This window comes from Desulfuromusa kysingii (genome assembly GCF_900107645.1).
GTDB classification, from domain to species: domain Bacteria; phylum Desulfobacterota; class Desulfuromonadia; order Desulfuromonadales; family Geopsychrobacteraceae; genus Desulfuromusa; species Desulfuromusa kysingii.
Map to the genome: position 1 here is coordinate 203,061 of NZ_FNQN01000001.1, position 57,671 is coordinate 260,731.

At 47.1% G+C, this 57,671-nt stretch carries 56 protein-coding genes and 1 pseudogene (2 of these 57 cut by a window edge); 24 read left to right on the top strand and 33 right to left on the bottom strand.

The annotated features are described in order from the left end of the window. The 11 genes from BLU87_RS17565 to BLU87_RS01065 all read left to right on the top strand — a co-directional run. On the top strand, positions 1–1,886 hold the 3' portion of the coding sequence (locus BLU87_RS17565; RefSeq protein ID WP_245706320.1) for an LpxL/LpxP family acyltransferase. It extends 247 nt beyond the left edge of the window; the window shows 1,886 of its 2,133 coding nt (coding positions 248–2,133); its start codon lies off the left edge, out of view; it ends in the stop codon at positions 1,884–1,886. Between the two features lie 20 nt (positions 1,887–1,906). Further along, a complete protein-coding gene (locus BLU87_RS01020; RefSeq protein ID WP_092344072.1) occupies positions 1,907–2,158 on the top strand; it encodes a phosphopantetheine-binding protein in 252 nt (83 codons plus the stop codon). Further along, entirely contained in the window at positions 2,158–3,360 is a 1,203-nt protein-coding gene (locus tag BLU87_RS01025) for a beta-ketoacyl-[acyl-carrier-protein] synthase family protein (RefSeq protein WP_092344073.1), read from the top strand. The genes BLU87_RS01020 and BLU87_RS01025 overlap by 1 nt, the downstream gene beginning before the upstream one ends. 1 nt (position 3,361) lies before the next feature. Then, positions 3,362–4,420: a beta-ketoacyl synthase N-terminal-like domain-containing protein gene (locus BLU87_RS01030; RefSeq protein ID WP_175498225.1), complete on the top strand. Its 1,059-nt coding sequence runs from the start codon at positions 3,362–3,364 to the stop codon at positions 4,418–4,420. A 7-nt stretch (positions 4,421–4,427) separates the two neighbouring features. Continuing rightward, complete coding sequence (locus tag BLU87_RS01035; protein ID WP_092344075.1) at positions 4,428–4,997, top strand: acyloxyacyl hydrolase; 570 nt, start codon at positions 4,428–4,430, stop codon at positions 4,995–4,997. Between the two features lie 125 nt (positions 4,998–5,122). Continuing rightward, a complete protein-coding gene (locus BLU87_RS01040) occupies positions 5,123–5,563 on the top strand; it encodes a DarG family dialkylresorcinol biosynthesis protein (RefSeq protein WP_139167431.1) in 441 nt (146 codons plus the stop codon). A gap of 3 nt (positions 5,564–5,566) precedes the next feature. Further along, entirely contained in the window at positions 5,567–6,571 is a 1,005-nt protein-coding gene (gene darH, locus BLU87_RS01045; RefSeq protein WP_092344077.1) for a BtrH-related acyltransferase DarH, read from the top strand. Then, entirely contained in the window at positions 6,564–7,322 is a 759-nt protein-coding gene (locus BLU87_RS01050; protein WP_217637414.1) for an ABC transporter ATP-binding protein, read from the top strand. The genes darH and BLU87_RS01050 overlap by 8 nt, the downstream gene beginning before the upstream one ends. Continuing rightward, entirely contained in the window at positions 7,319–8,644 is a 1,326-nt protein-coding gene (locus BLU87_RS01055) for an ABC transporter permease (RefSeq protein ID WP_092344078.1), read from the top strand. The genes BLU87_RS01050 and BLU87_RS01055 overlap by 4 nt, the downstream gene beginning before the upstream one ends. A gap of 69 nt (positions 8,645–8,713) precedes the next feature. Next, positions 8,714–8,983 (top strand): phosphopantetheine-binding protein, encoded by a 270-nt coding sequence (locus BLU87_RS01060; protein ID WP_092344079.1) that lies wholly within the window; start codon positions 8,714–8,716, stop codon positions 8,981–8,983. After that, positions 8,973–10,373 (top strand): alpha/beta fold hydrolase, encoded by a 1,401-nt coding sequence (locus tag BLU87_RS01065; protein WP_175498226.1) that lies wholly within the window; start codon positions 8,973–8,975, stop codon positions 10,371–10,373. Before BLU87_RS01060 ends, BLU87_RS01065 begins: the two co-directional genes overlap by 11 nt. Positions 10,374–10,392: 19 nt before the next feature. Here BLU87_RS01065 and BLU87_RS01070 read toward each other — a convergent pair whose 3' ends face one another. From BLU87_RS01070 to ttcA, 5 genes are all read right to left on the bottom strand, one after another. Continuing rightward, positions 10,393–11,541: a beta-ketoacyl-ACP synthase III gene (locus BLU87_RS01070; protein WP_092344081.1), complete on the bottom strand. Its 1,149-nt coding sequence runs from the start codon at positions 11,539–11,541 to the stop codon at positions 10,393–10,395. Between the two features lie 4 nt (positions 11,542–11,545). After that, positions 11,546–12,841, bottom strand: a complete 1,296-nt coding sequence (locus BLU87_RS01075) for a B12-binding domain-containing radical SAM protein (protein WP_092344082.1) — start codon at positions 12,839–12,841, stop codon at positions 11,546–11,548. 101 nt (positions 12,842–12,942) lie between these two features. Next, positions 12,943–13,467 carry a DUF4410 domain-containing protein gene (locus tag BLU87_RS01080; protein WP_092344083.1) on the bottom strand — a complete coding sequence of 175 codons (525 nt, stop codon included), beginning with the start codon at positions 13,465–13,467 and terminating at the stop codon, positions 12,943–12,945. Between the two features lie 82 nt (positions 13,468–13,549). Beyond that, positions 13,550–14,272: a glucosaminidase domain-containing protein gene (locus tag BLU87_RS01085; RefSeq protein WP_139167433.1), complete on the bottom strand. Its 723-nt coding sequence runs from the start codon at positions 14,270–14,272 to the stop codon at positions 13,550–13,552. A 108-nt stretch (positions 14,273–14,380) separates the two neighbouring features. Further along, a complete protein-coding gene (gene ttcA / locus BLU87_RS01090) occupies positions 14,381–15,160 on the bottom strand; it encodes a tRNA 2-thiocytidine(32) synthetase TtcA (RefSeq protein ID WP_092344085.1) in 780 nt (259 codons plus the stop codon). A 148-nt stretch (positions 15,161–15,308) separates the two neighbouring features. Here ttcA and BLU87_RS01095 point away from each other — a divergent pair, with 148 nt between their 5' ends. After that, positions 15,309–16,052, top strand: coding sequence for a lytic transglycosylase domain-containing protein (locus BLU87_RS01095; protein ID WP_092344086.1), 744 nt, complete (start codon positions 15,309–15,311; stop codon positions 16,050–16,052). A gap of 123 nt (positions 16,053–16,175) precedes the next feature. Here the strand turns inward: BLU87_RS01095 and BLU87_RS01100 are convergent, their stop codons facing one another. The 6 genes from BLU87_RS01100 to BLU87_RS01125 form a co-directional block, all read right to left on the bottom strand. Continuing rightward, positions 16,176–17,129 (bottom strand): methylenetetrahydrofolate reductase, encoded by a 954-nt coding sequence (locus tag BLU87_RS01100; protein WP_092344087.1) that lies wholly within the window; start codon positions 17,127–17,129, stop codon positions 16,176–16,178. 123 nt (positions 17,130–17,252) lie between these two features. Next, the gene (locus tag BLU87_RS01105; RefSeq protein ID WP_092344088.1) at positions 17,253–19,322 is read right to left on the bottom strand and encodes a hybrid sensor histidine kinase/response regulator; all 2,070 of its coding nucleotides are present in this window, start codon (positions 19,320–19,322) and stop codon (positions 17,253–17,255) included. 79 nt (positions 19,323–19,401) lie between these two features. After that, complete coding sequence (locus BLU87_RS01110; RefSeq protein ID WP_092344089.1) at positions 19,402–20,586, bottom strand: FIST signal transduction protein; 1,185 nt, start codon at positions 20,584–20,586, stop codon at positions 19,402–19,404. Between the two features lie 465 nt (positions 20,587–21,051). Continuing rightward, positions 21,052–23,238 (bottom strand): hypothetical protein, encoded by a 2,187-nt coding sequence (locus BLU87_RS01115; RefSeq protein ID WP_092344090.1) that lies wholly within the window; start codon positions 23,236–23,238, stop codon positions 21,052–21,054. A 38-nt stretch (positions 23,239–23,276) separates the two neighbouring features. Next, positions 23,277–24,122, bottom strand: a complete 846-nt coding sequence (locus BLU87_RS01120) for a cytochrome c3 family protein (protein WP_092344091.1) — start codon at positions 24,120–24,122, stop codon at positions 23,277–23,279. Positions 24,123–24,136: 14 nt separating this feature from the next. Further along, entirely contained in the window at positions 24,137–25,369 is a 1,233-nt protein-coding gene (locus BLU87_RS01125) for a hypothetical protein (RefSeq protein ID WP_092344092.1), read from the bottom strand. A 527-nt stretch (positions 25,370–25,896) separates the two neighbouring features. On the opposite strand from BLU87_RS01125, the gene BLU87_RS01130 reads away from it, so the two are divergent. From BLU87_RS01130 to BLU87_RS01140, 3 genes are all read left to right on the top strand, one after another. After that, positions 25,897–26,598, top strand: a complete 702-nt coding sequence (locus tag BLU87_RS01130) for a response regulator (protein WP_092344093.1) — start codon at positions 25,897–25,899, stop codon at positions 26,596–26,598. 158 nt (positions 26,599–26,756) lie between these two features. Continuing rightward, on the top strand, positions 26,757–28,577 hold the full coding sequence (locus BLU87_RS01135; RefSeq protein WP_092344094.1) for a sensor histidine kinase: 1,821 nt from the start codon (positions 26,757–26,759) through the stop codon (positions 28,575–28,577). Continuing rightward, positions 28,574–29,971, top strand: coding sequence for a sigma-54-dependent transcriptional regulator (locus tag BLU87_RS01140; protein ID WP_092344095.1), 1,398 nt, complete (start codon positions 28,574–28,576; stop codon positions 29,969–29,971). Before BLU87_RS01135 ends, BLU87_RS01140 begins: the two co-directional genes overlap by 4 nt. Positions 29,972–30,011: 40 nt before the next feature. Here the strand turns inward: BLU87_RS01140 and BLU87_RS01145 are convergent, their stop codons facing one another. From BLU87_RS01145 to BLU87_RS01155, 3 genes are all read right to left on the bottom strand, one after another. After that, complete coding sequence (locus tag BLU87_RS01145; RefSeq protein ID WP_092344096.1) at positions 30,012–31,058, bottom strand: AI-2E family transporter; 1,047 nt, start codon at positions 31,056–31,058, stop codon at positions 30,012–30,014. 91 nt (positions 31,059–31,149) lie between these two features. Then, positions 31,150–31,572 carry a hypothetical protein gene (locus tag BLU87_RS01150; protein WP_092344097.1) on the bottom strand — a complete coding sequence of 141 codons (423 nt, stop codon included), beginning with the start codon at positions 31,570–31,572 and terminating at the stop codon, positions 31,150–31,152. A 157-nt stretch (positions 31,573–31,729) separates the two neighbouring features. Beyond that, on the bottom strand, positions 31,730–32,941 hold the full coding sequence (locus BLU87_RS01155; protein WP_092344098.1) for an EAL and HDOD domain-containing protein: 1,212 nt from the start codon (positions 32,939–32,941) through the stop codon (positions 31,730–31,732). Between the two features lie 221 nt (positions 32,942–33,162). Between BLU87_RS01155 and BLU87_RS01160 the strand changes: the two genes are divergently transcribed. The 5 genes and pseudogenes from BLU87_RS01160 to BLU87_RS01185 all read left to right on the top strand — a co-directional run bounded on the left by BLU87_RS01160 (position 33,163) and on the right by BLU87_RS01185 (position 37,993). Beyond that, positions 33,163–33,477: a c(7)-type cytochrome triheme domain-containing protein gene (locus BLU87_RS01160; RefSeq protein ID WP_092344099.1), complete on the top strand. Its 315-nt coding sequence runs from the start codon at positions 33,163–33,165 to the stop codon at positions 33,475–33,477. A gap of 138 nt (positions 33,478–33,615) precedes the next feature. Then, positions 33,616–33,855: a DUF3820 family protein gene (locus tag BLU87_RS01165; RefSeq protein WP_092344100.1), complete on the top strand. Its 240-nt coding sequence runs from the start codon at positions 33,616–33,618 to the stop codon at positions 33,853–33,855. Then, the gene (locus BLU87_RS01170; protein WP_245706321.1) at positions 33,855–34,814 is read left to right on the top strand and encodes a tRNA dihydrouridine synthase; all 960 of its coding nucleotides are present in this window, start codon (positions 33,855–33,857) and stop codon (positions 34,812–34,814) included. Before BLU87_RS01165 ends, BLU87_RS01170 begins: the two co-directional genes overlap by 1 nt. Positions 34,815–35,117: 303 nt before the next feature. Next, positions 35,118–37,292, top strand: a pseudogene (locus BLU87_RS01180) (ribonucleoside triphosphate reductase). A gap of 11 nt (positions 37,293–37,303) precedes the next feature. Further along, positions 37,304–37,993: an anaerobic ribonucleoside-triphosphate reductase activating protein gene (locus tag BLU87_RS01185; RefSeq protein ID WP_281242488.1), complete on the top strand. Its 690-nt coding sequence runs from the start codon at positions 37,304–37,306 to the stop codon at positions 37,991–37,993. A gap of 74 nt (positions 37,994–38,067) precedes the next feature. Here the strand turns inward: BLU87_RS01185 and BLU87_RS01190 are convergent, their stop codons facing one another. Then, the gene (locus tag BLU87_RS01190) at positions 38,068–38,322 is read right to left on the bottom strand and encodes a cytochrome c (protein WP_092344104.1); all 255 of its coding nucleotides are present in this window, start codon (positions 38,320–38,322) and stop codon (positions 38,068–38,070) included. Positions 38,323–38,383: 61 nt separating this feature from the next. Beyond that, a complete protein-coding gene (locus tag BLU87_RS01195) occupies positions 38,384–38,716 on the bottom strand; it encodes a hypothetical protein (protein WP_092344105.1) in 333 nt (110 codons plus the stop codon). A 203-nt stretch (positions 38,717–38,919) separates the two neighbouring features. Between BLU87_RS01195 and murI the strand changes: the two genes are divergently transcribed. The 3 genes from murI (at position 38,920) to BLU87_RS01210 (ending at position 40,976) form a co-directional block, all read left to right on the top strand. Continuing rightward, positions 38,920–39,714 (top strand): glutamate racemase, encoded by a 795-nt coding sequence (murI, locus tag BLU87_RS01200; protein ID WP_092344106.1) that lies wholly within the window; start codon positions 38,920–38,922, stop codon positions 39,712–39,714. A gap of 16 nt (positions 39,715–39,730) precedes the next feature. Continuing rightward, a complete protein-coding gene (locus tag BLU87_RS01205) occupies positions 39,731–40,390 on the top strand; it encodes a GerMN domain-containing protein (protein WP_092344107.1) in 660 nt (219 codons plus the stop codon). An 88-nt stretch (positions 40,391–40,478) separates the two neighbouring features. After that, positions 40,479–40,976: a RomY N-terminal domain-containing regulatory protein gene (locus BLU87_RS01210; protein ID WP_092344108.1), complete on the top strand. Its 498-nt coding sequence runs from the start codon at positions 40,479–40,481 to the stop codon at positions 40,974–40,976. Between the two features lie 26 nt (positions 40,977–41,002). Here BLU87_RS01210 and BLU87_RS01215 read toward each other — a convergent pair whose 3' ends face one another. The 5 genes from BLU87_RS01215 to BLU87_RS01235 are packed head-to-tail and all read right to left on the bottom strand — an operon-like array spanning position 41,003 to position 44,421. After that, a complete protein-coding gene (locus BLU87_RS01215; protein ID WP_092344109.1) occupies positions 41,003–42,118 on the bottom strand; it encodes a mechanosensitive ion channel family protein in 1,116 nt (371 codons plus the stop codon). Further along, a complete protein-coding gene (locus tag BLU87_RS01220) occupies positions 42,084–42,638 on the bottom strand; it encodes a thermonuclease family protein (protein ID WP_175498227.1) in 555 nt (184 codons plus the stop codon). Before BLU87_RS01220 ends, BLU87_RS01215 begins: the two co-directional genes overlap by 35 nt. Before the next feature lie 21 nt (positions 42,639–42,659). After that, complete coding sequence (locus tag BLU87_RS01225) at positions 42,660–43,082, bottom strand: hypothetical protein (protein ID WP_092344111.1); 423 nt, start codon at positions 43,080–43,082, stop codon at positions 42,660–42,662. A gap of 31 nt (positions 43,083–43,113) precedes the next feature. Beyond that, entirely contained in the window at positions 43,114–43,938 is an 825-nt protein-coding gene (gene larE / locus BLU87_RS01230; protein WP_092344112.1) for an ATP-dependent sacrificial sulfur transferase LarE, read from the bottom strand. A 6-nt stretch (positions 43,939–43,944) separates the two neighbouring features. Beyond that, the gene (locus BLU87_RS01235; protein ID WP_092344113.1) at positions 43,945–44,421 is read right to left on the bottom strand and encodes an RrF2 family transcriptional regulator; all 477 of its coding nucleotides are present in this window, start codon (positions 44,419–44,421) and stop codon (positions 43,945–43,947) included. A gap of 205 nt (positions 44,422–44,626) precedes the next feature. On the opposite strand from BLU87_RS01235, the gene BLU87_RS01240 reads away from it, so the two are divergent. After that, on the top strand, positions 44,627–45,034 hold the full coding sequence (locus BLU87_RS01240) for an acyl-CoA thioesterase (RefSeq protein WP_092344114.1): 408 nt from the start codon (positions 44,627–44,629) through the stop codon (positions 45,032–45,034). A gap of 33 nt (positions 45,035–45,067) precedes the next feature. Here the strand turns inward: BLU87_RS01240 and BLU87_RS01245 are convergent, their stop codons facing one another. From BLU87_RS01245 to BLU87_RS01300, 12 genes are all read right to left on the bottom strand, one after another. Beyond that, on the bottom strand, positions 45,068–45,895 hold the full coding sequence (locus BLU87_RS01245; RefSeq protein ID WP_092344115.1) for a CvfB family protein: 828 nt from the start codon (positions 45,893–45,895) through the stop codon (positions 45,068–45,070). Between the two features lie 26 nt (positions 45,896–45,921). Further along, positions 45,922–47,085 carry an MFS transporter gene (locus tag BLU87_RS01250; protein ID WP_092344116.1) on the bottom strand — a complete coding sequence of 388 codons (1,164 nt, stop codon included), beginning with the start codon at positions 47,083–47,085 and terminating at the stop codon, positions 45,922–45,924. Between the two features lie 350 nt (positions 47,086–47,435). Beyond that, positions 47,436–47,948 (bottom strand): flavodoxin family protein, encoded by a 513-nt coding sequence (locus tag BLU87_RS01255; protein WP_092344117.1) that lies wholly within the window; start codon positions 47,946–47,948, stop codon positions 47,436–47,438. Between the two features lie 31 nt (positions 47,949–47,979). Beyond that, entirely contained in the window at positions 47,980–49,353 is a 1,374-nt protein-coding gene (locus BLU87_RS01260; protein WP_092344118.1) for an ABC transporter ATP-binding protein, read from the bottom strand. Continuing rightward, entirely contained in the window at positions 49,350–50,174 is an 825-nt protein-coding gene (locus tag BLU87_RS01265; protein ID WP_092344119.1) for an energy-coupling factor transporter transmembrane component T family protein, read from the bottom strand. The genes BLU87_RS01260 and BLU87_RS01265 overlap by 4 nt, the downstream gene beginning before the upstream one ends. Next, positions 50,152–50,703 carry an MptD family putative ECF transporter S component gene (locus tag BLU87_RS01270; protein WP_139167438.1) on the bottom strand — a complete coding sequence of 184 codons (552 nt, stop codon included), beginning with the start codon at positions 50,701–50,703 and terminating at the stop codon, positions 50,152–50,154. The genes BLU87_RS01265 and BLU87_RS01270 overlap by 23 nt, the downstream gene beginning before the upstream one ends. A gap of 52 nt (positions 50,704–50,755) precedes the next feature. Beyond that, positions 50,756–52,249: a heme anaerobic degradation radical SAM methyltransferase ChuW/HutW gene (gene hutW / locus BLU87_RS01275; protein WP_092344121.1), complete on the bottom strand. Its 1,494-nt coding sequence runs from the start codon at positions 52,247–52,249 to the stop codon at positions 50,756–50,758. A 177-nt stretch (positions 52,250–52,426) separates the two neighbouring features. After that, a complete protein-coding gene (locus tag BLU87_RS01280) occupies positions 52,427–52,735 on the bottom strand; it encodes a hypothetical protein (protein ID WP_092344122.1) in 309 nt (102 codons plus the stop codon). 24 nt (positions 52,736–52,759) lie between these two features. Next, positions 52,760–54,871: a TonB-dependent receptor plug domain-containing protein gene (locus BLU87_RS01285; protein ID WP_092344123.1), complete on the bottom strand. Its 2,112-nt coding sequence runs from the start codon at positions 54,869–54,871 to the stop codon at positions 52,760–52,762. A 454-nt stretch (positions 54,872–55,325) separates the two neighbouring features. Further along, a complete protein-coding gene (locus BLU87_RS01290) occupies positions 55,326–56,825 on the bottom strand; it encodes a PepSY-associated TM helix domain-containing protein (protein ID WP_175498228.1) in 1,500 nt (499 codons plus the stop codon). 14 nt (positions 56,826–56,839) lie between these two features. Next, positions 56,840–57,154, bottom strand: a complete 315-nt coding sequence (locus tag BLU87_RS01295; RefSeq protein WP_092344125.1) for a hypothetical protein — start codon at positions 57,152–57,154, stop codon at positions 56,840–56,842. Positions 57,155–57,217: 63 nt separating this feature from the next. Next, positions 57,218–57,671 carry the 3' portion of a DUF4198 domain-containing protein gene (locus tag BLU87_RS01300; protein WP_092344126.1) on the bottom strand. 365 nt of this gene lie beyond the right edge of the window, so only the last 454 of its 819 coding nucleotides appear in the window; the start codon falls outside the window, past its right edge; it ends in the stop codon at positions 57,218–57,220.

Genomic DNA, 57,671 nt, shown 5'->3' on the forward strand with positions numbered 1-57,671 from the left:
GGCTGACCCATATGATCAGCATCGATGCGGATGGGCAGCATGACCCCGCCGACCTGCCGCGATTTTTGGCCGCTGTGGAGAAAAATCGACAAGCCTTGATTGTCGGGCATCGTGACTTTGCCCAACAAAGTATTCCAGGTTCATCACGTTTCGGTCGGAAGTTCTCCAACTTTTGGTTACGTTTGCAGACTGGAAGCCAGCTCAAAGATAGCCAGAGTGGTTTTCGCGCTTACCCGCTATTTGTTTTTCAACAGCTGAACTTTTGGACGCGACGCTATAATTTCGAGATTGAGATTCTGGTTCGATCTGCTTGGGCCGGGGTGGAACTGCAGGATGTGGATATCTCGGTTTATTACCCTTGTGGCGATGAACGGATCTCCCATTTTCGCGGTTTTATGGACAACTGGCGCTTGACTTTACTCAACACCCATTTGACCTTGAGGTCGATTGTTCCGTGGCCCCATCGGAAGGTTGTTGAAACCCAGCGGGATGGCAGCGAAGCAATTAAAACCTTATCGGTGATTCACCCGCTGCGTTCGATCCGTAAACTGCTTCAGGAGAACAGTTCGCCAAAACAGCTGGCGCTGGCTGCTGGTGTCGGGGTCTTGCTAGGGACTTTGCCATTATTATTTTGCCACACGATCGCTATTCTATTTGTCTGTGGTTTTTTTCGGCTGAACAAAGTTGCTGCTATCAGCAGCAGTCAGCTGTGCATGCCACCATTCGTTCCGGCGCTCTGTATTGAGGCCGGATATTTTTTCCGTAATGGCAGCTGGTTGACTGAATTTTCCATGCAGACTCTGGGTTACCAGGCGGCGCAAAGGTTGTATGAGTGGTTACTCGGTTCATTACTGCTGGCTCCATTGTTGGCGGTTGCTGTGGCTGGGATCACTTTTTGGCTGGCAACAGCAATCAACCGTAAAGACAATATGCACGCGACAGACAAGGATTCCTCCCGTTCAGAACGTGCTGCTCGACAAGAATGGACCAGCCGCAGTATCGGCTCATCATGGCAACATCAGTTTTTTTATCGGATGATCCGCCTAGGTGGCAGGCGTGCTGCATACATACCACTTTATTTCGTGGTGTTTTATTATGTACTGCTCCTCTCAGTGCGTAAAAAATGTCAGTTTTATCTGGCCCGGCGCTTTCCACAGGCTGGAGCATGGGGGGGCTTCTGGAACAGTTACCGAATGACGCTGGAGTTGGGTAAGGTGCTGGTTGACCGGGCGCTGGTCGGTATTCTAGGGCCAGAGCAAATCCACGTTGAGTTGCTGGGAAAAGCGGAGTTATTACAGGTTCTGGCCGAGAATAAAGGGGTAATTTTAGTGAATGCCCATGTTGGTTGCTGGCAGGTGGCGATGTCTGCTCTCGGGTTTATGAAAACCCCAGTCAACCTGCTGATGCAGCGCGAAGATGGGGATATTGATCGACACTATTTTGAGCATGCCGGGATTGAATGTCCCTATCGGATTATTGATCCACGGGGAGACCTCGGTGGTGTCTTGAAGATGGTGGAAGTCCTCAAGCGTGGCGAAGTGTTGTCGGTGATGGGTGATCGGATGCTTGGTGAAGATCGCAACGGGGTGGATGTCGAATTTATGGGGGGAACGGTGACCGTGCCGTTCAGTGCTTATAAGCTGGCATCGGCAACTGGTGCTCCGATTGTAGTCCTTTTTTCATATAAAACCGCAGCCGCCAGATATGAATTGAAACTGTATAAAACGATCAGAGTGCCCCCCGGCTTGGGGCGTGGTAGCAATGTCTTTCAACCTTATGCCCGCGAATTTGCGGAAACCTTAGAAGTTTTTTGTGCTGAACACCCATTTCAGTTTTTCAATTTTTTCGATATGTGGCAGAATCAGCCACCTGATCAAAACTGCTGAATAATTCAAGGAGTTATACTATGAGCGTGAAAGAAAAGCTCAAAAAGGTCCTTATTGAGGATCTCAATCTGGAAGATGTTGAACCTGAAGAAATCGAAGATGATATGGCCTTATTTGGCGACGGTTTAGGGCTGGATTCCCTGGACGCTGTTGAGCTGGTTGTTATTGTCCAAAAACACTTCGGAGTTGAAATCAAGGATATGGAAGAGGGACGCCCTGCGTTCCAGACTCTCAGTACTCTGGCTCAGTATATTGAGGAACGGATGGCTTGATGGGGACCTCTGCGCCGATTGCAATCACTGGTATGGGCTGTCTTTCAGGGGCTGGGATGAACCTTCCCGAATCTCTGCAAAGCATGTTTCGCAATCAACGCTATCCCCATTCACCGCGACGTTTTTCAACGGACCATCCGGTCAGCTATCCTGTATTGGAGCTGCGTGATGAATTTAAGTTGCCACTTGATAATCAGGAAACGGTCTATGCCCGGACCAGTCAGTTAGCGCTGGCTGCTGCACTGGAAGCCTTGGCTGACGCCGGATGGACAGCCGAGAGTTTACGTGGCAAACGAGTCGGTGTTTGTATTGGTACGACGGTCGGTTGCTCTCTGAATTGTGACGACTTTTATCGTGCTTTTAAGGCTAACGGCGCTGCGGGCAATCCGGATATGGGGATCATCCAGCGGTTTCTGCGTAGCAATCCCTCTGCGGTCATAGCCCGGCAGCTTAAGCTGGATGGTCCGAAGCAGACAGTTGTGAATGCCTGTTCTTCCGGGACTGAAGCGATTGGTATTGGTGCTTCCTGGTTGAAAGCCGGAGCCTGCGATATCGTCATTGCCGGTGGTGCTGACGAGCTGGCACGGGTGACTTATGCTGGATTCAGTTCATTGATGATCAGTGACACTGAACCTTGTAAACCCTTTGATCTCGAACGCAAGGGGTTAAATCTCGGGGAAGGCGCTGGCATATTAATTCTGGAAAGTGCAGCGGTTCGGGAATCCAAAAAAGCCCGTGGTTATCTTCTGGGATATGGTTCCGCATCCGATGCCCATCATCTGACTGCTCCGCACCCAGATGGAACCGGTCTTAAAAGGGCGTTAACGGAAGCGTTTACCAGCGCAGCAGTGACGCCGGAAATGATCTCTTTTATTAACGCACACGGTACTGGCACCCCAGACAATGATCGGGTTGAGTGTCGAGTGATGAATGAAATTTTACCCGGAGTCCCTTTTGTTTCCACTAAAGGTTATACGGGACATACCCTCGGCGCCGCTGGTGGAATTGAAGCCGCCTTTACCGTCGCTTGTCTGCAACGCGGTGAGCTCCCTGCGAGTATTGGTTTTGCTACAGCTGATCCCGAATTGGCGGCGACCCCGGTGACTGAAAATACTCCCGTCAGTGGTGAGATTGCCCTCTCCGAATCACTGGCGTTTGGTGGCAATAATGGCGTGCTGATTTTTTCCAGAGGAGATGCCTGACATGCGTATGGCCATTCAGGGGATTGGGATTACTGGTAGTTTTGGCAGTGGCGTTGCTTCATTCCGTGCCGCTTTGCAGACCGGCAGTGATCGGTCAGCATTGGCGGTTGATGACTCTCCTCGCTATCGTGCCGGGATCGAGGGGTTGGATGAGTTTATTCCGAAACGGGCGCTACGAAGGATTGATCATTTCTCAAGAATGACTCTGCTCGGTGCCTGCCAAGCGCTCAAAGATGCCGATCTTCTTGCCGCTGATCGCTCACGGATCGGGGTCGCTATTGCGTCAGGTTATGGGGCATTGAATACAACCTTTAATTTCCTCGATTCCTATCTCGACTTTGGCTATTCGTGCAGTTCTCCAACCCATTTTTCCAATTCTGTCCATAACGCTGCGGCTGCACATGTCTCCATTCAGTTGAAAACGACGGCACCCAGCTTGACTGTGACGCAATTTGAGATGTCCGTGCCATCAGCGCTGCTGAGTGCGCAACAGTGGTTGGCCGAAGGACGGGTTGATCAGGTTCTGTTTGGTGCTGTGGATGAATCCTGCGAGGTCCTGAACTACTGCCGGGAACAGTTTTTTGGTGCCGGTGAAAAGGGCCCTCTGCGGCCGTTTGCCTTTTCTGAACAGAGTGCTGTTGCTGGTGAGGGGGCGGTATTCTTTGTGCTGACACGAGCAGATCATGGCGCGAACTATGGCTATGTCGATGAGGTCATTCTGGGGAATCATCTGGTTTGTCCGCTCAATTTACCGCAAGACGATTTATTCATTATCGGTGCAGATGGTCACAAGGAGTGTGGCTCCTTCTATGCGGAACTGCTCAATGGCCGTGCAGCGGCAGCCTATGCGCCATTGTATGGCAGCTTTCCAGCGGCGGCAGGGTTTGATCTGGCCGCCGCCGCAGTGTCATTAGGCGATCGAACCCTTTATGCTTCTTCTGATCCGGTCTCTTCCGGAGTAACGTCGGCTATTGCACCACAGAAACTGGATCAGGGACAGCTGGCCTGTTTGAAGTTTGGCTCAGGTGGCGATTACGGTCTGATTCGTTTATCAAACTGAGGGTTCTATGCGGGTTCTGATTCTTGCTCTTGTTCTCAGCGGTTTTATATGCTTTGCGCCTTCAGTTTATGCTCAGGATGATGGCGCTAGTTCCTATGTTCCGAACCGCTATGGAGTCGCGTTGTTAGCGGGGAAGGCATATGACCCAGATGCGATCGGAATGTTGTTATTGCAGGGGCAGGTGCTTCTTGATTATGATCGAATCTTCTGGCACGCTGCACCGGAATCGCTACGGCTTAAACTGGAACTTAACGGTGGACTGACGACCGATGGCCGCTTAAGGACGCTGCTGTCTGTCGATATGCTGGCGCTGAATTACTTCCAGCAATTGCGCTTCGCAAGTTGGATCCCCTATGCTGAGGCCGGAATCGGCCTGATTTATACCGATTTTCAGGTCGAGGATCAGGGTTCAAGGATTAATTTTAATCCTCAGCTCGGAGTTGGGTTGGAATATCCTCTGGAAAACGGGCACGCCTTGACTTTGGGGTTACGCCTGCATCATCTTTCCAACGGCAACCTGTTGAAGGATAACCGTGGAGTGAATTCGGCTTTGCTACAGGTGGGGTATCTGTTCTGATATTGTTTTTGGGACAGGTACGGTGAAAGTTGCAAATTCAAGACGAGCAGATCTTCGCAAGAGTCCTCTGGGATTTTACCTCTGCGTCTCAGAGCAACGGTACGGATAATCAGGTTAAAAATAATATGAAAAAAGAAGATGTCCCCCAAGAGTTCGGTCTCACTGCGGGTTGCCAGGAAGTGAACTACGCTGTTGATGCTGAAGGTCGTTACACCCTTGAACAGAGTTCCGGCTGGGAAGTCAAGACGATCGCACTGCAACAGGCTTGGGATGCGATTGCAGATCAACTCTATCAGGTGCTGGCCGAGATCGAGGCTGGAAAGAAGAGCCCTCTGGCCTACCATATGGTCAAAAATCAGATGGACGCAGCACTGTTATCTCAGTATTCAGGTGTCTCCCGCTGGCGGGTGAAGCGGCATCTGAAGCCGGCCATATTTAATAAGCTGGCTGCCGATAAACTTGCCCCATACGCTGAATTGTTCAGTGTCAACGTTGAGCAACTGCGTATGGTGCCAAAACACCCTGAGCAGATGCTGGAAGAAACTATTCCAAATAGAGATAAGTAACCCGTGAAAATTAATTTTCCTCATCGACAATTTGCCCATTGTGAAAGTGGTGTTACCGCTAACCTTTTAAATTATCATGGGTTTCCCTGTTCTGAAGCGATGGCTTTTGGTATTGGCGGCGGGCTTTTCTTTGCTTATGTCCCCTTTATTAAGCTTAACTTTCTGCCGCTGACAACGTTCCGGACCGGCCCCGGCAGTATCTTTGCGAAGGCCACCAAAAGGCTCGGGATTGAGATCAAAAGAGAAAAGTTCAGTAACCCTGATGTCGCGGAACAAAGACTTGATCGCCTGATTGCAGAGGGACATCCTGTTGGTGCCCAAACCGGAGTGTTCTGGCTGCCGTTCTTTCCCCCCGCCTACAGGTTTCATTTCAATGGCCACAATCTGGTGGTTATCGGTAAAGAAGGTAACGAATATTTAATCAGTGATCCTATTTTTGAGGAGCCAGTCCGTTGCCCTGTGGAAGATTTACGTAAGGCCCGCTTTGCAAAAGGGGCTCTCGCACCGAAGGGAAAACTTTATTATATTGCAAACATGCCGCAACGGTTTGATTTGCCACAGGCGGTTTCAGCTGGAATCAAAGAGGTCTGCCGGGGAATGTTGAAAACTCCGGTGCCGCTGGCTGGGGTTCGCGGTATCCGTTTGCTGGCCCGGCAATTGGTTAAGTGGCCTGGTAAGTTCGATGAGAAGCAGACGTTGCTCTACCTTGGTCATGTTATTCGTATGCAGGAAGAGATCGGCACCGGGGGTGGTGGTTTCCGCTTTATTTATGCCGCCTTTCTTCAGGAAGCCGCTGACGTTTTGGAAAACGACAAGTTGCTAGATTTATCTAAACACTGCACCGAAATTGGTGATCTGTGGCGTGATTTCGCCTTGCTGGCATCACGGGTCTGCAAGGGACGGGCTGAAATTCAGGATTCTTTTCATGATCTGTCACAGTTGCTACTGCAATGTGCCGCCGAGGAAAAAATTCTGTTTGGAGATCTGCAGAGGGTGATCAGTGACTGATATTATCCTTGCCACCGAAAACTTGGTGAAGAGCTACGCCGGGAGTGATCGACCTGCCATTAATGGTCTATCGCTGCAAGTTGATCGGGGGCAGATTTTTGGCCTGCTGGGGCCTAATGGCGCGGGGAAAACGACGACTATTTCGATTCTCTGTACCCTGCTACAACCCTCTTCCGGGAGCGCCACGATCCTTGGCCACGATGTCGTTCGACAGGCTACGGAAGTCCGGCGTAATATTGGTCTGGTGCCACAGGATATCGCCCTGTATGGCAGTTTGACAGCGCGGGAGAATTTACGCTATTTCGCTAGAATTTATAAGATTTCGGCAAAGTTAATCGAGGAGCGGATTAACGAATGTCTGCAGCTCGCGGAGTTGCAGGACTGTGCTGATCGCCGGGTATCTACCTATTCGGGGGGGATGAAGCGCCGCGCTAACCTCGCCGCCGGGATCCTCCATCAACCTGAGATCCTGTTTCTTGATGAGCCAACAGTGGGGATTGATGCGCAATCCCGTAATTTGATTCTCGAGCGTCTGGTGGAGTTGAATCATCAGGGGGTGACCTTGATTTATACCACCCACTACATGGAGGAGGCGCAGCAGATCTGCGATCAAGTAGCGATCGTTGATGGCGGTCAAATGATCGCCTGTGGTCATCCGACCCAGTTGGTTAATGATTCTCCAGGATGTGGCAATCTCGAAGGACTTTTCTTGCAGTTGACGGGAAAACAGCTGCGCGATCGAGTTGAATGACCATGTTGTTGCTGGCAAATATTAAAAAAGAGCTGTTGCTGCTCAGTCGAGATCGACTCAGTCTCCTCGTGCTGTTTGTGATGCCGATGGTGTTGGTGTTGATCCTCTCCTTGATTCAGGATGATCTGTTTCGGGCGACCGGAGGGGCGCCGACAACGGCCCTCTTTGTTAATCTGGATACCGGCGAATCAGGGCTCGAGCTGCGTAACAGCTTGCAAGCCAATGGTGCGCTGCAGTTGGTCGAGGAGCTTGGCGGTGAATTTGCTAATGAGGTCTCTGCGCGGAAGGCGGTGTTTGACGGAGATTATCAGTTTGCGATTATTGTTCCAGCAACATTTACAACTGCAATAACTCAGGCTGCTAAAGCATCGGTTCAGGCCGCACTGCGGCAACAGGAGTCTTCCCCCAGTTCCAGTCAGATCGCTATTGTCTTCGATCCTGCTGTGCGTGGCGTCTACCGCAGCGCTGTTATCAATGCCCTGCGTCTTGGTGTCACCCGATTAGAGCTGGCGCGTAAAAGTGCGGTTTTTGAGCAGTTATTGCCAGAAGAACTACAACGCAGCATGGCCGCACAATTGGGCTCTGTCGTTCCCATGAGCATGTTACCTCAGGTGCCGCAACTTTCTTTTGAGTGGGTTGGGGAGCCGATCATTACTTTGGATGAAGAGCTGGCTGCACCGGAAAAATATGCGACATTGCCAACTTCGGTTCAGCAGAATGTCCCAGCTTGGACCCTTTTCGGGATGTTCTTTATTGTGATCCCATTAGCGGGAACATTGATTCGTGAACGTCAGGAAGGGACTTTGACCCGGTTGATGACAATGCCGGTGTCCAGTAGTAGCTTGTTGCTGGGGAAAATCAGTGCCCATCTGCTGATTTGTATGATTCAATTTGGCTTGATGTTGATGGTTGGCAAATGCATCCTCCCCCTTTTCGGCACCCCCGTGCTAGAGCTTGGCTCTTCTCCTTTGGTGTTGTTATTGGTTGCTTTCAGCGCGGCACTTGCTGCCTGTGGTTATGGTATTCTCATCGGCGTTGTCGCCAGAAGCTATGACCAAGCAGCTATCTTTGGTTCGGTGTCAATTGTTGTTGCTGCCGCCCTGGGTGGGGTGATGGTCCCGATCTATGTAATGCCACGATTTATGCAGAGTTTAAGTATCATTTCCCCTCTCGGTTGGGGCCTCGATGCTTTTTTGGACATCTTCGTGCGTCATGGTAATTTAGTGACCGTCTTCCCTCGAATCGCTGCATTAGTTGGTTTCTTTCTGCTGTGTATGCTTGTCGCCATGGTTATTTTTCAGCGCTGGCGACGGGGGAATTGAACGGCAGCACCGGCGTTTATTGAGTCGGTGTCAATAGATATTTTAAAAGCTGTACAGGAGAAAACAGGTATGAGTAGTGCTTTGGAACATGAACTAGCTGAGCTGATCATCGATTTTTGTAACGTAGAAGATGTTTCAGCAGAAGAGATTTCTCCCGAGACCCCATTGATTGGGCCTGACTCCCCCTTTGGACTTGATTCACTTGATGCCGTTGAGGTTGTCGTCGCGGTACAAAAGACTTATGGCGTACGCATCGGCGGTGAACAGACCAGCCGTGAAGTGTTGCAATCGTTGCGCACGCTGGCTGAATTTATCACTCGGGAGCAGAATGGAGGCTAATTTGCTTGCTCACGACCGGAGAAAAATTCTACGGAAGACTTATGTCTCTCTGGTTGTTTTTTGTCTGCTAATGATACCTGTATCTCGTGTAACGGCCTCAACTTGGCAAGTAGAGAGGATGGTTACCGATCCGGTTTTCGCTGCGCAAGTCTATCTTCGCGAAGCGGGGGTTGGCAACCAGCAGATGCTGTTATTAATTCATGGTGTAGGTCCAGAAGCTGGCAGCATATGGGATGACATCGTTCCTGATCTGGCCCAGAAATACCACGTCATCGCACCGGATCTTCCGGGTTTTGGGCGTTCATCAAAAGGCAACCAACTCTATTCACCAGAGGCTTACGCAGACTTTTTAGCTGGGCTGATACAGGGTTTGCCGACGAAACCAGTCACCCTGGCTGGTCACTCTTTAGGCGGGGCCATTGCTTTGATGTATGCTGCACACCATGGTTCCGAGCTTGATCGCCTGATTTTGATTGATGCTGTCGGGTTGTTGCATCGCTTGGCGGTGAGTCAGAATTTTGCTCGTCAACTGCTTCAATTTGATGTTCCGTTCACCTCTGCTAAAGTTGAAAGTTCACTTGGTTCCATTGCCAGTTTGTTGCTGGAAAAAACCTCACGTATCCCCCTTGATCCAAAGCTCGTCCTGTCGACACCATTGCTGCGGAAGAAATTTCTGGCTGCAGATCCAACCCGGATATCGGCTCTGGCACTGGTCGAAACAGATTATTCCCTGCTGCTTGAAAAAGTTCAGACCCCGACTTGGCTAATATGGGGAACAGAGGATGAAATTGCATCCTTGCGTATCGCAAAGGTTCTGGATTGGAATCTTCCACGGGCAGAATTGATGCTTTTGCCGGAGTTGGGGCATTCACCCATGCTTGAAGATATTGACAGTTTTAAGGTGGCATTATGGCGAGCATTGCAAGAGTCCCCTGAGGGTAAAACTTCACGGCCCACAGCAGCCAAGCAAAAGGTGGGACGTTGTGATCAGGAAGATGGGAAGATCTTTTCAGGATATTATTCTTCGTTGCAGATAAATAACTGCCGTGATGTGCTGCTGAGAAATGCTGTTGTCTCCGATCTGCAGATAGTCGACTCACAGGTAGTCATTGAAGCATCAACCTTGCAGGGATCCGCTCACCATTCTGCCCTGTCTCTGCTGCGTTCCAGTGTCGTTATTTCTGGAGCGGATATCATTGCAGAGACAGGGGTGACCCTTAATCAAAGCCGGATTGATTTAGCGGGGGTTCGCTTTGTCGGTTCAAAGAGCGCCGTTAAGGCGGAAGGAAACCCCTCTTCAATCCTTTGTTCCAGCTCTGTTAAGCACACCGGTGGCGCTGTAGAGACACTCCATTTGAGTCAGTCGATGGTGGCTGGGGAGCATTTGTAATATTTTCCAAGCTGATGAGTTAACAGACCGTTAGCAGCATATAACACATTGAAAATCGACCACTTTCGGGGATAAAGCAGAGGAGTTTTTCTCCCTTTTTCAGTTGTCCCGAGTGAAACAGCTCTTCAAGCATGATGTAGATTGAAGCCGATCCGGTGTTCCCTTTGGTGGCGAGGTTGGTGAACCAGCGCTCCGTTGGGATTGGCAAGCCAATTTTCTCCATTCTGCCGCGCAGGTCATCACGAAAGTAGGCCGATGAGTAATGAGGTATAAACCAGTCAATCTCATCGGCATTTAACTTGTGCTTCACCACGAGCTCTGCCAGAGCTCGCTCAACGGCAAACGTGATGATCTCTTTGTTGAGGAGTTTGACGTCCTGTTTGATCATGAAAGTGTGATTGGCGATTGCATCAGCAAGGTTTGCATTCTCCCGCCAACCCCGAATCGTCCCATCTTCGAGTTTGTCTGCCCCTGCGTACATACAGGTTTCCATCTCATTGGCATAGGAGATGAGGTCAATCCAGTCGATCCGCAATGAAATCCCTTGCGGTGAGGGATCGCTGCTGAGAAAAGCTGCCCCTGCACCATCTGACAGCATCCAGCGCAGAAAGTCGGCTTCAAAGCTGAGCCCTGGTTGAGACTCGAGTTGTGCCGCCTTATCTGCATCGACTTCACCACACAGGCGAGCATGCATGAAGGTAGAGACCAACTCTGATCCTGTTGCCACGGCATTTTTTGACAATCCTAGAGCAACATTCATCCACGCATATTTCAGTGCACTCATCCCCGCTGTACAAACACCAGCAGCACTGAGAACTTCACAGTGACTTCCCCCAAGTTCACCATGAACCATTGGTGCGTGACCGGGGAGAATTTGGTCAGGGGTTGACGTGCCACAACAGAGGCACTCAATATCTTCCAGCTTGAAATGTTCGTAAGGGTGTAAATTCTTGACCGCTTCAGCACTCAACTGGGCATTACTATGGGTAGATTGGCCACTTTCCGGGTCAATCGCGTAGTAACGGGTTTTGATTTTATTATTACGCAAGATGATACGCCGGGTGCGTGATGGCAGTTGATTGACGAGACCCAAGATCCCTTCCATCTGCTCATTGGAGACCGGATTGTTGGGTAAAAAGGAAGCGAGATCGGTAATGTAAACAGACATAGAATTAGACCTTTGCGTTGCTGTGACCTTGATGGAGCAAGCTGGCGTAACGTTGATAAAAGAGCTCTTCGTTGAGCCGGGTTGGTAATACGGCGTTGGTTAATGTGTAATAATCCAGATCATGGATTTTTATTTGATGTTGTAATTGCTGATGCAGTCTGGTCCCTGGCAGTGGGGTCAAGACCGTGTGCATTGGCAGATCAATCGCCTGTGCAGTGACAAAATCATTCAACCGATCAAATTGTTGCTCAGTATAGTCCGGGGAAATAATAAAATCTCCTACGATTGTCAAACCGATTTGATGCAGGATCGCAATCGCTTCGCGATTGGTCGCTGCATTGTTCTCTTTGTTCATCTGACTTAGACTACTATCGTCAATCTCTTCAAAGCCGATAACAACGGCACGCAAGCCGATCTCTTTCCAGCGCTTGAGGAGTTGCGGGTGACGGACAACCATATCGGAACGGACATCAGCTAGATATTGTTTTTCAATCTCCGCTGTTTCAATTGCGTCTGCCAACTTCCAGGCGTGCGCAGGGTTACCAAAGCTGTTAGCATCGACCAGCCGGATCACTGGAGTCTGCTCAAGGGTTTTAATGTCCCTGATCACGGTTTCAATATCGGCTGTGAGGTAACGTCCGCCGGTGAGGGGATAAATACAGCAAAAGTTACAATCGTAAGGACAGCCGAGCGCGCTCGAAACCAGTCCCATTTTTAATCCCAGACTTTCCAGCGTATATTGTGAACGGTAATCTGCAACCAGATCGTATCTGGGGGCGGCACTGTTGACAAGATCGTCATAATTAAATTTTCGCGGCAGCCAGGATAGAGGTTTTTGTCCTTTTGAACTGTGTGCGACCCCTGGAATAGCGATGTCGTCTCCTGCCTCAAGGGCATTAACTAATTCAAGGAGACTTTGTTTTCCCAGACCAATAACGATCCAGTCAATTTCTTCAGTGTTGAAAAATTCAGGATCGGTGGAGGCATGAGTGCCGCCAACGACAATGTGAGCGACACAACTTTGACGCACTTCCCGTGCAAGTTTGATGACTGTATTGGCTTCACAGGTCATGGCGGTAAAGCCGACGAGATCAGGGTTGAATGATGCGAGGTGATGTTGCAATCCTTCGGGGTCCACTTTGAGATCGAGGATCTGCACCACATGTTCAACTAGGTTGCCGGCAAGGGTTTCCAACGCCAGAGGTTCGCCCCGGAAAATCTGCTTGAGGGACGTAATCCCATAACGCTCTTCTGGGATGCTACGGCCACAGTTGGGTGGATTAACAAGGAGAATACGCATCTAAAAACCAATAATTAAAGAACCTGAAAGACAAAATCCCCGAATATAGAAACGGGGATTTTGTAATATCCATTAACAAATACAAGAATTGACCATTTATTTTATAATTGTCCCTTGAGCCGCTTGATGGTATTGCGGTTGAGGGTTTGGGCACAGTAGGTCCCACCTTTGCTTGAACCGACACCATCTTTCCATTGGGTGATCAATTTATTGTGGCTATCCAGCAGTTGATAGTCCAGGTCAAGCGAAGAGGCGCCAGCACCAAAACCGACAAACACTCTAGCAGCACGGTTCCCGGCATTGAACTTGTCGACATCGATAATAAGTAAATAACCGGAGCCATTGAAGTCTTTGCGTGAACTCAAAAGTTTTGGGGTATAACCCGCCCGTTTCAATTGTTTGATGATGTCACGATCCATCCATGTTCCCACCCGGTTGAGCTCAACAATTTGATCCTGAGTCATGTTGCTGGTATCACCACGCAACGACAAAACAGAAATATGCCCTGCTGTAATCGCAGCAGCAGATGATTCATGAGACGCACTTGGAGCTTTTGTGCCACCACAGCCGGCCAGTAAGGCGACAAGTCCAAGCAAAAGACCCATTGCCAATGATTTCTTCAACAAAATTTCCTCCCTCAGTTTAAAGTTAGATTAATGTAATGTTTGCTTAAGGTAGTTGGTTTTTAATCTTTTGTCAAACATCGAATTAAAGCTTGATGTTCTGTTGGTCATATTCCTCAAAATTATTATAGCGGATAATAGCAGAAAGCTCTTTGCCGTATTCTTCTCCCTTTTCGGAATAGCCGTCCAGCTTCTTGACTAACTCATAGGGATCATCTGTTTCCATTTTCAAGGCTCGGAACTCTGCATAGGCTTCACCTCGGGCTAAGGTTCGATAATAGCTACGGATAGAGTCTTTGATCGATCTGTACTTTTTGACCCAGATGGTTTGTTCTCCCCGGGTTTCTGCGGCCGGTATTCGCGGTTCGTTTTTGCTGAAAGACCAGATGCCGAAAACATTGTTGGCCTCTTTAAAAAAACGTGATGTCGCCCAGGAACTTTCAAGGGCTGCCTGCGCTAAAGCGATGCTTGGCGGGTGAGGTTTGAGAGCGGCAAGCAGTTCTTCATTGTTGGCGGCATTATATTGTTCTCGCAGAGCGATTAATTCAGCACTGTCAGCGTCAGTGGCAATCAGTGCCGAAACCCGTTCGTATTGTTGCATCAGTTCGTTGTAAACTTCATTGACTGCCGGGACGATGGTGGCCTTGAATTGTGCCTTCTTCTTTTCAACGCTGATCTCTGGGATAGGTTCTGGTTGTGGTTTTTTCTGTTTTGTCTGCACCACCGGCTCAAACCAGAAGCTCGATGAAATCAGCAAGGCAAAAAAAATCATAATCAAAAATATGGAGATAAGTGGATATCTTTTCAACGTTTATGCCCTTTTTATTGGCCCTTGAACCTGTGAATCATTCGAGCAACTAGCAGGTTGCTGGACCGAAGTGAATTTTCAGATATTCTCCTTTTATCCTTTGTATTGTCAAGTGTGAGGATGGCTTCTGGTGGTGACATAGTTTTTGTCCAGCAGGTGGCGTGGATGAACATTGCTGATGGCGGCAATCATACTGCGGCGTATCTCCGGAATTTCCCTGGCGAGGTCATGAACAAGTTGCTTCATCCGTTGCCGCTTTTGATCTTCTTGGGCGACGACAGGACAGGAGCAATTGACGATTGGGAAATGGAATGCATTGCTAAACCTTTGAATCTCTGTCTCTTCGGTATAGACCAACGGTCTGATGACGGTGTGTTTGCCATTATCAGCCAAAAGTTTGGCAGACATCGCAGAAAGGGTTCCGGCATAAAACTGGTTAAGCAGCAGGGTTTCAATAACATCATCAAGATGGTGCCCCAGAGCGACCTTGTTGCAATGATGTTGCTCTGCCTGAGAGTAAAGAGATCCACGTCGCAATCGGGCACAAAAGGCACAATATGACGTGCCTGGCCGCAATTTTTCTTCAATGATCTGATAGGCGTTTGTTGCTGCCATCTGATAATTGAAACCATGGTGCAGCAGATGTGCTTCAATCTGCTCTTTTTGGTAACCGGGAAAGCCTGAATCGATATTTATGGCGACCAGTTCAAATTTCACCGGCGCTTTTTTCCTGAGCGCTTCCAGCACGTGTAGCAAGGTGTAAGAATCTTTTCCTCCAGAAACACCCACAGCGATTCTGTCTCCTGCCTCAATTAAGTCAAAATCACCGATTGCTTTACCGGTTTTACGTTGAATTTGATGAAATGCCTTTTGCGCTTCGGGGGTCATTGCTATTCCTCCTGAGGATATTTTTGCAGAGAAAAGCAGAAAAACTGTAATTTTTCCATAGAAAAATATGAGTTCGGTGCAAACATTGCTTAAAAGACAGGTGCAGCTCTCTCTGGTGTTTTTTGTGCGCTAAATTTGCGAGGTGATAATGAGTATTGAAGCAACAAAAATGGTTTCCATCCCCAGTCCAGTGACTCCACAAAAAAACATGGGAGGTCCTGTAGACGACAATAAATCCAGCTTCGCCAAGGTTTTTGATGCGGCGGTTAACCCTCCGAACTCTTTAGAAAATTCAAAGTTGCAAGCGGCCAAACTGGCAAAGTTTTCGCAACTCTCTTTGTTGCGGGGGTTGTTTTCTATCACTGAGGAAGGGGAAGATGAAGACCTCTTTTCAGGTCTGCGACAAATTGAATCGCTACAGATGACAGTCGCCCAGAGAAGTCATATTCTTGACAGTCACTATCCAATGGACAAACCATCTCTACTGATATCTGAACAGAATGGTCGCAGTGAAGTGGATCGAATGATCGAGCGAGTCGCAGAAAAAGTCAGTTTGGCGCCGGAGTTAATCCATTCTGTTGTTTCGGTCGAAAGTGCTTATAATCCTGCCGCAGTGTCACCCGTCGGTGCCCAGGGGCTGATGCAGTTGATGCCTGAAACTGCCAAGGAGCTGGGTGTCCAGGATAGTTTGAACCCACAGCAAAATCTCCTTGGGGGGAGTCAATATCTGAAGCAATTGCTGGATAAATATGAAGGCGATCTTGATTCGGCTTTAGCGGCCTACAATTGGGGTCAAGGGAATGTTGATCGACTCGGGTTGGACAAAATGCCTGAGGAGACGCGTAACTACCTGACAAAAGTAAAAAGTCTGCTAAAAAATCCATCATCTTAGGTGGATTATTGATTCAATCTTGCAGGTTTCCTCCAATGAACCCTCTCGCCGTTCGAGGTTTCTTTAATGGGTAAGATTACAAACGACAAAAGGGGCCATTGCAATGATTGTGATGTTCTGGCGCTAAAATACAGCTTCTACGATCTTTCGGGTGTTATCGGAGACACCATAAGTGTAAATGTGCAGACTGGGAACATTATGGGCGACAAGATCTTTTGATTGCTGAATCGCCCACTCGGTTCCGACCTGTTTCGCTGCATCATTGTTTTTGCATTTGCCCAGTTCTGTCGCCAGGTCCTGTGGCAGGTTGATGCTGAAAAGTTTGGGGAGCACTGTGAGTTGATTGGTCAGGTTGATGGGTTTGATACCAGGAATAATTGGCACATTAATGCCGATGGCACGACACTTGGCGACAAAATCATAATAGACCTGATTATCAAAGAACATTTGCGTCACAATATAGTCGGCTCCTGCATCCACTTTTTGTTTCAGATAATTCAGATCAGTGTCAAAGTTGGGAGCTTCAAAATGTTTTTCAGGATATCCTGCTACACCGACGCAGAAGTTTAAAGGAGCGGTATTTTTCAGGTCAGGTTCAAGGTATTTCCCTGAACGTAAGTTGACCACTTGTTCAACCAGTTCGGCGGCGTTCGCATGCCCGTCTGCGTTTGGACGAAAGACATGGTCGGTCTTCAAACCATCACCCCGTAACGCCAATATATTGTGGATATCCATAAAGTTAAGGTCGATCAGGACGTGCTCAGTTTCACTTTTTGAAAAGCCACCACAGAGGATATGGGGTACGACCGGGATGCCGTACTTATGCTGAATGGCTGAGGCGATGGCGACGGTTCCCGGACGCTTACGAACAACTCTTTTTTCGATGCTTCCATTCTCTAGCTCAACAAAGACCATCTCATCCCGGTGGGTGGTAATGTTGATATATTGGGGGGCATAATCGACTAAACTTTCAATGGTCCGACAAATCTTACCTGTGTCGCTCCCTTTCAGAGGGGGGAGCAGTTCAAAAGAAAAAACCGTTTTGTCGCTATTATTAATGATCTCAATCACGTTCATTTTAGATCCTAAGGTGCAATGTTGCCGCTGTAAAAAAACAGATATCTATATTTTACTGCAGGGTTAATGGATAAGGCCGAAAACCATAGCGCCCTTTTTAACGTATTCTTAGCAAATCGACAATCAACTTTTGTTATTTATGACTTTTCTGATGACGTGTGACAAGTCAGATAGTTCGTAGGGCTTTTGCAGGAAAGCGCCAATACCCAGGCTGGCGATTTCTCCTGAGACGGCCTCAGCGTTATGACCGGTGCACAGGATTGCTGGCAAGTCAGGTTTGATTTTCAGCAGCGCAGTGATGAGTTCCAGCCCTGTAAGCTCAGGCATGGTTTGGTCTGAAATAACCAGGTCAAATTGTTCCGGGTCGTGACTGAATAGTTCTAACGCCTCAGTGCTACAGGTCAGAGCGGTCACCTGATAGCCAAGGCTGGTTAGCAGCGAGTCTCCGAGCTGAACCAACATCTCATCGTCATCCACAAACAGGATCCTGCCTGTATCTTGCGTTGTGTAAACTGGAGGCGGCAGAACCATGACTTCTTGCGGTGCCTCTGTCAAAGGGAAATAAAGTTCAAAAGTACTCCCTTTGCCCAGTTCAGTGTGGACCTTAATTATACCGCCATGTTGATCGATGATCCCGAGTACCGTCGCCAGCCCCATCCCTGTCCCCTGGCCAACAGCTTTAGTGGTGAAAAATGGGTCAAATATTTTATCCATGATGTCATCTGCCAACCCGCAACCTGTGTCTTCAACGCTGATGCGACAATATTGTCCCGGTGAGCTTTTATCTTGGGATGGAATGTCCTGCTGCTGCAGGTAGACGGTTTCGACTTTCAGCGACAGGTCGCCAACGCCATCCATGGCTTGGACTGCATTATTGCACAGGTTGAAGAGGGATTCCTGAATCAAGGAGAGGTCGCCGATGATGGCTGCGTCGCTGCATTCAGAACTAACAGACTGGTGCAGATTGATCGAGGTCGGAATCGTCGCACGTAGCAGGTTCAGCGTTTCTTCAGCAATGGTGGCAATACTCAATGGTTTGCGGCTGGGGCTGCTCTGGCGACTGTACGCGAGAATCTGTCGGGTGAGATCGCGGGAGCGTAGAGCCGCAGTCTTGGCATAGTCGAGATAATCATAAACTTCATCGGAGCTGGACATGTTGATTTGCGCCAGTTCCAGATTGCCGAGGATGATCGCCAAGCTATTGTTGAAGTTGTGGGCAATGCCTCCAGCCATGACGCCAATCGCTTCCATCTTGCAATTTTGCCGCAATTGGGCTTCGAGCTGTTTGATCTCTGTGATGTCAGTTGAAATTTGTAGCCGAGCCATGCGACCATGGGTCCATAGGATTGCTTGACTATTATTGAGATAGTCCTGTCCGGTTATGGGGTGTTTTCCCTGCGAGGACTGGATCCCGGTCGGTTGTCCTGCTGCGTCAAGCAGGTAGGGATTGGTACAGTGGTCACAAGGGCCATCCTTGCCCATAAAAACTTTCCAGCAAGTTTCGCCCGTGTAATCTTTACCAAATTCGTCGACCATGTTTTGATTCATGAACAGGACTTCATAGGTTTCCATGTCGACAACACAAATCGAGGCATCAATACTGTGGAGGATTGTTGTTAAACGCTCATGACTTCGATTGAGTCTGGCTTCTGCCTGACGTATTTTCTGCAAGGTGAGGATATGGTTAATCGCATATCCTAATTGCTTCAGCAACTGGGTGAGCATGCGCAATGCTTTTTCCGTAAAGCTGTTTTCATGGGCAGAGAAAAGGCGCAGGACACCGAGGACTTGATCTTCAAAGATAATTGGTAGAAATGAGAAGGACTTGATTTGATTCTCAAGGCTGGGGACTAGCATATAGCCAGAATCTGCTGCTGAAAGGACATTTTTGACCAGCGGGAGTTGTGTGTCTAGCAGTTGTCGCAGACCAAAATGATCAAAGGGGACGATTTCCTCCAGAACGTCTTGAGAGGACTGGAAGCCACTGCTGGCCGCAACAAAAAAGGTTGTATTCTCTTTGCTCTTGATCAGGATTGACCCTGAGGTGTAACCGAAGCGCTTAAGGATTTTTTGCAGGAATTGATTGAGTTCGGTCTTCATGTCGAGGGATGTGCCGATTGATGACACAAGCTCATACATGACGGACAGATCTCTTAACTTATTGTCCAGATCGAAGGTTTCATTGTCAGCCATTGACCCTTGCAAATTACTTCCTGTCTGGAAAACTTTCTTCCTGTAAGCGTTGTCTCTGTTTGCAGTTCATGCTTCGATGCTATCCAGGGAAGACACAGATGACGACAGCCTTATTGTGAAACTCAGGAGGACCGGCACCGATGGCGCCAATCTCACCAAAAGTCATACAACCCCAAATAGGCACTTGATCCCCCATGATTTCGCGAATCGCCCAGACTTCATCAATAAAATGATCTTTCAGCAAAATGCAGCGTGACACGCAGGTGAAAACCAGGACCCCCGCAACCGGATTGGCACCCAGTTGTTTTTTTGCGTCTCGTGCCGCATCTTTGACGGCCTCAAGGAGCGAATCCTTGTCGCCGTGCAGAATTCTTAGAACCGAATTCTCTGGAACTTCGCCGACACAGTGAATGGCCCCGTCAGCGTCTGTGCTGATCGGGTCTCTGACGATGTAACCACCACCTTCTTTGGCTTGTGGAATTCCAAAAGGGTGACTCATGGCGTACTCTGCAAATCCTGTATCATCGATGCTGATATCGCCGTTTTGTTGTGCAAATTGAGAATAGACGTCATAAGCATTTTGCCAGTCTAATTCTTTGATGACGTGGCCTTCAGCGCTGGTGACAATCATTGGCGAACTGATGGGTTTCCAGCCATGGGAGGTGGCGACCCCGATCTTTTTTGCAGAGGTGATGAGTGCTCCAACGAGGGAGTCGGTAAGGACTTTATCGTTTAAGTATTGAGAGGTTTTGAGGAAATGTCGGTTATCACCTGAGCCGCCGCCGGCATACTTTGTTTGTGATCCAAGGGCCTTGAAGAGGGAATCAACGGCGCGTCCTACGGTATTGGAGAGTCCATCAGGAAAAAGTAATTGCAGGGAGTGTTTGTTTTGTTTTCCAAGCACCTGACTAAAGCGTGATCCCAGTTTGGATCCGACTGCGCGCTGGTCGTAACTCAGGTTTTCTTCAGCATCAAGGCAGAAGTCCATCTCGTCACTTTGAATCACCCCGACAATCACCCCTTTGACTTTCATCTCCTGGCTGTTAAAAACACCCGCGACGGTAAAGCCGATAATATGATCAGTGGCTGTGGAACTTTTCACCCCTTTGAGGACTAACTGGTGATCGTAGTTGTCGGTAGCAAAAACAATGATGAGGTAATTGTCTGTTTCTTTAAGGGATTTTATGGCTTCTGTCAGGGCTGTTTTTCCCGCCAGAAAAGAATCACTGAGGTCACTTAATCCTACACCACAAAACGTTGCCACGGATTTTCCCCTTCCGACAAATGTAAACAGGTTGATCTTAGGGTGTGGGCGGCTTCAATTGATAACTTAAGCCGTAATCACGATTCCGGTCGGAATCTGCAGTCCCAGATATAAAAGATAGTGTCTACGAGGATTGTATCAGAAATGGAATAAAATGCATTAAGAAGATTATTAGCGTTGTTATGAGGTCGCGGCTCTCTTTGGTCTGGATTGGAAGGCTGCTTTGTCAGCACCACCTGATATTGTGGTGCGATCGGTTCTCCGGTCCAGTATTGATATCAGGGTTGGTGAAGAAGAAATGATCAAGTCTGATACTTGAGAGATTGACATGTAAGTATATCCATATTTTCAATGGGCCTGGATTAGTGGATCTTCTGGAATTTCCGCGTACAGTTCATTATTGAAATCAAGTTTATGTAAAAAAAGCCCCCGCTTTAGCGGGGGCTTAAGGATAGAGTTATAATTTTAATTTGGACGTGAGGCCCCTAACCAATTAGCAGCTTCAGGATAGTCTGATGAATAATCAGCAATGGTTCCGTCGATCTCACCATCCTCTACCCAGTCAATGGCGTCATAGAGAGCGCGCTTGACATAGTAACGGTTATGAGCATAACCACCGGGTTCATCAGACGGTAGCTTGGCATTCTGGAATGCACCTCGATCACCGTCAGCTGTATTAAATTCATCAATAACAGCTGCAGTATAGTTTGACTGACCATTGGTCAGATTCAACAGATCAGTCAGTAGTACCCCAGCTTCTTGGTACCCAGCTGATTCTTCTTCTAACAATGCCACTGCGTCGGCAACAGTACCAAGCTCACCATCTTCAGATACCAGGGCAGCACCATGAGCACCGGTGTGACACTCGACACAGACTGACGCATTTAAACCAATGATAACACCAGCATCGTCTTTTGCGACGACATCAAAACTATGGTCTGCAGCGTCACCGTTCATGTGACACGCAACGCACGGTCCAGCGCTATCAGCAGCGATACTGTCATGTGCGAAGAAGCTTACATTGGTATAGTCCAGACCGGGATACTCATAAGCTACATGGCTGTATTCACTAAAGAGGTCAGCTGCTGCTGGTGCATGGTGACCAGCGAAGCGGCTGCTTTCAGATGCAACCTCATTGTTTCCACGACCAGAGTGACAGACAACACAGGTATTGGAGCTTCCAACGTCTGGGAAAACGACTGCTGCGTCATTATAAGTGTATGTAGCTGTTACAGCACCAGCGACACGTAAATCACCAGTTTCTGCATTGCTATGGCAACCCCAGCAATAGAGCAGTTCGTTTTGTCCTGAACCGTCTACAGCATTCCAGCCGTCAAGGTGGGAAAAGTCATTGTCGGCAACATCGTAGCCAGCAGGATCGGCGACGTAGTTCATAAAGCCAGTTGATGTATGGCACATCTGACAATCACCGCGAGCATCAGTTGAATCCCAGTTGTAATGGCTCCAACCGATCCCAGTCGCATCTGTGACGCCTGCTGCAAGGGCAGCACTGGCCTGTTCATTACAACGACCATGTGAGATGGATGTAGACGCAGTTCCCATACCATCAAGATCATTGCAATCGACCGCTTCAACTGCAGCAACAACATTTTCTAGAAGTTTTCCAGCATGACCCGATTGTGCCCACTGAGTGTGGATGGTCAATGCTTCGGGGTCATCCAGTTCGCCAGTATTGGTGATTAATTCGTGGCCATGGCAGTCAAAGCAGGGGGTCTCGCCATTTTCACGAATGACATAACCTTCTATGACCCCTTCACTGCTAGGATTATCGAAGTGAGTGCTGGCAATCAGACGATACCAAGCGTTTTCGTGATGGCCGGCCATAGCTGTTGTAATTCCGGCAGATAAAACATCGTCATCAGTAAAATATTCTCCGTCAACACCGGCATCTGTGCTGACGGTATAGTCATCACCGCTCGCCATGATGGTGCCGTCATTCATTTTATAGTTATGGCAGCTGGTACAGAGGGCTAATTGTGCTGAAGCACTGTTGTTTGGAGTCCAGTCTTCAGATGCAGTGTTCATTTCTTTGGTCAACGGGTTGTGGCAGGTTCCGCAGACCATGTTATGAAGGATGATGTTGCCGTCGGCATCAAAACTTTCAGGAACGTTTGTTGCTGCATCAAAAGCAGCCTCTATCGTAGCTTGGTCACCAACGATACCTTTGAGGGCCATAAAACCTTCGGCAGAATGACAGCGAATACAAACGCCTTCAACATAGTGTTCAGTATCAGGGATAATCATGGAAGTGTTTGTCGGGTCCCCGAGGTTATGCTTGGAAGCCATAATCAAAGTCGCCTCGTCATGACAAGCTGCACAACGTGCACCGTCAGGTGAGGGATAGGGAATCGGACCTTCGCCATGATGGAATTGACCGCCACCGTGGCAGTCTTCACAATCATGAGTAATTGCTGATCCCAAGCCATTCATATCGGGATTCACACCTGCGATGCCATTAATCTCAGCATGAACTTCGAGAGTATGGCAGATTGTACAATTGCCGGCATTATCAGCATCGATGACTTCTGCAGGTGCGGTGACTTCACTGCCTCCACTACCGCTACTGCCGCATCCCCAAAGTGATGCACTAGCCACCACTGCCATCAATAAAATTAACCATTGTTTACGCATTGAAAAACCTCCTTTTAGTTGAATGATTGATCCTGTGATCAGTGGCATTTACGGCAGGTTTTGCCGTTGCTAGCATCACTGATATTCCCTTTGATATCGTCCCAGTCTTTGGGGTGTGGATTAAATCCAATAGCTCCACCTCTTGCGCTATGACAACGTAAGCAGGCATCTCCTTCCGGGTGGCAGGCTTGACAGGAGGCCAATGACCTTCTTGCCTCACGAGCATGACCAATTGACCAGGAATGAAAATCCATACTTGCGCTGGAGTGGCAGGTGTCGCAAGAGAGGGAGCTATTGATGCCGGCATGAATCACATCGATATCCGCATCTTCAATACCTAGATCAAATGTGCGGCGATGAGATGGACTGCCAATATCATCTGTTTTAAATTGCCATGCATCATGACAGTCGCTACAGAATCGTGCTTCGTGGCAACTATTACAGCGATTCTGCCCGGATCGCGCTGCAAGGGGATGAGTCACCGAAAAATCGCTACGGTGGACGTTGTTCATGTTGTTACCAAGGTCTCCCATCTCATTGGCAAAGCCAGCCTTGTGACAATCAAGGCAGGAGCTTTGTTCGTGACAGGAAGCGCAGTCGATGGCATTTCCTTTGGCAACAGGACCGTGATTTAACGACCAGATTGGACCGTGGGTCTTGGTCTCTGGAAGCACGATTTCATCAATCAGTTCTGCGTCATGGCATTCAAGGCAGATATCGGTTTTAGGGATAATGGAATCTGCTTCACTGACGTGGCAGGTCGCGCAATCTGCATCAACGACATACTCCTCAACGTGGGCATCGTGATCAAAATCAACTGCCCAGAGTGGAGCAACCGTAGACGCCAAAAACAGAAAAAGTGACATAATTATTTTACGAGTCATAATGGCGCTCCTTGTTAAAATTTAATGTTCAGGCGGAGGATGCCGCGATTGTAGTAATCCCAGAGGTCACTCTCGATGTACTCGTATTTAGCGGTGAGATTCATCGTGGCGCTGAGATCATATTTTCCATCCACCCAAATCCGTGTGCTGGTGGTTTCATTTTGGTCAGAATCATCGGTGTTGAAATAAGCGATATCGCGTTCCAGGACGTCAATATTGGCACCTAATCCACCTCTGAATTTGGTACAGAATTGATAATTTGCATAAGCCTTGAAACCATAGAGGTCCTGGCCATCGTCATCATTGCGGAAGGTTCCGGTCAGGTAGCCGTAGAAGCCGGACGTTCTGAGTTTTTCAACTCCAATCTCAATGACATCGGCATCTGAAAATTCCTCGTACATTTCATGGGTGATACGGCCAAAGAATTGGATGTCACGAGAAAATTTGTAAGTCAGTTCTGCCATTAACTCTTCATATTCTTCGACGGCAAAGACTGAATAGATGGATGTCGTGGAAAAGACAGGGAGTGAGTAGAGATATTCTGTCCGTAGGGTGAATTTATTGAAGCGATATTTACCACCCAGCAATGCATAGCTGAGGCGTTCTGAGATGATGTCAAACTGCAGTTCGTTGTAGAGCCAGAGATTGTCGTTCAAATCATAATCAATATTGAATCCGAGCAATTCTTTAGCGATAAGCCCTTGATCCCACTTTTGTAGGTAGGAGATTCCAAGATCGATGCTGTTATTGGCAAATTTACCGTTAAACTCAATTCCATCAACAACATCCTTGATGTTATAGCCATCGTAATACTTAACGTCTCCACCGGCAAACAAACGGATATTATACGCGTCTGTCAATGAGTATTTGAGAGCCAGACCGTCCATCATTGATGCGCCAGCAGTCGTGGAGATGAATTGTCGCCCTAGACGAAAATCAAGATTGTTGAAAAAATCTTTCTTTTCGAGATAAGCATAATAAAGGCGACTGTCAATATCATCTTCATTACTGAGATCGTCAGCTAACCGACCGTAGAACTTGAAATTGTAACCGGAATCGAGAAGGTCCTTCACATTCAGTTGCAAGTACTGATATGCGGGGGTGGCAGTCTCCTCATTAGCGGTGTCGTACCATTCCAAGGCCGTACTGGATCGTCCTGACAGCGATGCAGCTTCAATAGACGCCACCGGCCATGTGACCAGTAATGCGAATATCAAAACAAAGGTTATTCCCTGCCCAAATTTCATGATGCCTCCTTTAGTTGATGGCTTGATACAGATGGATTTATGTATTGCGAACCGGTTTAGAGTATTCATCTGTATTTGGTCTATCAGCAAGACGTGCGCCAAAATCGAAAACTGTTAAAAAGTACCCAAAAAACAGTTGGTTAGCTTATCGTTGTCGGATGGTTGGTACAATGAGTCAGATCCAATATGGGGAATTCACCAGATTGAACTGGTGGAATCCCCATATTGGATCTGTGGATTTAATCGTAAGACGGGATGTGTAGTGAACAACATTTCTGTCTGAAGATATTTTTGTTAAGTTCTTCAGCGGTCGCTAGATTATTGATAATGACGCCTCCACTTTGTGACCCTTTTCGGTGATTTGCCCAAATTTTATTGGTGAATTTCCTAACTTCATCAATTCTGATTGGATTTATTCCGGTTTAAACTCTGCCATCATGCTGCTTTCATGATCTGGAACGGCTCTTGCTCTGTTACTTTTGGGGTTGATTATATTATCGCTTCAAATTGATTGGACGGGATGTTCAATGGGTGGAGTTGTCAAACACATTCAAATGATTTGCGATGAAATGGTTATGCTATTGGCTGTTTCTAGAGCCTACCGTGATAATACGGTGAATGTCGTTGCGGCTACCAATATTGAAGAGGCTCTAACGCAGACGCAGACCTATGACTTCAGCCTGTTTCTCTTGGATCTTGACATCAAGGATGGTTGTGCATTTCAGGTGCTTGAATGGATGACCCGCCATTTTCCAGATAGACCGGCCCTCCTTATGACAACCGCGGATTCTCAATCTGCACAGTTGGTTGAAAAGATCAATGAGGTGCGACCACAAAGTTGTTGGCATATTTTGGAGAAACCATTTGTTTATAAAAAGCTGGTCGGATTCATCGATAGTGCTTTGCAACTTGCTGAGGAAAGTTTTGATTCAGACTCGCAATATCAATTGTCTGAATGTTTGGAAAGACGTCATTGCCATAGAATTTTACGTTTTGCGCGAGCCAAAATTCCCTGTGTTACAGATACCGGTCTGTCATCTCTTCATCATCCCCTTTTTGCCAATCTGGTTGATATTTCCATCGGTGGAATGAGTGTAACGACCGATGAAGCGTTGGTCCCTGGAGAGACTATTTATTTTGATGAGACGTTTATGCATCAATCAGGTACGGTTGTTTGGTGCCGTTTACAAATAGAGCACCTTTATCATTCCGGGATCAAGTTTTCTTGAACTGACTGGCGGTTGACCTGATCCTGTGAGTAAAACTCACCCCACCTCAAGGCTTTTTATGATATCTTTGGGCGAATAAGTTATAAATACTTCGCCTTGGGGTTTTAATTTAAAACGCGTGCGACTAAGCGTTGCATATATCTAAATGGTGGTGCTTCATGAAGCGTCAAGTTCTTTGGGGACTTCTGATGATGTTGATCTGTTTCCTGATCGGTGGTTCTTATATTATTTACGCCATCGGGGATACGACCAGCCAATTGGAACGTGCAGTGACACTGCACCATGCTCATGATGCGATCAGGGGGCTGCAACTTGGGATAGAGCGGGTCCAGGGTCAATTAAGACTGCAGGCTGATCCTAGGGCGAGGGATCTTGCTTTATTGCAAACGGATGTAGTCGGTATAAAAAATAAGATAATAAGTTGTTTTCATTGTGAATATTCTGTAGAAGCGTTACATCAGCTTGACCATATTATGGTTTTAAAGGATGATTATCTTGGCCTGATTCACCGGTTGCAAGACCTTGCTCCTGGGGACGAATATCAACATTTGGTGGTTGATATTTTAAACAAAGGACCGAGTTTTAGCCTAGCTATCGATTCATTTCTCAAAAGTGCGTCTGAAGAATTTCCCACCCGTTCAAGGACTCTCTATAGAGACATTACCAAAGTTAAGCATCTGATCATTTTTCTGGTGATCGTCGGTCCGATTGCAATCCTCTTGTTGACAGCCTATTTTCTTAAGCGTTTTACCGGTTCTGTTGGTGTGTTGGTGGAGGCGTCCAATATTTTGGAGAAGGGGGATCTTGACTATCGTATCGACCATGATTTGAAGTTTGAGTTCAAGCGTTTAGCCGATTCGTTTAATCGTATGAGTGCCTCTTTGAAGTTGAAACAGGATGAGCTACAGTCTGCCCAGAAACTTTATCAAGCCCTGTTTGAGACGGCCGTAGATGGTATCTTCATCCTCGATCTTGCTGCAGGCCATGAAGGGGTTATTGTTTCCGCCAATCCTGCCGCTGCAGCTATGCATGGTCACCGGGTGGAGGAATTACCCGGGATGAATATTGCCGATTTTTCGTTTGATGATGAATGTGCTGAACGTCTTCAATGCGCGATGGCAGGCCAGTGGTTGGAATATGTTACAAAGCGAAAGAAAAAAGGTGGGGGGCGTTTCCTTGCTGAGGTCCACGTCGGTTTGCTTGATCTGACGGAAGAAAAATATGCTCTGGTTGTCAGTCGGGATATTACACAAAAGAAAAAAGAAGAGGCCGAATTACAACGAGCTAATCAGATGGTCTTGGTCGGTGAAATGGCTGCAGGACTCGCTCATGAAATCAAGAATCCTCTGGCAGGAATCAAAGTGACTTTAGAAGTTCTGGCTGATGAACTGGATCTCAATGAAGAGGATCAGGATTTATTTGTACGGGTGATTAATGAGACCCACCGGGTCGAAAGGTTGTTGAAAGGTTTGTTAAACTATGCACGTCCACCACAACTGCATTATGAATGGTTCGATTTGAATAAGCTCCTCGACGATTCGATTCAAAATATCTCCATTACTGGAAAAACTTCATCTGCGGGTAAGATTGAGTTTGCCAGAGACCTCGCCCCACAACTCCCTTCACTCGAAGCGGATACGGCTCAATTACGACAGGTGATTCTGAATATATTTCTCAATGCCATCGAAGCGATGCCTGAAGGCGGGGAGGTGCAGGTCTCCACCCGCGCAAGAGATGACGAATTTGTTGAAATTATTATAAAAGACAACGGAAAAGGGATTCCTGAAGGGGTGTTAGCAAATATTTTTCAACCTTTTATGACAACAAAATCGAAAGGGAGTGGGTTGGGGCTTGCTATCTGTAAGAGAATTATCGAAGAGCATGGGGGGACGATTACAGCGCATGCTCTCGCAGGTTCAGGCACCCAGTTTACGATTGTTTTACCATGTAAGCGCCAACGCCGGGAGGCTTTGTCATGAGAAAGAAGGGGCGGATTTTACTGCTTGATGATGATGAACTGATCATCTCCATGCTCTCCAGAGCATTACGCAAAGAGGGTTATGAAACCCAACTGTTGCACAGTTCGGAGATGGCGGTTGAGAAGATTATTGCCTGGCAGCCGGACATGATGTTTCTCGATATTGAACTGGGAGAAGAGTTGGATGGTCTTGATATCCTGAGAATGTTACAGGCTGAGCGTATCAACTTTCCGGTGGTGATGTTGACAGGTGATGACTCCAGTGATTCTGCTATCAAGGCGCTTCGTTATGGCGCTTCGGATTATCTGCATAAACCATTCAATGTTGAAGAGGTCAAAATCGTTGTCGATCGAATTCTGAAGAATTCTCGAATGCAGGACGAAATTGATTATCTGAAAAGGGCTCAAGTTGAAAAGAATGGGCAACCATTCATCGGTGAATCTGCCGCTATTATCCAACTGTTAGATGATGCTCGCAAGATTGCGACCGCTGGAGTGAGTTCCATTTTAATCACCGGTAAGTCAGGGACTGGGAAAGAGGTTCTGGCACGTAATCTTCACCATTGGCGGTTTGCAGAACAGCAAGGTTTTGAGACCGTCCCTTTTATTGCGATCAACTGTACTGCGCTGCCTGAAAACTTGATTGAGGGTGAGTTGTTCGGTCATGTTAAAGGGGCCTTCACCGATGCCAAAAGCGATAAAAAAGGGGTCTTTGAGCTTGCTAATGGCGGCACTCTGCTGTTGGATGAGATCGGCGATATGCGGCCTGACTTACAGGGGAAATTGTTGCGGGTTCTGGAAGAGAGGACCGTCCGTCGAGTGGGGGGCAAGGTCGATTTGCCGATTGACGTCACGATTATTGCTTCGACCAACCGTGATCTGAAAAAATTGGTTGCCGAAGGGCTGTTCCGTGAAGATCTTTATTATCGCCTCAGCTCTTTCTTTATTAATATTCCCCCGCTTTGCGAGCGTGAAACGGATGTGATCCGACTGACAGAATATTTTCTGCAGAAATTTGCCCAAAAATACTCGAAGAAGCAGGTCAAAACTCTTGCTAAAGAAGCTGAAGAGCTTATGCTGGAATACCTTTGGCCAGGCAATGTGCGAGAACTGCGCAATGTCATTGAACGCTGTGTCGTTATGGAGAGTGCACCCGTGCTCGGAGTGGAATGTTTGCCGTTGGATATTGGTGGGCGGAAGGCTGACTCGATAGAGCGGCGGAAGAAGTTTCAGATTTTACTGCCAGAAGAGGGTATCTCTCTGGAAGAGGTGGAGAGAGAATATCTGCAGTTAGCGTTGGAGCGAACCAACAACAATATGACTAAGGCGGCAAAGCTGTTGAAAGTCAGTTACGATGTTTTCCGTTATCAGGCAAAAAAGTATAATCTTCTGTAATCGTTCGTCGGGCGGGGCGATGCACCAGATTATGGCTGTGTCAAGGTTTGGATGCATCCTGAATCGGAGCGTCAGAACTGAGCAGGATCGCCATCCAGCGAGTTGAATCATTCACTTCCAGCGCAATTTTGACCACCATCGTCAGCGGCACGGAAAGTAACATCCCAACCGGACCGAGAACCCAACCCCAGAAAACTAAAGAGATAAAGATAACTAAGGCTGAGAGCCCCAGTTTCTGTCCCATCATTCTAGGCTCAACGACATTTCCCATAACCACATTTGTAACCAGATAGAGGGCTGCAACCAGCAAGGAGTGGATTGGCCCTAGCTGAACAACCGCAAGCAGAAGGGCTGGAATTGCCGCAATGATGGAACCGATATTGGGAACGTAATTGAGGAGAAATGCAATCATTCCCCAGAGTGGCGCATAGTCGAGCCCGAGGAACAATAGGCCGATAGTGACGACCAGACCGGTGCCGATACTGACGATGGTTTTAATCACCAGATACTGACGGACACTGGTGGAAAATTTTTCAAAAGAGGCCAGCGAGGAGTCAGCATCAGGGAGCGCTGCGCGGAGTTTATTGGGCATGCCTGCAGCTTCGAAAAGGATGAAAACGACAGTCAGTAGAATCATGAAAGAGTTGGTCAGGACTCCTCCCGCTGTTGCCAGCATACTGGCCGCAGACTGCATGATTGATCCCGGATCAAAGTGTTCGAGTAGGATCTGCTTTGATATTTTAATCCCCAGTTTGTCAAACCAGTCAATCATGATCAGGGTTTGAACCCGGAGTTTTTCTTGATAGACAGGGAGTTCATTGGTGAAGTCGTTGACTGAAGTTCCAATCAGAGTCACTACTACCAAGCCGCCAAGCATGACAACGCTGATGACCAGTAACAGCGCAATCGGAGCCGGAATCTTACGTTGTTGCAACCAGAAAAACGGGCCTGCGCAGATCACCGAAATAAAGAAAGCGAGGAGAAACGGGACCAGAAGTGCCTGGGCTGTTTTAAGTCCAGCAATGATGATGATCAGTGCGGCTAAGGTCAGAACGAATCCGGCACCCTTGTTTTCAGATCTGGTCATTGACGTTTCTACCTGAAAAGTTTTGATGAAAAAGGATACTCATCAATAAACAGCAAGAACAAAAACTTGTCAATTCATTCCAGCAGATAATTTATGCGACTGAGCAACGTAAAAGTTTTATCCCACTGCGGAAGCTGACTTCCATTTTGTTGGGTTTGATGGTGTTGACGACACAGCCAAGACCAAAGGTTGGATGTTGGATGACGTCTCCACAATTGGCCACCATTTTGATGTTGTACGGGGTTGCATTGGCGGCGTCAGCTGAGCTGATCTGGTCTTCCCATGCGGCCTCTATTTTGTTAACTTTTACCGATTTAGACGCGGCTGTTTTGTTTCTGACAGCGGTCTTTTTAGGGCTGGCATTACGGTAATTATGGGTTCCATTGCAGGTATTGCAAACGACTCGCGCAACCGTGTCTCCAACCATGGCGACGATCGTGTGATTGGTGATGTCTTTACATTTTGTGCATTTGGAGGTGATGTGATCACCTGCCGAATATTTCTTGTTTGGCATTTGTTCTCCTCGGGGAAAAGGCGTCAGTTTTACCTTGCCGCAAAGAGCCTGTCAATTCTTCTTTGTGTTTTGCCACAAATCAAATTCAGAATTGCCCTGTTATATAAAAGAGAGACCTGGTTGATGCTGTTTTATCTGGGAGTCTCTCTCCCCAATTTTACATTTTATAGATATCTTGAGCCCACTTAACGGCATCAAGGTAGGCGTTTGAGAGGAAGTCTTCTTGAACGCCGAGCTCCAATGTGAGCCTGGATATCTGCTCCCATTCCCCTTTTTCAGTTGCTATGACCAGCTCCAGAATCGAACCGAGCTTTCCTGGTGCTCCCGCCAAAGCCTCTTGAATATCTTCTTCTACAGTGATCTCGTGAAGGATTTCAGCCATGGGGCGCGACATGATGACATCGAGTAAGGAGAATAATCCCATCAGGAACAAGTCTGATTGCCGATCCCCGATTTTACACGTTTGCGCCAATTGTTCACAGAGTTTTGCCCTGATCAGAGAACTGACAACCAGTTCTGCGGGTTTGTCATCTGCCATGGAGGCGATGGATAATAATGAGACCCAGGAACGGATTTCCCGCAGACCAAGTAACGAGAGGGCTTGCAAGATTGAAGTGACTTTGTGGCGTAAGGCAAAAGCTGCGGAGTTGATCAATTTAAGCAGTTTATACGAGAGAGAGACTTCGCTCTGTATGGTTAGTGCCAGTTTTTTGAAGTCGACGTCCTCTGTATGAATATCTTTAAGGATGCGTAAAAACTGGATTTTATTGGTAGGGATGTCTTTGCGGGAGATGATCATTGGTCGGGCAAAGAAATATCCCTGAAATAATTGGTAACCCATTTCTTTGGCGTGCTCATAGACTTCGTAGGTTTCAACCTTTTCGGCTAGCATCTTAATGCCACGTGGAATCATCACTTTTGCCAGACGTTCCTGTTCAGCGACATCACTTAAGAGGAAGTCAACTTTGATGATATCTGCCAGTTCCAGCAGCGGTTCAAAGTTTTCGTGGTAGACGAAATCATCCAGAGCGAGAATGTATCCTTGTTTTTTTAACCGCTGGCAGGCTTGAATGATGTCGTCATTCGGTTCAACATCTTCGAGGACTTCGACAACGGCTTGATGACGTGGCAGTGTCGTCATCAGGTCATTAACCAGGACGGTGCTGGTGCAGTTGATGAATGCTCGGGTGCCACCCGTCATCTCAGTCAGGTCAAAGAGGAGGTTGCTGTTGGCAATAACGCTGGCAGCCGCAAGATCAGGGTCGTCACAGTCAAAATAATTGTGTAGCCCGGAGCGAAACAGCAGCTCATAGGCATAAACCCGACCTTTGGTGTCGAAAATGGGTTGTCTGGCGATAAAATGTTCCAAAGCAATTTCCTTTGTGTTTAAGCGTGTCTTTTGACCGAGACTGAAGATATGGTCCCTACCGAAAACATCAAGAGAACATGCTAACCTATTTTAATTTATTTTCATAATTTTTCCTGTTTTTTCCATCCTCGTATTGACGCTGAGAGCCGATTCCGATTAACATTCGTCATGTTATGCTAAATGGTACTTTGACGGCCTCTCTCACGAAAAGGATAAGTCCAATGAAAAAAATCACACTTCTACTGTCGGTATTAATTTTATGTGGCGTGACTGCTGCGATCGCTGTCCCCCCAGGTAAGACCCTCACTTTCGATAAATCTTCGCTGGGGCCCGTTACATTCTCTGGTACGGTTCACAAAGATGCTGGTTTTAGCTGTAAGGATTGTCACAACAAGCAGATGTTTCCAAAAATGAAGCAGGGGACTGTTGAGATCACAATGGACAAAATTTATGCGGGCGAACTTTGTGGTCAATGTCATAATGGTACCGTAGCCTTTGAGGCGAAAAAGAGCTGTAGCAGCTGTCACGTCAAGTAGTCGTGGCAAGTCCATTTTTTTAATGTGTTGACATAGACTTTGCTGCTTTAATGTCTCTGTAGCTCTCGGTAGATAGCCCTGTTTTCCGAGGGCTATTTTTTTGTTTTTTTATGACCCGATCAATTTTGGAGAGAAGCAATGCCTGAAGAGGTTTTTCCCGACCCACAACGATTGCGGAGTCTGGTGACAACACGCATGCCTTACGGAAAGCATGCTGGCAGATTGCTACTTGATCTCCCTGAGCCTTATGTCGTTTGGATGGTTACTCACCAGCTGCCGCAGGGTTTGTTGGGGGAGCAATTGCTGGAGATGTATGAAATTAAAGTCAATGGCTTAGAGGGGTTGTTGCGTCCAATGTTAACCCGGGAAAACCTTTGATGTCACTGCCCTGGTCTGCAGGCACCATTCCGCTGATGCTGGCGCCCATGCAAGGTCTCACCAATGATGTCTTGCGTGCCTTCTATATTGAACGTTACCATCCCGATGTTGTTTTTACTGAGTTTATGCGGGTCCACGCACAATCCAAACGGCGCATAGCCCGTGCGGATCTGGCCGAAATTGAAGCACACAACGCAGACATCCCTTTGGTGGTGCAACTCATTGGCAACACCGCTTTGGCTTTGGCTGATGCAGCCAGCCAAGTTCAGGATGCCGGTTGCCATCATTTGAATCTTAATCTCGGTTGTCCTTATGGACGGATGACAACCGGAGCTACCGGTGGTGAGTTGCTAAGAGAACCGACCATTCTGGCCGAATTATTAACCGCCCTGCGGCAGTCAATTCGGGGGAGTTTCTCGGTCAAGTGCCGCGCAGGTTACAGTGATCATCGACAGTTGTTTGATTTATTGTCTGTTTATGAAGATTGCGGTGTCGATTACCTGATCCTCCATCCACGGACGGTCATGCAACGGTATTCCGGTCTGGCTGACCATGATTTGACTGCTGAATTTGCCAGCCGAACAGATCTACCTGTTATTGCCAATGGGGATATTAATAGTGCGGCTATGGGGCAACGATTACTCCAACAGACGAATGTTGCAGGCTTGATGCTGGGGCGGGGAGCTCTAGCAGATCCGTCGCTATTTCAGCGCCTTCGTGGCGATTTGCCGGACCGGGTGAATGAAGCGCAGCGGCGAATAGAACTGGCCGAATTTCTGACCGATTTGCTGCCCCTCTATCTCGTTAAATTCTGCGGTGAACGTCAGGCGTTGATGAAGCTGAAAGATCTTCTCAATTTCATTCCTGATGATTGCTTGCAACGCGATCTGGGTAAGCTGAAACGTGCGATGACGGTTGCCAGATTTCAGTCTCTTCTTCAGCACCGATTTTCCGGATAACGCCCTTTCTGGTTTTTTTGTTCGGCCCTTTTCTCTGTTTGTTTGACCGTTTTTCAACCCAGCGAGGGGTTAAATAACTACTTTAAGGATGGGACAAAAAACCGCCGGAATTGCGCTATCTTCGTATTTTGACAAAGCCAATATTTCTCATCAATTACCCACATGTTGTGTTGTTTTAATGGAAAAGATACTAGATGTTGTTGTTTTAGCTTGGGGACGTTGTTGGACTTATGCTAGTCTCTTTGAGGTTAATCGCATTGATTCAGTGTCCATATTTTTTCCTGCAGTTGGCAGGGGGGTAAAATGATAGAGTTTATTCGTAAGCGTGATGGTCGTCTGGTTCCGTATGAAGAAAAGAAGATTTCACAGGCCATCATCAAAGCAGTACAAGCCGTCGGTGGAAACGATTTTGATAAGGCGACGGATATTACCCATCAAGTTGGTGGCATCCTCACCGTCATTTACAAAGATGGCCGGGTTCCGACGGTAGAAAATGTGCAGGATCTGGTGGAAAAGATTCTGATTGAGAACGGTCACGCGCAAACAGCTAAAACCTATATCCTTTATCGCAAACAACGTGAGAATCTACGGCAAACCCGTGAATTCATGCGCGAATCAATCGAATCTATCGATTCCTATCTCGTGCGTGAAGACTGGCGGGTTAACGAAAATGCCAATATGGGGTACTCGTTGCAGGGGCTTAATAACCATATTGCTGCAAATATAACCAGTAACTACTGGCTGAACAAAATATATCCCGATGATATTGCGAATGCCCACCGCGACGGCGAATACCATATCCACGATTTGGGGATGCTGTCAGTCTATTGTTGTGGTTGGGATTTAAAAGATCTCCTGCTCAAAGGCTTCACTGGAGCTTACGGAAAAGTGCAGAGCGCACCACCAAAACACTTTCGCACCGCTCTGGGACAGGCTGTCAATTTTTTCTATACTCTCCAGGGTGAAGCCGCCGGTGCCCAGGCATTCGCCAGTTTTGACACGCTGTTGGCCCCGTTTATTGCTTATGATCAATTAAGCTATGCCGAAGTTCTGCAATCAATGCAGGAATTTGTCTTCAATATGAACGTTCCGACTCGGGTTGGTTTCCAAACGCCATTCACCAACATCACTATGGATATGATGGTGCCATCTACGATGGCCCAGGAAGCTGTGGTGATCGGTGGAGAATTGCAGGATCGGTGTTACGGTGAGTTTCAGGCTGAGATGGATCTTTTGAATCGCGCTTTCTGCGAAGTGATGATGCAGGGTGATTCCTCCGGGCGGATTTTTTCTTTTCCGATTCCGACCTATAATATCACCAAAAATCTGGACTGGGAGAGCGATCGGTTACGACCAGTTTGGGAGATGACAGCAAAGTATGGCATCCCCTACTTCAGTAATTTTGTCAATTCGGATATGGATCCAGAAGACGCGCGCTCCATGTGTTGCCGTCTGCGCTTGGATAATCGTGAACTGCGGCGTCGTGGGGGTGGTTTGTTTGGTTCCAATCCCATGACCGGGTCAATTGGGGTGGTGACGATAAACTTGCCACGGGCAGCTTATCTTGCCAGTGACCAAGCCGATTTCTTTACTCGGATCAGCAAGTTGATGAAGTTGGCATTTCAATCACTGGAGATCAAGCGTAAGCAGCTGGAGCGTTTTACGGCTGAAGGTCTTTATCCCTACAGTAAATTTTATCTCTCCTCCATCCGTGAACGCAGTGGCAATTATTGGGATAACCATTTTTCAACAATTGGTCTGATTGGGATGCATGAAGCCTGTCTCAACCTCTTTGGGACCGGGATAGAAAGCCCTGAAGGGGAATCTCTATCCAAACAGACGCTTGAGTATATGCGCAAGCAACTTGAAGCGTTTCAGGAAGAAACGGGTCACCTTTACAACCTTGAAGCCACGCCAGCAGAAGGGACCAGTTTCCGTCTTGCCAATCGTGATCGACAGACGTTTCCTGATATTATTTGTGCTGGTGATGACGAACCTTATTATACCAATTCAACGCAATTGCCGGTCGGGATCACCGAAGATATTTATGAGGCTTTAAGCCATCAGGATGAGATGCAGACCCTGTATACCGGGGGGACTGTTTTTCACGGTTTTCTCGGAGAAAAACTGGAAGATTGGCGCAGCGCCAGAATCCTGGTGAAGCGCATTGCAGAAAACTTCCATCTCCCTTACTTCACTCTGAGCCCGACATTCACCATCTGTCCGGTGCATGGTTACATCTCTGGGGAGCATTTTTCCTGCCCTCATCTTCAAGATGAGCAGGCAGCGTAGATCGTTTAACAATAGAACTGAAATTCAGGAGGATTATGAATGGCAACCAAATGTGATGGTAAAACCGAAGTTTATTCACGTGTATGTGGATTTTTTAGACCTGTACAACAGTGGAATCGTGGTAAAAAGGAAGAGTTTAAGGATCGGTCTGAGTATGTTATCGCCACCAAGGAGAAAAAATCCTGAAATCATTTCAAATTAAAGGCTTTCAGGGGACCAGCCTCCTTGATTTTCCCGGTCGCGTTGCTTCCCTGGTTTTCACGGGGCATTGCAACTTGACTTGTCCTTTTTGCCACAATGCCGGTTTGGTCCTGGATCCTGATAGCTACCCGGATTATCCGCTTGATGAGTTGCTGGCAGACCTGCAAAAGCGTGAGGGATTTATCGATGGGGTTGTGATTTCGGGCGGAGAACCCACCATCGATGCTGGTCTGCCAGCATTTGTATCGCTGTTGAAGGAGCGAAACCTACAGGTTAAGCTCGATAGTAACGGCTTGGCTCCGGACGTTATCAGCGCTTTGTTGGAACAGCAACTGGTAGATTATTATGCGATTGACATCAAAACAAGTCTCAGTCGTTATAATGAGCTTCACACTAAGCCAGTGGCGGTTGAGGCGTTGCGTAAAACCGTTTCAATCCTTAAGCAGGCTGCGGCAGAGGTAGAGTTTCGGACCACCTGTATTCCCCATTTGGTCACAGCCTCTGAGATTGCTGCGATGGGAGAATTATTGCAAGGTGCACCACTCTGGGTTTTACAGCAGTATGTGCCGTTACATGCTATGAGTGAAGAGTGGCGAAAGCTGACTAGTTATCACCCCCAGCAGCTTTATGATCTCGCAGAGCAGGCGGGGAAATACGTTGATCAGGTTCAAGTCAGGGGTGTTTGACCGATATCACTGATGGAAATGAAATAAAAACGCCACGCTGCACTAGCGTGGCGTTTTTATTTTAGCCAGAGTCTCTACTGATGAATTTTGTGGCAAAATAAACAGCGGAACTTTGGTGGATGATCTTCTGAGAATGGCATATCGTCATCATTGTGACAATCTTCGCAGAATTTTTCCGCAGCTTTTTTCCCATCGTTTTTGACCATATCGTAAAACTTTAAATGGATGTCATCTTTAGGGACAGGTTGAGTTGTCTCTTCCGGAGCCATCAAGAGAAATATAATCAGAGCCAAGGCTCCCAGCAGCAGGAACATATCGCGTTTTTTCATGAAGATCTCCATTGAACGAGACCCAGCCTGATGGCTGAATAGTCCCAGGGGAAAATAAAGTTTATTCGGATTTTATAAAGACCAGATAGATGAACAAAGACATAGCCGCCGCACCTCCTCCAACAAGGATCCAGAGACCACCTCCGGCAATGCCTTCGACTCCCGTTCCTTTACCGACGGCTAAAGAGAGTACCAGGGCAAAACCGCCAATGCCAACGAGGAAACCCGCGATGGCTTTCCAACCAATCAGATAGGTAATGAGGATAATGGCAGCAAATCCTCCGAGAAACCAAGGGTTCGTGCTTAATTCGCCGACGTTCCAATCTTGCAGGCGCTGCATCACTTGATCCGTCCGGAAGTAGTCAAGATAATGCATGAAGTTGTCCCAGTTCATATTGTCTCCTCGAATGAATTTCAGAATATCTGACTTTAACAGCTTCTGAATGGACAGAATAGTAGCAAATTGCGCCATGTTGTGAAAGTGATAAAAGCCCGTAAATCTTGACTTTAGCAAGGAGCTTAACTAGGATAACTCACTTCCTTTACGGATAAATCCTCATAATTATTTTACGATAAAACAACGTGGGTGGAGTTTCTGTGCAGCATCGTGCAATCGGGGTATTTGATTCTGGAGTCGGCGGACTCACTGTTTTTAAAGAGATTGCCCGCCTGTTGCCAAAAGAAAATTTAATCTATCTTGGCGATACCGCCCGGGTTCCCTACGGGACTAAAAGTGTGGAAACTGTCCAGCGCTATGCGCTAGAGGCGGCTGAATTTTTGATAAATCGGGGTGTAAAGGTATTGGTCGTTGCCTGTAATACCGCTTCAGCCGTTGCCCTTCCTCAGTTGCGGCAACGCTTTCAGTTACCCGTTATTGGTGTTATTGAACCGGGGGCACGGCGAGCTGCAAGCAGTCAGAATCAACGCATCGGAGTGATTGGAACAGAGGGGACGATTAACAGTCGACGTTATCCTGAAGCGATTCATGCTTTGCTTCCTGATGCGCTGATCTCATCCATTGCCTGTCCACTCTTTGTCCCTTTGGCAGAAGAGGGTTGGGCCGAGCACGAAATCGCTCGCCTAACCGCGGTGGAGTATCTGCAGCCATTGATGACTGAAAATATCGACACGCTTGTCCTTGGTTGCACCCATTATCCGCTGCTGCGCAACACTTTACGACGTGTTCTCGGTGATGGTGTCAGTCTGGTTGATTCAGCGACAGAAACGGCAAAGTCAGTGCAGCAACTTATTCAGCAGAATGGCTTGGAGAATCCTGATAGCGGCGGACAGCACACGTTTTTTGTGACCGATGTGCCGACCCGTTTTGAAAAAGTCGGGCAGTCCTTTTTAGGGAAGAGTCTCGGGCGAATTGAGCAGGTCCAAATAGGTTGATGGGATTGGTGGGATTATGATGAAAAAAATGTTGCTTAATCTGCTTGGAATTTTGCTTTTTGGTGTCTTGATTGGCTATGGCGCCAGCTGGTTTTTTCAGCAAGGGCAGATGCAGGAAGAGAGTACTCGGGTGGTCATCACCAGAGATGTTCCTGTGCGTGAAATTCAACTGTATTTTGTTGCACCAACAGGTACTTTTCTCGTCCCTGAGTCTTTTGATATTTTGGCGTGTGACGATGATGTCGATTGTCTGCGGGAGCTTGTGAACGGGCTGATTAGCGGTTCCTCTCAGCAGAATCTGCCAGTGTTGCCGAAAGAAACTAAGGTTTTGGCCGTCGATCTGGAAAATGATCTGGTGCGGATAAACTTTTCTCGCCAACTTGTTGATTTTCATCCTGGTGGAAGTTTGACTGAACTGTTGTCAATTTATAGCCTCGCTAATAGCCTGAATGAAAATTTCCCCTACATTCGTCAGCTGCAAATTCTGGTCGAAGGTGAGGTGCTTCAAACCCTCAAAGGGCACGCTCGTATTGATCAGCCAATCTATGCGGATTACCGTTTCAGCAAGCCGCCCTTGTCGGGTCCACCTCCTGAATCACCGCAGCAACCGGGAGAGAGTCAGGACCTGAGTATAGAACAGTTGATACAAGACAATGAGTCTTCCGCGACTTATTGAGAAGGGTCGATTGTCATTATTCGGTCTCAGGTGTTGCGATGTCCATGTCACACCAAGTTAGGAACAGCCTTTAACGGGAGGAATTATCATGATAGTTGGGTTTAATCATAATATTACTTACCGAGATACCAGCTTCCATGTTCAGACAGAGGACGGCGGGATAAAACGGCCACAGCTAGTGACTTTGCTCTATCATGGTGGGACAATTATTGCCTCACAAAAGACAAGTTACGCAGATATTGTCAAAGTTGATAATCTTGATCATGTGGTTGAAGAGTTAGCAAAAGAGCAGCACAAAGGGATGTTGCGACGAGTCACCAAGGGGGAATTTGATGCACGTATTGTTGAATTTGGAATCCCTTTAGGAACTGCAACCGAGCAACCCCGGCAGACCCCGCCGCCACCAGTTTTGCAGCAGCGGGAAGAGGAAGCGAGAGAGGATTCTCTCCCCTCTGCCCCAGTCGAAGAACCGGTAACAATTGTTGAGGAACCTATTGTTGATAAGTTCAATCAACCTCAAGCTCAACATGAACCGAGTCTGGACGATTTGATCTATGCCTATCTGACGGCAGGACAAAAGCAGTAAGATTTCTCTTTCTTGAATTCAGTCGATTAGCTGTTCTCCGGTTGATTGGTCAGATTCTTGTCATGTAAATATAGGGTCTGACTCGGGAACGCAATTTCCAGTCCCATAGCCGCTAAGGTTTCCATAATTTTCAAACAAACATCCTCTCGTGCGTCAAGGTATTCACCCCAAACAGTGCTTGTTGTAAAGCAGTAAACCATGATGTCGAGGGAGGATGCGCCAAAATCGGTAAAGTTCACCAGGAAGAACTCTTGATGGATCGCCGGATGTTCCCGCAACATCTGTCGAATCGCAGAAACCGCCTGGCGCATTTGTGCGGGGGTCGTGTCATAAGTGACTCCGACCGTTAATTTAATGCGACGTTTGGGCATTTGACTGAAATTGTCAATCGACATATTCATCAGAACGCTATTGGGAATTGTAATCAAGGTTTTGGCGAAGGTTCGGATTCGGGTTGAACGAAAACCGATCTCTTCAACGGTCCCCTCGAGCTCATCTGCTTTAATCCAGTCACCGATGCTAAAAGGACGATCGAGGAGGATCATCAGGGAGCCAAAAATATTTGACAAGCTGTCTTTGGCTGCTAAAGCGACAGCGAGACCACCTAGGCCGAGTGATGCCAGTAGTCCCGAGATGGAGTATCCAAGGTTCTGGACTAAAAATAAAATGGCGAGAAAGACGATAAACACTCGTAACGTTTTGCGAATAAAAGGGACCAGTTGATCATCCAGGGTTGATTCAGTGCGTCCTGCCCAATGACTCAGCCAATGTTCGATTAATGCGACGACGTTGTAGCAGAACCAAGCAAGGTTAAACGTTAACAGGATTTGCAATATATTGCGGGCTATCAAGTCGAGATTAGTTGGTTGTTTTGGCAGTTGAAGGACTTCTATACTGACATAGATGCCAAGGATAATGACCAGAAATTCAATTGGCTTGTTGAGACTTTTAAGAAGGATATCATCAGCCTTGGATGCTGTTTTCTGGGTGAACTTGAAAATTGTTTTTGTGAAGAAGTGGGCAATAACCCGTTTCAGGGTAAAAGCAATAAACAAGACAATAAACACGATAATAAAGTGGACCAAGCTAATGCCCATTATGGTTTCATCAATAAGTTGTTGTAGGTAGGAGAGGGTGTCCATCGCTATTTTGACTCCAGAAGTTGAATAGTGAAAATTTTTGCGGGGAGCTTTTTTTCCAAACGCCGCGTTGTTTGTTCTGTGCTCTTTTTTCTATGGTTAAAAAGTCTTTTTTGTGTTGAAACGGGTCGCGGCGAAAGACGGTTGCTAGCCCTCTTTCCAACAGGATCCGGTTCAACATGCGTCCATCAGGTAGATAGACATAGGCTAAGAAACGGTTGTATTTATCTTTTTGATTGCCGTCAAATACCAGTCGGACTGTTTGACCCTTAACCTTGGCCATTAAATATTTTTTAGCTTGTTGCGCAATCCTGCGAAGTTGATTGGCTTCAATATTGAAATTCTTCTTATAAAAGTGATCACGCGATGATGCTTTGTACTCTGGCGCGTCGATGCCAAGCAGACGCACCTTGCCAATATTCTCAACCTTGAGAGTGTCACCATCATAAACCCATATAACTTTACCCGTTAGTTCTGCGGCTGAAGCTGATGATATTAGCAGAAAAAGCATGATCAGCAGCAAAAAGAAGTTTCGCTGCATGGATTAACGCCCCCAAAGGAGACGGGCAAAGAAACCGGTAAAAACTCCCCAGACCATATTGGCTAAAATAATGAGCAATGGCGTCAATATGCCGAGATTAATTCCGGCCACCCCTTGGTAATAAACATAGGGGTAAAGATAGAAGATCGCCGTCAATGACATAATGGCAGAAAACCAGATCCCTTTACGCACCCAGTAACGGCGATGGCGCGGGATGCCAACGGTAAAGAAATAACCCAGCCCCCATAACCCACCGATGAATATCTGTGGATATAGCTTTTTGATGTCTATGCTCTGAACTAGATTCACCCCGATGAAACGGGTGATTCCTAACTCATTGCAGCCCCAGAGGAAAAGACAGCTGGCGAGGGCTCCCAGCAACCCTGCAACAAAACAGACGGCAAGCAATGCGCTACTTTTGGGCATAGTTCCTCCTGAATCAGTGACACGACCCTCTTCACGATTTTAATGTGTTTGTTGCAGGCAGAACTTCATTCATACTGCCGCTACGATACCCCTGTAAATCAAGAGTGACATAATCAAAGCCATTGTCTTTGAATGTTTTGAGCAGTTTATCGCGAAGGGTGCTATCCAATAATCTGGAAATCTCGTCGGCACCAACTTCAATTCGGGCGAGTTGATCGTGACAGCGTACCCGATAAGCAGAAAATCCTTGTAACCGGAGCCATTCCTCGCATTTATCAACCTGTTGTAGTTGTTTAATGGTGATCGAGGTTCCATAGGGAAAGCGGGTAGCGAGGCAAGCAAAGGGCTGTTTGTTCCACGTTGACAGGTGCAACCTCCGACTTAATACTCTGATCTCGTCTTTGCCCAGTTTGGCCTCAAGCAGAGGGGAGCGAATGCCGAGCGTGGTGACAGCTTTCCGGCCCGGACGGAAATCATTTTGATCGTCAAGGTTTGAACCATCCAGCAATATATCTGTTGAACTGGTTATTTGTAAAAAAAGGTTGAGCATATTTTGTTTACAGTAGTAACAGCGCTGCGGGCTATTCTCGACAAAATCAGGCAGCTGGATTTCACCGCTTTCGATGAAATGTTGCCGGACGCCGAATTCTCTGGCAAGTTGCTCGCTTTGATCGAGCTCATAGCTGGGAAAAATTGGGGACCTTGCGGTCAGGGCAAGGACCTGGTCGACTCCAAGGGTGTCACAGGCAACTTTCAACAGGAGGGTTGAATCAACCCCCCCTGAAAATGCAATCACGACAGATTTAAACTCTGACAGGAGTTTTTGTAACTGAAGGTATTTCTGCTCAAGGCTCATGATGCATCAGATGAAATACATAAAGCGGTGGTCCAATTCTTTTTCAAGTCCCATCTCCTGACCTTGCTCACAGAGATCTTTTAACGTGATAGAGTCAAAATAGTCTCCCAGAATGCGACTTCCTTCAATCCAGATATGCTGGGTGAGGCACTGGTTGTCAAACTCGCAGGTGGGAGGGGCTTCACCCTCTTTGCGACGGCCTTTGATACAGTTGACAAGTAACAATTCACCTTCAGCGGCGAGAACAATCTCTTTGACCGTGATTTCTTCTGCGGGGCGGGTCAAACTGTAGCCCCCTTGGGGACCTCGGCGACTTTTTAATAACCCGGCTTTTTTCAGGTCTTGAAAGATTTGCTCAAGATAGCGGGGAGAGATATTCTGCCGCCGGGAAATATCTTTGATTTGTGCTGGTAAGGTGCCCGCGTGAAAGGCCATGTCAAACATGGCACGAACGCCATAACGACTTTTAGTTGAAAGTTTCATCAGTTCTTCTCCATATCAGGTTGTGTTTATCAATATAAGAATGTCTACTTATACTGTCAAGAATAAAGAACACTTTTTAATGGGAGATTTAATCGTAAAAACTCATGCAGACGTGATTGTTGAAATGTGATTTGATGTTGTGACTGGAGCTCAATCATAGATCTTCTATGACCACTTAAAAATTATTGATATAGCGGAGAGAGTGATGCGGGAATATCCCTTTCAACAGGAATTTCAAGTTCGGGATTATGAGTGTGATATGCAGGGACACGTTAATCATGCGGTGTATCTGAATTACTTGGAGCATTGTCGCCATGAATTTATCAAGAAACTTGGTCTGGATTATTCAGAACTGGTCAGACGGGGTATCTCTCTGGTGATTATCCGGGCAGAAGTGGATTATAAATATTCATTGCGAAGCGGTCAGCATTTTGTTGTTGGTGTCATTCTGGAGAGGGTTTCCCCCCTGCGCTACCGTTTTATTCAGGATGTCTATCTGTTGCCAGAGAAAAAACTGGTTTTGCGAGCCCGAGTCACCGGGACCGGAGTCAGTGCCACCGGTCGGCCGCAGTTGCCGCAGGAGATCAGCGCTGCCTTGGATAAAGTATCCTGACAGCGCAGTCTCGGATGCAGAGTTAGCAGAGGGTTATTTCTCCAGCACTTTTATGCCTCGATCTGTTAGCTCAATTAAACCATCTTTGTAGAGTCCTCCAACCGCCTTTTTAAATACTTTTTTGCTTAAGCCAAGCTGGTTGCGGATCAGTTCTGGCGGGCTCTGGTCATGGAGTGGCAAGAAACCGTCAACGCTAAGGGCCTCCAGAATGACAGTTCTGGCATCTTGAATCCCGGCAAGTCCGGGCCGGCGGAGAGTGACATCAATTCTATTGTCGGCACGGATGCGCAGCACGTACCCTGTGTGTAACTCCCCCCGTTTTAATCCGTTGGGAACTTCATCTTTATAGAGCAACGCCTCATAATCATTGTTGACGATGACTTTAGCTCCCAGATCAGTGAAAGCCCAGACCAGAATTTCGATCTCGTCCCCTTCGCTGAGGTCACGATTTTCTTTAACCAAAAATCGTTCCAATCGGCTTGAGGCGATGGGTCGATTCTCATGATCATGAAATATGTGGACTAGGTAGCGCCTCCCCTCGACCATTTTCTGTGCTTGTTCACTATAAGGGGCGAGCAGGTCTTTTTCGACTCCCCAGTCGAGAAAAGCACCATGCGGACCAGTGCTCTGAACCGTCAGAAGGGCAAAGTCACCAACCTGAGCCAGAGGCATCTGAGTGGTTAATTTTTGTTCGTTGTTACGATCGAGATAGAGAAACACCTCCACCGTCTCTCCCACGTTGATTGCATCTGGACATTCACGGCGGGGGAGAAACAGTTGTTCTTCATGGGATTCGAGCCAAGCCCCTTTAGGGTCCATACTCTTGATCTTTAGTTCATAGCGGTAACCAGGTAATAACATTGTTTATAAACTTTCTTTGCTGGTAATTATTGATGCGTTTTGGCTGGCAGTCGAATTCTGCTGATACAGATATAACCCACACAGCAAGCCAGTGCCAAGGTGATAAGGAAACCATTCCAACCATAATGCCTGTAAATGATCCCCGGGGCAAACGAACCAATACTCCCTCCGGCATAATAAAAGGCGACATACAAGCCGTTAGTCATGCCGCGAAACTGGCTGCCCGCAAGTTGGTTCACCAATCCTGAAGCCGTAGAGTGAACCAGAAACATGGCACCGCAAAAAAGGAACATCATTCCAAACAGAATCCAGACACTGTTGGTCGCCAGTCCAAGCAAGGTTAAGAAGAGGCAGATGAAACCGACCCGTAGCGTCGCTGTCTCACTTTTAATCCAGGCAACAAATTTGGGTGCCCCCAGAGAAGTCACAATACCCATCATGTAGCCGGAATACATCAAGCCAATCTTGAGTTCATTAGCCTGATCACTTAATTCTGTAAGGCGAAAGGGGAGGAAATTCATCACCGCGGCGAAAATCAGAAACAGACAGAAGACACCGAGATAGACTGATAAAAACGCCGGTTTCTTCAGAATTTCCAAAAGTGCCTTTGGCTTCGGACGGGAAGGTCTCAAGCCTGCAATTTCAGGCAATTTGAACAGCGTCAAAAAGCCAAAGCAGAGGGTGATGGCCAACGCCAGGAAGCTGAAGCGCCAGCCAAATAAGTTGGCGATTAAGCCCGAAGTGGCGCGACCAATGAAGCCGCCAAAAATGGTTGCTGCAACATAGAGCGCCATCACACGCTGAATCGTGTCGGCTGAAGAGCGTCCAGAAAGATAGGTCATTAACGAAGTCAAAATGGCTGGAACCAATAACCCTTGAACCACTCGGATAATGATTAGGATAGAAAAACTGGAAGTCCCGGCAAAGAAAAGTTCGGTGATCACGAGGAGAGGGACTGCAATTTTAAGCACCCGGATCGGAGAGACAGTTTCCAGGATGTAGCCATAAACAAGCGGGGCCAGAGCCAGAGGGATAAAAGTTACAGTTGTCAGAGCCGCTGCCGCTTCTCTACTGATTCCGAATTCAAGGCTCAGAACAGGTAATAATGGTTGTGGTGCATAGAGAACTGAAAGAACCAGAATTGTGTTAAAGATAATCGGCAGTATCTCTGAATATTTTCGCAGCGGCATTTTGATTGTCCAAGGTTGGGTAGTGGTGAGAATGCTTTTACTGAAAAAGATGATGATATATCTATACCTAAATAACAGTTGGTTGTGAAGGAATAATACTGTTTTGCCCCCACAGGGGAGGGCAAAATGGGTTAAAGGAAAGAGGGCAAAAGGTCTTGATAAAAAGGGGATATTTTCCGTGCCAGTATTGCTGTTCTGTTGCTTTTGAATAGTGTAAGATATTGAATATATTTGATAAAAGTATATTGATGGTGTTTATGCTTTTCTCTTCACCAAGTATCCCTTGATGTTTAACTGCACATAAAACACCACCATTTTTCTTAACTTTTACGGGAAATAATTTTTTCGTTTTATAGTGTCGAGTTCGCTTTCTCCAATGTGGCAACGGCCCAATTTGAGGCATTGTGACAATCACTCATATCGGGATGGGTCGACGCATCCTGCCAGCGTTTTCTCCGCTCCGCATTGGGGGCGTGTGGATGATTATCGGGCAGTTCACACATCCATTTGATCAAGGCAGGGTCAATTGCTCCCTGACAAAGAAAATGGTCGATAATCTGGCAATCAGGAACCAGCATCGCTGCTTTTTTCAGGCTGTCCTGAGCATGCTGGGAGTCTGGGTCGGCTCCCAAGGTGCCAAACAGGGCAATGTGAGTGGATTTGATTGTTTGCATGTACTCTTTAGCCTTTGCATCTGCTGTCCCTTTGTCGACCCAGAAGCCCATAAAAATCAAGTCATATTCCGTCGGTTCTGGAGCATTCTCAACATTGTATAACTCCGCGTCTGGTAGTTCTTTATAGATAGCTTCGGCAATCTTGCGTGTATTTCCGGTCTTGCTGGAAACGATTATTGATACTTTCATGGGTCGCCTCATTTTGATGGTTGATTAGGTTTTACAGGTTCCAGACGTAGTCGCAGCAATTATTTATAAATTCATGGTCGTGAGTAATTAACGCAATGGCGGCACCTCGTTTGGCTTCAGTTTTGACATGCTGACCAACAATTTCCATGTTGTATCCATCGAGTCCACTCGTTGGCTCATCTAAAATCAAGACATCAGGTCTTTTTTGTAAGGCACAGGCAATCACCAGTCTTTGTCTCTGCCCTCCCGACAGTGATTGTGGGTGTCGTTGCTGGAGACCGGTAAGTTGAAATTGTTCCAGAGTCGTGTCGATGTCTGTAGGGTTTAATCCTTTTCCAACGGTGCTTTGCAACTCTTCAGTAACGCTCCGCATGTAGAGCTGAAGTTCGGTGTTTTGCAGGACCAGGCCACTTTGTTGGAGCCGCTTTTTTGAGGGAAGATCTTTGCCGTGGATGGATATTTTCCCGCGTGACGGTTTTTCAAGTCCCATTGCTATCCGCGCTAATGTGGTTTTGCCACGACCATTTTTTCCGCAAATTGCAACGACTTTTCCTTGAGGAAAACCACCATTGAAATTGTTGAATAATGGCGACTGTCCATTATAAGCAAAAGAGAGGGAATCAAAATAGAGCCCACTGGGGCGCGACATTTGTCCAACAGTTAATGGCGGTACTGACAATGTGGCCTGCTTGGTTGAGCGCAAACCAAAATCTTGGCGCAATCCTTCTAAATCGCTAAATTGACGAGTTTCTGTAATTGTCCCACCTTGCATCAGGTAACATCGATCGATGAGAGCACGTAGCCAGTAAAGGCGGTGGTCAAAGATGACAATGGTCATCCCTTCCTGTTTCAGGGTAGTAAGAATAGAAAGGAGTTCGCCGGTCGAGTGGATATCAAGATTGGCCGTCGGTTCATCGAGCATCAAAATTTGCGGTTTAAGTGCCAGTATAGATGCTAACGCAACCTTTTGTTTTTCCCCTTCAGACAAGGTGAATAACGAACTGTCCAGCTTATGTTCTAACCCCAATTGCGCCACGATGGGATCAAGGACCCTGTCTATTTCTTCAGAAGTGCAACCGCGCCATTCAAGAGCCGTCCGTAACTCATCGGCAACGGTTGTTGATAAGAACTGCTGTTCTGGATCCTGAAACAGGGAACCGACAAGACGGGTCAGATCGTGAAAGCTGTGTTGACTGGATCCGGCGATATGGACTTTCCCGTTTAATGAGCCGCTGAAATAGGTTGGGATCAGTCCGTTTATTAGCCGCCCCAAGGTCGATTTTCCGCAGCCACTTCGTCCGGTAATCAGAATGGCCTCACCTTGTTTTACCTGGAGGTTTACATTTTTTAGTGCCGCGTCGGGTTGAAATGGATAATTATAATTGACATTCTCAAGGCGAATCATTGTTGTCCGCTTTCCATGTGTCCCTGTGTTTGAGGTTTGTTGATGGAACTCATCATCCCAGATTCAACTTCGTAACCGGGAATATTCCAGGCAACAACCAAGGCAAGCATCGCTGCCACAAAGAAGGTTGAATCACACCAGCGTAGTCGCGCTTTTTCGGTCTTTAACCCTTCACCATAGCCCACCCGTTTAAGTTCCGCCGCGATGGCGAGTTCGTCAGCGAGACGCAAGGCACGAATGACCATTGGGACGACTAGTAACCTTAGGGTGCGATTGGGGTGAGAAATGAGAGCCAACAGGTTCAGTGAAATGCCGCGGATTAAGAGGCAGTCACGCAATTGTTTCATATCGTTGATGAATCCGGGGATAAATCGGAGAGCTACCATGACGGGTAAATAGATGAGTCTGGGGAGACGCATTTTTTTTAGCGCGATCAGCGCTCCCCCGATCTCCATCGACAGGGCCACAGTGAGTGCCATATTAATGAGTGGCCACATGCGCAAAAAAGGGATAATTGTCTGCAACACAGTTTGTTCTTTCATCGCGGGCACAAACAGACCGAGCAGCATAGTGAATCCTTGTGACAGCATCCAGGTGATAACAAGAATCAGATAGATGATGCCCATCAAGCGATATTTCCCGAGGCTGAACAGACAAATTGTTGAGAGGACACCCAAAAAAGCGAGTCCAACTGGGTTTTTAAGGAAAATCAATGATAGCGAAAGGACAAACATGGTGAGCACCTTGATGCGAATATCCAGTTTGCCCATCCATTGAGAAAAGGGTTTAGGATTAGATTTAGCGCCGGATAAAGCCAGCATGACGAAACTCCTTAACGAATTTAATTCCTGTTCCCAAACCTATAAGGCAGCCAATGTAGCCAACGCCGACAATCCCTAATGCCACAAAAAATAGAGCCATATTCTCGCGCATAAACAGCCAGCTCATTCCCATTGATATGACTCTGGATGCAAGGTCGTAGAAGGCAACACCAAGGATAATTGCTGCGGTGTTGCGATATCCTCCAACCAGAAAGGCCAGCGTCTCGGCAAAGATTGCTGCCAGTAGATAGCCTGGAAGAATCATGATTCCGCTGCCCATAAGCATCATCATAATAATGGCTTGTTGCAGGACATAGAGGACCAGTACGCCAGCGCGGGGAACCTTGTGGATAAGGACAACGAGCATGGCCGTCGCGACAATGTTTTTGAGTAGCAGTGTCGCTGGGTTCATCCCTCCGCCAACCAAAGAGACGGTCAAGGTTACTATTTTGATGAGCGCAGCAAAGGTGCCGATAAGGACGAGCTCTTCAGTGCTCCAGGTAAATAATGATTTTAGTTTCGTTTTCACCTTCATTGTTACCCCTAGCAGATACCATCGAAGCAGTTATCACATTTGTTGGTTATTTGGCACACAGGATCTCCTTCAAGCTCACATCTATAAGATATTGTAAGTTGACAACCCAAAATTCACCCGCTTCGGTCAGTTCAGCCTTTCCAGATGGTTTGAGGCAGAGTAGTCCTGCTGCTTCCCAGTGCTCTATCATTGGCAGTAGGTCACTACAGAGGGGGTGTTCTGCCGCTTCTTCTAATTTTGTAATGTCAAGATATTGTTGTTCCAGTTGGTCAATTGCGATCAGTGTTATGGGATAATGTGGTGGCATAGTGACACCCATCGCCAATGGTTTTTCCCCGAGTTTGATGGCATCTTGATAGCGGTTAATATCGCTTTGCTGATAAAAGCTGACTGCTCCCCACCGGCCTCCGGCACCACTGCCTAAGGGCAAACAATTGTCCCCCCGTTTATTTCCACTGTTATAGCGATTACGTTCACGCAAGTCGCGACTCCAATGGGCAATTGAGAGGCGCGTAAACCCTGCGTCAAGCATGGTTTGGTTCCCCTTAGAGAAGAGGTTGGCCCGCTGTTGCAGATTTGCCATCGGCGGCAGCTTATCTTTGATTGCCATGAGTGGAGTTGAAGGGATGATATTGATTTGATAGAGATCCAATCCGTGAATCTGGGTGTTGTTAATGGCACTGTTTATATCCTGTAACCATTCCGTTTCAGTTTGTCCGGGCAACCCATAAATTAAATCAATAATGACCGCAGCCTGAAACGGTTCCGCCAGTTCTGCTATCCGGTTTAGGCGCTCAATGACCTCTTCTCGTGGTTGTTTACGACCAACTTGTTGCCGGATTTGAGTATTGAATGATTGCACTCCGAAGGAGAATCGATTCACTCCACCATCGAGGACTGTCTGCACTTTATGGTCGTTAAATCCGTAGAGTCGACCTTCTAGGGTGATCTCGCAATCGGCAGTGAGCGGGACCTCTTTGTGTAGCGTCTCTAAGAGGTGCTTTAAGTTTTCGGCACTAAGATCCGTAGGGGTCCCACCACCAAAATAAACCGCCTGTAACTGCTGCCCAGCACTCTTTAATAATTGTCCTGATCGAGCAATATCCAAAGCCAGTGCATTGACATAGCTGTCCATAACGGCAGGGATGGAAGATTCGGCATAAAACCCACAGAAATGACAACGGCTACAGCAGAAAGGGATGTGAATGTACGCCATTCCCGGTCGGTTTTGAGGCGTTTGCATGATCTCTTGCTGTAGGGTTTCTTGCAGGTTGCCTTCACGTTTTGTCCCACCCATCATAGCAGCGTGAACGGCATACTTGCGTGCAAACGCTTGTGTTAGGGGGGAGTCGGAAACTTTAGGTTGAGGACATTTTGTTGCTGACCCTTGATCGTTATGGGTGTGTTTTTTTACGAAATGACTGTCGATTTGCCCAAGATTTAGTTGTGCGGCTTTAGCTTCCAGTTTGACCCGAAGTTTATCGCCAATAAAAGCCGGTGTCTTATCAAGAAGTTGTTCGGCTTTGCTGGTCCAATTCATTTAAACACCTGTCAACGTTTGTCTGCCACCCTAGGAAATAGTTAGCGGCTACTTCTTCGGGTGGCAGAACGATTCTTGTTCATGGATAAGAATCGTAAGACAGTTTGCTCTTTACGTCTGTGACTGATGTCACAATAATGAAAATCATTTTCTTGGTAATTTGATGATGATCTTCTTTCAGTTGCCAGCTGCCGCCCGTTTAGCTGCTTTAAGTGGATTAACAACGTGTTCTTGCCCTTTGTCGGCTTTTATCCACAAATCATCGACTGATAGTTCACCGGCGACAAAGCGTTCATAGTTTTCTTGTTTAGAGAACGCGATAATTAAATCCCAACTACCGTACTGCATTTTTTCGGAATCAAGTTTGACGTAAGGGATGTTGTTCGCAGTAAAGTCATCAATAATGTTGTTCACAGGGCGAACATTGCGAAAGAGTGAGCGACTTTCATATTTGAATGAAATGCCAAGCGTATTTGGATTTGTCATTTTGGTTTCCTTTTATTTTGGTTATTAGAATGTTGCGCTAAATTTGATCATAGCATGAGTGCTAGATTCAGGTATGTTACTGCTTGCCGTCTGGTATTCACGGTCAAAGATATTGTTAAGATTAACATCAATGCGATATTGGCGCTCTGCCCCAAAATAGGACCCGATGGTCATGTTAGCGGTCTCCCATGACGCATATTTTTCTACCGAGCCGTCGCTGAATTGTTCTTCAGCACTACTGGCGCTGCGACCGTAGAGATCTATGAAGAGTGAAACATCGGCGTTATTGAGATCTTTGTCATAGCGGATACCGTAGCGACCTTTGAATCGAGGAAGTCCGGTTTTTTGGGTTGAAACACCGCCGTTATCAAATTTTCTTTGAATCCAGGTTCCCGATACGTAAGGGGTCAAGGCGGTATTTGCGATGGTGTATCCTGCGGATATCTCCACCCCCGTTGTTTCTGCTTCATCAATGTTCTGGTATTGGCTGGTTGGAGTTGTGGCGCCAACAATCTCTTCGGTCGTAATGTAATCTTTCGCAAAATTTTTGAAGGCCGCGAGATCAAAGTAGAGACCGTAATTTTCGTAACGAGCACCAATTTCAAAGTTATTTGAGGTTTCAGGATCCAGTTCATGGTTGGGGAGTGTCACTGTATAGCCTCCGTGGATCGTGCCAATGTAAAGTTCCTGCAGGTAGGCTGTTCTATAACCCTGTCCGAAGAGGGTCCGCAGAGTCAATCCGTCTATGCCACTCCATGTCAGGCCAGCGCTAAAGACAGGGTGTGAGTCGCTGGAACTCTCTCTGTTTATGTCGGGATCCGTCGTTTCGGACAGTTCTGAGTCAACCCAAGTGTATCTCCCCCCGTAAGTCAGCGTAAAGTCGGCTGGCAGTGTCCATTCGTGTTGCATGTAAATGGCATAAGTGTCCAATTGCGCTTTGTAGTTATACGCATTGATAGTGCTGCCGACCGGGTCAAATCCCATCATTGGCGGAAAAGTGTTTGTGGTGACACTGTTTTCCTTCCAGGAATCGGCATCTAATTGATCCTTACTATAACTGATGCCAGTAATTTGATAGAGACGATCAGCAAACATCCAGTCTAACTGCGCTTCTGCGCCAAGGGTGTCCTGATTGTTTTCGGTGAGCGTGGTGGAGTCGTAGGCATAAACATATGCAGGTGGTGGCCCCATCTGCATCGACATGGACATGGACATCTCTTGGGCAAATTGTTTCACCGTCTCTTGATAGTAGATATTTGCTTTGGCTTTGACCAGGGTGTCGCTGATCTCGTTCAGTTCAATAAAGGCAGAATACTTTTCTCGATCCCAGTTTGGCAGGTCCAGTTGGAACGCTGTAAGTGGATATCCTACAACCCCTTCAGGGGTGTAGAGATTGATGTCGCTGGTGTATTTATCGTAAGCAATACCGACCTTACCGTTCTTCCAGGAATAATCGAGGTAGGCATCGAATTCTTGAGTTTCAAAATCGCTATTATCGAGAGTGCCGGCCGGGGTATCAATGTTTCCTTGGTCAGAGTAGTTTCCGGAAATACGGTAGCCAAACTGTTTATAGTTGCCATAAACGGAAGCAAAGCTATCCCAACCTTCAGTGGCTGAATTGTAGGTTTCGCTTATTGTCCCCTGGATAGGCTTGTCTCCATCTTTTTTTGTGATGATATTGATCACACCGCCGATGGCTTCAGATCCATACAGGACCGAAGCTGGACCTTTGATGACTTCGATACGTTCGATCCTTTCTGGGGCGATAAGCAGCGGTGCCCCGTCCATGGATTTATTTTCAGAAATTTTCTGCCCATCGACTAAAATCAGAGTTCTCTCTGATCCTTCGCCACGGATCATGACCCTTTTACTGGCTGGTGAACTGTTGGACATGACCTCGATCCCTGGGACATCGCGTAACAAATCGGCAACACTCGTCGCCCCTTGGCGTTCAATCTCTTCATTGGTCACCAGCTCAATAGAGCCAAGAGTGTCCCGTAGCGTCTCTGCTGTTTTTGCTGCCGTGACGATGATTTCATCATATTTTGATTGTGTTTCTTGCTCTGTTGCAGTTACGGGGGAACTAACTGTAAGGGCTAGGGCCGTAAGCAGACCAATAAGCCTTAGTGGTTTCATATCGCGCCTCCATTTTGTGCGTTTTTAGTAAGTCGAAAATTAGCGGGAGCAGGAGCGCTTCCATCTTTTCGCTGATGCTGAAAACCTTATTTCCCATCAATTTGAAAGCATGATCCTAGCCGAAGCACTGTCCTCTGTCCGTGACAGAAGTCACGTAAAAGATAATGAATTTCATTATTTTTACGTGGAATATGGAGGAGTGTGACGTGGATCACGGTTTGGTGATGAAGACAATCTCTGTGGCACTTACTGGGTCAAGATGGAATGGATAGAGAAGAGGATTTATCGTTTCTGTTCGGGAACTCCCGACAGGGAGCCTGCAGGTTTCAACCATTTTAGATAGCGGTTAGATGTCTATTTTAAAGGGGATGGCAAGATCCCAGTTGTTATATATTTTTTAACTAACGTCAGTTGTCATGCCGTCATTGATTTTATAGGTATCAATGTTGTTATTTTATTTTCTGCTACGCCATAACCAGTCATAGAATCCCGTAATAAGGTTGCTCAGCATGAGAAAACCCCCCAAAGGAATGAGTAACCACGTGGCTGGCCCTAACCATTGTCTAAAGATTCGACCGTTGTGAAGTTCAAATAGAAAATGCCAAAGCGACATAGATGTCATTGCCATCTGTGGTGGCAGCTGTAGCGGATGTGTCGCTGTCAACGGGACCACGCCACGGCGATAGTCGGCTACATATTGGGGGGAGTCATCTTTGATTATTATCCCTGTTGCTCTGTAGTTATTTTTTGCTAATTGTGCGTCTTTTTTATGCTGTGGTAGTGGAAGGATTTGGTGGTCAGGAAGATCCCATATATATAATCCACTGAAGGAACCAATCAACAATTGTTGTTTCGGTAACGCTTCAAAAACATTGGTGCCCATGCCACTATGAGGCACATTGATTATTTGTTTTTGTAACGGTTGAGAAAAATCAGCTTGACCACTAAAAAACCCATGCCGAGTAGCGACCCAGAGCGTTTCACTTTCCGGCTCAAAAAGGGCTTTGTCAATCCGAGGCTGCCAGGCGCCTCTAGACTCCAATGGCAGTGTCCAGAGGGGGACTTGAAAGATTGCTAAGGGTTTGACAAATGGAGGGCGGATCAGGACACCGCTTAGAGCGATAATGGAGATAAAGGCAAAAGCATATGCCCCAACGTGCAGGTGGTTGCGGTAGCACCATTTGAGGTTAAACCTCCTGTTACCATGGCGGATTGAGTTTTTTGCGTATCGGGGTAGCCACCAGACAGTGAGACCTGTGACACAGAGAAAGGCGAGAACCAAGCCCGTAGTGTCAACAAACAGGCGACCAGCAATACCTAGAATTGAACCATCGTGAACTTTCAGAAAGAAGTGTGTTATGCGGGCTGATTGTGGCCTGCTCTGTGCGTCAAAACGGAGTGGCTCAATGGAAAAACGTGGATCTTGAGTTTCCAATGCAGCGCTATAACAGTGTTGTTGGGTAAATAGCAGCAAACGATTATTTATTTGCAACAGATCCATAATCGGTTCGTTGTCTGTTGCTCCAAAGGGGATATTTACCCACTTTTCAGTCGTAAAATTGTAAACATAGAGACCATTGCGGGTGCCAGCAAAAAGGCGATTATATTTTTTGTCGAGTGACAGACAAAAAGTGTCCTGAACATAACTTGCCGAAGGGAAACCTGTATCTATTTTGACGAAGTTGAGTCCGTTATCGTTGCTCTGCCATACTCCTCCCCTGCCGGCAAGATAAATGCTATCTCCGTCAACGATGCTCTCGCGAATTGCCATGCGATTGCCATTGCTGAGGGTGTGACTAGCTGGAGTTATCTGTAATGGTACGGAAACTTTACGAATCAATTTTGGATGGTTAAGTAGGACGCCGCTGATTGCCATCAACAAAAAATAGACGAAAAAGATCAGCCCCGAATATTTATGCAGGGATCTCGATAATTTAAACAGTACAGTTAACAAGTTGTTCTCGATTTCTATTCGGAGATATTAGTACTTTTTTCTTTGACGATATGTCCTGGCCCAGCATCAAAGATCACGGTGAAAGGGATCTGCGGACGTGTAAAAGTGAACTCACCAATATCATCAATAGTTCCAGTAAGAAGATCTTTTTTTTCTAAGTCGATGACTCTTATCGGAGTGCCTGCTGCGGAAGACCCATCTGAAAATTCTCCATAGCAGGTAATGGTCTTGTCCCCATTGTCGTAACAGGCCATAAAAGCGCTATGGGCAAAAATAACGGACGGGGAAAACAGTAAAATCATGACGATTGCTGATATGAAAGATCTCATTTTTTATCCTTGTTTATAGCTGCTGCAGAGGCAGTGCGACTTGCCTCTGCAGCAGAATTATAATTAGTTCACACCGAAAGATAGACTCGCGGAATATTTCATTTCCAAGCACTTGTCTTGAAGTCTTTCAGGTGCTGGTTGACGTACGATAGCCATGACGATCCATTGCCCTTGATGTCCCAGGCGGATGGTGGCAACTCCCTTGCTGTTGGTTTTACTGCTATAAGCGTAATCCTCCTGATCTGAAAAACCGACATAGGTCGCTGACACTTGACAAAAGGGGACAGGCTTTCCATCATGTAAAACCTGAAGCTTGAGAAGGTCTCCAACTCTTTTCAAATAAGGGTTTTCCAGCGGCACAATTTCAATACTATGACCAACTGGGGTGGAAAAGTCTTGGTCCGCCGTCTCCCCAACGTTGATCAGAGCTTTGGTATAGTTTTCAAAATAGAGGCTCAGGACGATGTCCTCTAATCCTTCCATAGAGCCTAGCTTGTGATGCATGCGGCCATTTTTG

Bases quoted from the DNA above. Each gene is read 5' to 3' on its own strand.
- BLU87_RS01125 (WP_092344092.1), bottom strand. From the start codon at position 25,369: ATGAAATTTGGGCAGGGAATAACCTTTGTTTTGATATTCGCATTACTG.
- BLU87_RS01160 (WP_092344099.1), top strand. From the start codon at position 33,163: ATGAAAAAAATCACACTTCTACTGTCGGTATTAATTTTATGTGGCGTG.
- BLU87_RS01020 (WP_092344072.1), top strand. From the start codon at position 1,907: ATGAGCGTGAAAGAAAAGCTCAAAAAGGTCCTTATTGAGGATCTCAAT.
- BLU87_RS01195 (WP_092344105.1), bottom strand. From the start codon at position 38,716: ATGAACTGGGACAACTTCATGCATTATCTTGACTACTTCCGGACGGAT.
- BLU87_RS01035 (WP_092344075.1), top strand. From the start codon at position 4,428: ATGCGGGTTCTGATTCTTGCTCTTGTTCTCAGCGGTTTTATATGCTTT.
- BLU87_RS01260 (WP_092344118.1), bottom strand. From the start codon at position 49,353: ATGATTCGCCTTGAGAATGTCAATTATAATTATCCATTTCAACCCGAC.
- BLU87_RS01190 (WP_092344104.1), bottom strand. From the start codon at position 38,322: ATGAAAAAACGCGATATGTTCCTGCTGCTGGGAGCCTTGGCTCTGATT.
- BLU87_RS01060 (WP_092344079.1), top strand. From the start codon at position 8,714: ATGAGTAGTGCTTTGGAACATGAACTAGCTGAGCTGATCATCGATTTT.
- BLU87_RS01215 (WP_092344109.1), bottom strand. From the start codon at position 42,118: ATGGACACCCTCTCCTACCTACAACAACTTATTGATGAAACCATAATG.
- BLU87_RS01105 (WP_092344088.1), bottom strand. From the start codon at position 19,322: ATGGCTGACAATGAAACCTTCGATCTGGACAATAAGTTAAGAGATCTG.
- BLU87_RS01025 (WP_092344073.1), top strand. From the start codon at position 2,158: ATGGGGACCTCTGCGCCGATTGCAATCACTGGTATGGGCTGTCTTTCA.
- BLU87_RS01040 (WP_139167431.1), top strand. From the start codon at position 5,123: ATGAAAAAAGAAGATGTCCCCCAAGAGTTCGGTCTCACTGCGGGTTGC.
- BLU87_RS01165 (WP_092344100.1), top strand. From the start codon at position 33,616: ATGCCTGAAGAGGTTTTTCCCGACCCACAACGATTGCGGAGTCTGGTG.
- larE (WP_092344112.1), bottom strand. From the start codon at position 43,938: ATGAGCCTTGAGCAGAAATACCTTCAGTTACAAAAACTCCTGTCAGAG.
- BLU87_RS01030 (WP_175498225.1), top strand. From the start codon at position 3,362: ATGCGTATGGCCATTCAGGGGATTGGGATTACTGGTAGTTTTGGCAGT.
- BLU87_RS01100 (WP_092344087.1), bottom strand. From the start codon at position 17,129: ATGAACGTGATTGAGATCATTAATAATAGCGACAAAACGGTTTTTTCT.
- BLU87_RS01115 (WP_092344090.1), bottom strand. From the start codon at position 23,238: ATGCGTAAACAATGGTTAATTTTATTGATGGCAGTGGTGGCTAGTGCA.
- BLU87_RS01240 (WP_092344114.1), top strand. From the start codon at position 44,627: ATGCGGGAATATCCCTTTCAACAGGAATTTCAAGTTCGGGATTATGAG.
- BLU87_RS01130 (WP_092344093.1), top strand. From the start codon at position 25,897: ATGGGTGGAGTTGTCAAACACATTCAAATGATTTGCGATGAAATGGTT.
- BLU87_RS01140 (WP_092344095.1), top strand. From the start codon at position 28,574: ATGAGAAAGAAGGGGCGGATTTTACTGCTTGATGATGATGAACTGATC.
- BLU87_RS01280 (WP_092344122.1), bottom strand. From the start codon at position 52,735: ATGACAAATCCAAATACGCTTGGCATTTCATTCAAATATGAAAGTCGC.
- BLU87_RS01265 (WP_092344119.1), bottom strand. From the start codon at position 50,174: ATGCTGGCTTTATCCGGCGCTAAATCTAATCCTAAACCCTTTTCTCAA.
- BLU87_RS01075 (WP_092344082.1), bottom strand. From the start codon at position 12,841: ATGCGTATTCTCCTTGTTAATCCACCCAACTGTGGCCGTAGCATCCCA.
- BLU87_RS01170 (WP_245706321.1), top strand. From the start codon at position 33,855: ATGTCACTGCCCTGGTCTGCAGGCACCATTCCGCTGATGCTGGCGCCC.
- BLU87_RS01285 (WP_092344123.1), bottom strand. From the start codon at position 54,871: ATGAAACCACTAAGGCTTATTGGTCTGCTTACGGCCCTAGCCCTTACA.
- hutW (WP_092344121.1), bottom strand. From the start codon at position 52,249: ATGAATTGGACCAGCAAAGCCGAACAACTTCTTGATAAGACACCGGCT.
- BLU87_RS01205 (WP_092344107.1), top strand. From the start codon at position 39,731: ATGATGAAAAAAATGTTGCTTAATCTGCTTGGAATTTTGCTTTTTGGT.
- BLU87_RS01245 (WP_092344115.1), bottom strand. From the start codon at position 45,895: ATGTTATTACCTGGTTACCGCTATGAACTAAAGATCAAGAGTATGGAC.
- BLU87_RS01095 (WP_092344086.1), top strand. From the start codon at position 15,309: ATGAGTATTGAAGCAACAAAAATGGTTTCCATCCCCAGTCCAGTGACT.
- BLU87_RS01065 (WP_175498226.1), top strand. From the start codon at position 8,973: ATGGAGGCTAATTTGCTTGCTCACGACCGGAGAAAAATTCTACGGAAG.
- BLU87_RS01210 (WP_092344108.1), top strand. From the start codon at position 40,479: ATGATAGTTGGGTTTAATCATAATATTACTTACCGAGATACCAGCTTC.
- BLU87_RS01295 (WP_092344125.1), bottom strand. From the start codon at position 57,154: ATGAGATCTTTCATATCAGCAATCGTCATGATTTTACTGTTTTCCCCG.
- BLU87_RS01055 (WP_092344078.1), top strand. From the start codon at position 7,319: ATGACCATGTTGTTGCTGGCAAATATTAAAAAAGAGCTGTTGCTGCTC.
- BLU87_RS01070 (WP_092344081.1), bottom strand. From the start codon at position 11,541: ATGTCTGTTTACATTACCGATCTCGCTTCCTTTTTACCCAACAATCCG.
- BLU87_RS01225 (WP_092344111.1), bottom strand. From the start codon at position 43,082: ATGCCCAAAAGTAGCGCATTGCTTGCCGTCTGTTTTGTTGCAGGGTTG.
- BLU87_RS01135 (WP_092344094.1), top strand. From the start codon at position 26,757: ATGAAGCGTCAAGTTCTTTGGGGACTTCTGATGATGTTGATCTGTTTC.
- BLU87_RS01255 (WP_092344117.1), bottom strand. From the start codon at position 47,948: ATGAAAGTATCAATAATCGTTTCCAGCAAGACCGGAAATACACGCAAG.
- BLU87_RS01150 (WP_092344097.1), bottom strand. From the start codon at position 31,572: ATGCCAAACAAGAAATATTCGGCAGGTGATCACATCACCTCCAAATGC.
- BLU87_RS01250 (WP_092344116.1), bottom strand. From the start codon at position 47,085: ATGCCGCTGCGAAAATATTCAGAGATACTGCCGATTATCTTTAACACA.
- BLU87_RS01120 (WP_092344091.1), bottom strand. From the start codon at position 24,122: ATGACTCGTAAAATAATTATGTCACTTTTTCTGTTTTTGGCGTCTACG.
- BLU87_RS01235 (WP_092344113.1), bottom strand. From the start codon at position 44,421: ATGAAACTTTCAACTAAAAGTCGTTATGGCGTTCGTGCCATGTTTGAC.
- BLU87_RS01145 (WP_092344096.1), bottom strand. From the start codon at position 31,058: ATGACCAGATCTGAAAACAAGGGTGCCGGATTCGTTCTGACCTTAGCC.
- ttcA (WP_092344085.1), bottom strand. From the start codon at position 15,160: ATGACCCCCGAAGCGCAAAAGGCATTTCATCAAATTCAACGTAAAACC.